This is a genomic window from Pseudofrankia coriaricola (assembly GCF_032027725.1).
In the GTDB taxonomy this organism is placed as follows: domain Bacteria; phylum Actinomycetota; class Actinomycetes; order Frankiales; family Frankiaceae; genus Pseudofrankia.
Genome location: NZ_JASNFO010000088.1, coordinates 1 through 57,671 on the forward strand (window position 1 = coordinate 1; position 57,671 = coordinate 57,671).

At 69.7% G+C, this 57,671-nt stretch carries 44 protein-coding genes and 4 pseudogenes; 25 read left to right on the forward strand and 23 right to left on the reverse strand.

Annotated elements, in window-relative coordinates:
- Positions 1-232, forward strand: a pseudogene (locus QOZ89_RS36510) (IS4 family transposase); the annotation flags it as partial.
- Between the two features lie 233 nt (positions 233-465).
- Here QOZ89_RS36510 and QOZ89_RS36515 read toward each other — a convergent pair.
- Positions 466-1,008, reverse strand: a complete 543-nt coding sequence (locus tag QOZ89_RS36515) for an SDR family NAD(P)-dependent oxidoreductase (protein WP_312628457.1) — start codon at positions 1,006-1,008, stop codon at positions 466-468.
- Between the two features lie 99 nt (positions 1,009-1,107).
- On the opposite strand from QOZ89_RS36515, the gene QOZ89_RS36520 reads away from it, so the two are divergent.
- Together QOZ89_RS36520 and QOZ89_RS36525 are read left to right on the forward strand one after the other, a co-directional pair.
- Positions 1,108-1,647 (forward strand): TetR/AcrR family transcriptional regulator, encoded by a 540-nt coding sequence (locus QOZ89_RS36520; RefSeq protein WP_157910589.1) that lies wholly within the window; start codon positions 1,108-1,110, stop codon positions 1,645-1,647.
- Positions 1,648-1,661: 14 nt separating this feature from the next.
- Positions 1,662-1,829, forward strand: coding sequence for a hypothetical protein (locus QOZ89_RS36525; RefSeq protein ID WP_157910588.1), 168 nt, complete (start codon positions 1,662-1,664; stop codon positions 1,827-1,829).
- On the opposite strand, the gene QOZ89_RS36530 is transcribed toward QOZ89_RS36525, so the two are convergent.
- The gene (locus QOZ89_RS36530; RefSeq protein WP_083419451.1) at positions 1,823-2,170 is read right to left on the reverse strand and encodes an ABC transporter permease; all 348 of its coding nucleotides are present in this window, start codon (positions 2,168-2,170) and stop codon (positions 1,823-1,825) included. The genes QOZ89_RS36525 and QOZ89_RS36530 overlap by 7 nt on opposite strands.
- A gap of 206 nt (positions 2,171-2,376) precedes the next feature.
- Here QOZ89_RS36530 and QOZ89_RS36535 point away from each other — a divergent pair, with 206 nt between their 5' ends.
- The 3 genes and pseudogenes from QOZ89_RS36535 (at position 2,377) to QOZ89_RS36545 (ending at position 5,788) form a co-directional block, all read left to right on the forward strand.
- On the forward strand, positions 2,377-3,552 hold the full coding sequence (locus QOZ89_RS36535) for a serine hydrolase domain-containing protein (protein ID WP_312628459.1): 1,176 nt from the start codon (positions 2,377-2,379) through the stop codon (positions 3,550-3,552).
- 427 nt (positions 3,553-3,979) lie between these two features.
- Positions 3,980-4,659, forward strand: a pseudogene (locus QOZ89_RS36540) (alpha/beta hydrolase).
- Positions 4,660-4,735: 76 nt separating this feature from the next.
- Positions 4,736-5,788 carry a helix-turn-helix domain-containing protein gene (locus QOZ89_RS36545; protein ID WP_071051880.1) on the forward strand — a complete coding sequence of 351 codons (1,053 nt, stop codon included), beginning with the start codon at positions 4,736-4,738 and terminating at the stop codon, positions 5,786-5,788.
- Between the two features lie 72 nt (positions 5,789-5,860).
- On the opposite strand, the gene QOZ89_RS36550 is transcribed toward QOZ89_RS36545, so the two are convergent.
- Together QOZ89_RS36550 and QOZ89_RS36555 are read right to left on the reverse strand one after the other, a co-directional pair.
- The gene (locus QOZ89_RS36550) at positions 5,861-6,769 is read right to left on the reverse strand and encodes an NAD(P)-dependent oxidoreductase (protein WP_312628463.1); all 909 of its coding nucleotides are present in this window, start codon (positions 6,767-6,769) and stop codon (positions 5,861-5,863) included.
- A complete protein-coding gene (locus tag QOZ89_RS36555; RefSeq protein WP_312628465.1) occupies positions 6,766-7,635 on the reverse strand; it encodes an NAD(P)-dependent oxidoreductase in 870 nt (289 codons plus the stop codon). Before QOZ89_RS36555 ends, QOZ89_RS36550 begins: the two co-directional genes overlap by 4 nt.
- Positions 7,636-7,778: 143 nt before the next feature.
- Here QOZ89_RS36555 and QOZ89_RS36560 point away from each other — a divergent pair, with 143 nt between their 5' ends.
- Positions 7,779-8,138, forward strand: coding sequence for a winged helix-turn-helix transcriptional regulator (locus QOZ89_RS36560; protein WP_312628467.1), 360 nt, complete (start codon positions 7,779-7,781; stop codon positions 8,136-8,138).
- A gap of 76 nt (positions 8,139-8,214) precedes the next feature.
- Here the strand turns inward: QOZ89_RS36560 and QOZ89_RS36565 are convergent, their stop codons facing one another.
- Together QOZ89_RS36565 and QOZ89_RS36570 are read right to left on the reverse strand one after the other, a co-directional pair.
- Positions 8,215-8,562 (reverse strand): hypothetical protein, encoded by a 348-nt coding sequence (locus QOZ89_RS36565; RefSeq protein ID WP_312628506.1) that lies wholly within the window; start codon positions 8,560-8,562, stop codon positions 8,215-8,217.
- On the reverse strand, positions 8,559-13,469 hold the full coding sequence (locus tag QOZ89_RS36570) for a diguanylate cyclase (RefSeq protein WP_312628469.1): 4,911 nt from the start codon (positions 13,467-13,469) through the stop codon (positions 8,559-8,561). The genes QOZ89_RS36565 and QOZ89_RS36570 overlap by 4 nt, the downstream gene beginning before the upstream one ends.
- On the opposite strand from QOZ89_RS36570, the gene QOZ89_RS36575 reads away from it, so the two are divergent.
- The 4 genes from QOZ89_RS36575 to QOZ89_RS36590 all read left to right on the forward strand — a co-directional run bounded on the left by QOZ89_RS36575 (position 13,459) and on the right by QOZ89_RS36590 (position 17,191).
- Positions 13,459-13,809, forward strand: coding sequence for a hypothetical protein (locus QOZ89_RS36575; protein ID WP_131804131.1), 351 nt, complete (start codon positions 13,459-13,461; stop codon positions 13,807-13,809). The two genes, QOZ89_RS36570 and QOZ89_RS36575, sit on opposite strands and share 11 nt — an antisense overlap.
- A gap of 49 nt (positions 13,810-13,858) precedes the next feature.
- A complete protein-coding gene (locus QOZ89_RS36580; protein ID WP_312628471.1) occupies positions 13,859-14,689 on the forward strand; it encodes a HEAT repeat domain-containing protein in 831 nt (276 codons plus the stop codon).
- On the forward strand, positions 14,683-15,720 hold the full coding sequence (locus QOZ89_RS36585) for a HEAT repeat domain-containing protein (protein WP_312628473.1): 1,038 nt from the start codon (positions 14,683-14,685) through the stop codon (positions 15,718-15,720). The genes QOZ89_RS36580 and QOZ89_RS36585 overlap by 7 nt, the downstream gene beginning before the upstream one ends.
- 760 nt (positions 15,721-16,480) lie before the next feature.
- Positions 16,481-17,191, forward strand: a complete 711-nt coding sequence (locus QOZ89_RS36590; protein WP_071051871.1) for a dienelactone hydrolase family protein — start codon at positions 16,481-16,483, stop codon at positions 17,189-17,191.
- Positions 17,192-17,288: 97 nt separating this feature from the next.
- Here QOZ89_RS36590 and QOZ89_RS36595 read toward each other — a convergent pair whose 3' ends face one another.
- Positions 17,289-18,818: an FAD-dependent monooxygenase gene (locus QOZ89_RS36595; RefSeq protein WP_312628475.1), complete on the reverse strand. Its 1,530-nt coding sequence runs from the start codon at positions 18,816-18,818 to the stop codon at positions 17,289-17,291.
- A 90-nt stretch (positions 18,819-18,908) separates the two neighbouring features.
- On the opposite strand from QOZ89_RS36595, the gene QOZ89_RS36600 reads away from it, so the two are divergent.
- The 3 genes from QOZ89_RS36600 (at position 18,909) to QOZ89_RS36610 (ending at position 24,404) form a co-directional block, all read left to right on the forward strand.
- Positions 18,909-19,520 carry a TetR/AcrR family transcriptional regulator gene (locus QOZ89_RS36600; RefSeq protein ID WP_071051869.1) on the forward strand — a complete coding sequence of 204 codons (612 nt, stop codon included), beginning with the start codon at positions 18,909-18,911 and terminating at the stop codon, positions 19,518-19,520.
- A 215-nt stretch (positions 19,521-19,735) separates the two neighbouring features.
- Positions 19,736-22,915 carry an ATP-binding protein gene (locus QOZ89_RS36605; RefSeq protein ID WP_312628477.1) on the forward strand — a complete coding sequence of 1,060 codons (3,180 nt, stop codon included), beginning with the start codon at positions 19,736-19,738 and terminating at the stop codon, positions 22,913-22,915.
- 79 nt (positions 22,916-22,994) lie between these two features.
- Positions 22,995-24,404, forward strand: a complete 1,410-nt coding sequence (locus QOZ89_RS36610) for an FAD-binding oxidoreductase (RefSeq protein WP_312628479.1) — start codon at positions 22,995-22,997, stop codon at positions 24,402-24,404.
- Positions 24,405-24,922: 518 nt separating this feature from the next.
- Here the strand turns inward: QOZ89_RS36610 and QOZ89_RS36615 are convergent.
- Positions 24,923-25,279 carry a hypothetical protein gene (locus QOZ89_RS36615; RefSeq protein ID WP_131804130.1) on the reverse strand — a complete coding sequence of 119 codons (357 nt, stop codon included), beginning with the start codon at positions 25,277-25,279 and terminating at the stop codon, positions 24,923-24,925.
- A 905-nt stretch (positions 25,280-26,184) separates the two neighbouring features.
- Between QOZ89_RS36615 and QOZ89_RS36620 the strand changes: the two are divergent.
- The 3 genes and pseudogenes from QOZ89_RS36620 to QOZ89_RS36630 form a co-directional block, all read left to right on the forward strand.
- Positions 26,185-26,634 (forward strand): annotated as a pseudogene (locus tag QOZ89_RS36620) (aminoglycoside phosphotransferase family protein); the annotation flags it as partial.
- A gap of 71 nt (positions 26,635-26,705) precedes the next feature.
- Positions 26,706-26,936: a hypothetical protein gene (locus QOZ89_RS36625; RefSeq protein WP_241842122.1), complete on the forward strand. Its 231-nt coding sequence runs from the start codon at positions 26,706-26,708 to the stop codon at positions 26,934-26,936.
- A 20-nt stretch (positions 26,937-26,956) separates the two neighbouring features.
- A complete protein-coding gene (locus QOZ89_RS36630; protein WP_071051862.1) occupies positions 26,957-27,718 on the forward strand; it encodes a class I SAM-dependent DNA methyltransferase in 762 nt (253 codons plus the stop codon).
- Between the two features lie 195 nt (positions 27,719-27,913).
- Here the strand turns inward: QOZ89_RS36630 and QOZ89_RS36635 are convergent, their stop codons facing one another.
- The gene (locus tag QOZ89_RS36635; protein ID WP_312628480.1) at positions 27,914-29,011 is read right to left on the reverse strand and encodes a hypothetical protein; all 1,098 of its coding nucleotides are present in this window, start codon (positions 29,009-29,011) and stop codon (positions 27,914-27,916) included.
- The gene (locus QOZ89_RS36640; protein WP_071051860.1) at positions 29,008-29,340 is read right to left on the reverse strand and encodes a PadR family transcriptional regulator; all 333 of its coding nucleotides are present in this window, start codon (positions 29,338-29,340) and stop codon (positions 29,008-29,010) included. Before QOZ89_RS36640 ends, QOZ89_RS36635 begins: the two co-directional genes overlap by 4 nt.
- Before the next feature lie 269 nt (positions 29,341-29,609).
- On the opposite strand from QOZ89_RS36640, the gene QOZ89_RS36645 reads away from it, so the two are divergent.
- The 3 genes from QOZ89_RS36645 (at position 29,610) to QOZ89_RS36655 (ending at position 33,003) form a co-directional block, all read left to right on the forward strand.
- Positions 29,610-30,677 (forward strand): hypothetical protein, encoded by a 1,068-nt coding sequence (locus QOZ89_RS36645; RefSeq protein WP_312628481.1) that lies wholly within the window; start codon positions 29,610-29,612, stop codon positions 30,675-30,677.
- Between the two features lie 247 nt (positions 30,678-30,924).
- Positions 30,925-31,875 carry a LysR family transcriptional regulator gene (locus QOZ89_RS36650; RefSeq protein WP_071051859.1) on the forward strand — a complete coding sequence of 317 codons (951 nt, stop codon included), beginning with the start codon at positions 30,925-30,927 and terminating at the stop codon, positions 31,873-31,875.
- 291 nt (positions 31,876-32,166) lie between these two features.
- Positions 32,167-33,003, forward strand: a complete 837-nt coding sequence (locus QOZ89_RS36655; RefSeq protein ID WP_071051858.1) for an MBL fold metallo-hydrolase — start codon at positions 32,167-32,169, stop codon at positions 33,001-33,003.
- Positions 33,004-33,297: 294 nt separating this feature from the next.
- Here QOZ89_RS36655 and QOZ89_RS36660 read toward each other — a convergent pair.
- A pseudogene (locus tag QOZ89_RS36660) lies at positions 33,298-33,726 on the reverse strand (dihydrofolate reductase family protein); the annotation flags it as partial.
- A 252-nt stretch (positions 33,727-33,978) separates the two neighbouring features.
- Here QOZ89_RS36660 and QOZ89_RS36665 point away from each other — a divergent pair.
- On the forward strand, positions 33,979-35,217 hold the full coding sequence (locus QOZ89_RS36665; RefSeq protein WP_312628482.1) for a sensor domain-containing phosphodiesterase: 1,239 nt from the start codon (positions 33,979-33,981) through the stop codon (positions 35,215-35,217).
- Between the two features lie 102 nt (positions 35,218-35,319).
- On the opposite strand, the gene QOZ89_RS36670 is transcribed toward QOZ89_RS36665, so the two are convergent.
- On the reverse strand, positions 35,320-36,852 hold the full coding sequence (locus QOZ89_RS36670) for an MFS transporter (protein ID WP_312628483.1): 1,533 nt from the start codon (positions 36,850-36,852) through the stop codon (positions 35,320-35,322).
- 91 nt (positions 36,853-36,943) lie between these two features.
- Between QOZ89_RS36670 and QOZ89_RS36675 the strand changes: the two genes are divergently transcribed.
- Both QOZ89_RS36675 and QOZ89_RS36680 read left to right on the forward strand, forming a co-directional pair.
- Positions 36,944-37,534 (forward strand): TetR/AcrR family transcriptional regulator, encoded by a 591-nt coding sequence (locus tag QOZ89_RS36675; RefSeq protein WP_071051854.1) that lies wholly within the window; start codon positions 36,944-36,946, stop codon positions 37,532-37,534.
- Between the two features lie 115 nt (positions 37,535-37,649).
- Positions 37,650-37,886, forward strand: a complete 237-nt coding sequence (locus QOZ89_RS36680; RefSeq protein ID WP_071051853.1) for a VOC family protein — start codon at positions 37,650-37,652, stop codon at positions 37,884-37,886.
- Between the two features lie 44 nt (positions 37,887-37,930).
- Here QOZ89_RS36680 and QOZ89_RS36685 read toward each other — a convergent pair whose 3' ends face one another.
- Entirely contained in the window at positions 37,931-39,121 is a 1,191-nt protein-coding gene (locus QOZ89_RS36685) for a cytochrome P450 (protein WP_071051852.1), read from the reverse strand.
- A gap of 216 nt (positions 39,122-39,337) precedes the next feature.
- Between QOZ89_RS36685 and QOZ89_RS36690 the strand changes: the two genes are divergently transcribed.
- Positions 39,338-40,174: a TetR/AcrR family transcriptional regulator gene (locus tag QOZ89_RS36690; RefSeq protein ID WP_241842121.1), complete on the forward strand. Its 837-nt coding sequence runs from the start codon at positions 39,338-39,340 to the stop codon at positions 40,172-40,174.
- A gap of 66 nt (positions 40,175-40,240) precedes the next feature.
- Here QOZ89_RS36690 and QOZ89_RS36695 read toward each other — a convergent pair whose 3' ends face one another.
- From QOZ89_RS36695 to QOZ89_RS36720, 6 genes are all read right to left on the reverse strand, one after another.
- Complete coding sequence (locus QOZ89_RS36695) at positions 40,241-41,605, reverse strand: low temperature requirement protein A (protein ID WP_083419446.1); 1,365 nt, start codon at positions 41,603-41,605, stop codon at positions 40,241-40,243.
- A gap of 640 nt (positions 41,606-42,245) precedes the next feature.
- Complete coding sequence (locus QOZ89_RS36700; RefSeq protein WP_312628486.1) at positions 42,246-43,595, reverse strand: YhgE/Pip domain-containing protein; 1,350 nt, start codon at positions 43,593-43,595, stop codon at positions 42,246-42,248.
- A gap of 318 nt (positions 43,596-43,913) precedes the next feature.
- Positions 43,914-44,066: a hypothetical protein gene (locus QOZ89_RS36705; RefSeq protein ID WP_349308061.1), complete on the reverse strand. Its 153-nt coding sequence runs from the start codon at positions 44,064-44,066 to the stop codon at positions 43,914-43,916.
- A 74-nt stretch (positions 44,067-44,140) separates the two neighbouring features.
- Entirely contained in the window at positions 44,141-44,650 is a 510-nt protein-coding gene (locus QOZ89_RS36710) for a MarR family winged helix-turn-helix transcriptional regulator (RefSeq protein ID WP_241842119.1), read from the reverse strand.
- A gap of 77 nt (positions 44,651-44,727) precedes the next feature.
- On the reverse strand, positions 44,728-46,188 hold the full coding sequence (locus tag QOZ89_RS36715) for an MFS transporter (RefSeq protein WP_083419445.1): 1,461 nt from the start codon (positions 46,186-46,188) through the stop codon (positions 44,728-44,730).
- Positions 46,189-46,552: 364 nt separating this feature from the next.
- Positions 46,553-46,921 carry a DUF4345 family protein gene (locus QOZ89_RS36720; protein WP_071051848.1) on the reverse strand — a complete coding sequence of 123 codons (369 nt, stop codon included), beginning with the start codon at positions 46,919-46,921 and terminating at the stop codon, positions 46,553-46,555.
- 136 nt (positions 46,922-47,057) lie between these two features.
- Here QOZ89_RS36720 and QOZ89_RS36725 point away from each other — a divergent pair, with 136 nt between their 5' ends.
- Positions 47,058-47,894, forward strand: a complete 837-nt coding sequence (locus tag QOZ89_RS36725) for an SMP-30/gluconolactonase/LRE family protein (RefSeq protein ID WP_071051847.1) — start codon at positions 47,058-47,060, stop codon at positions 47,892-47,894.
- Positions 47,895-47,951: 57 nt separating this feature from the next.
- On the opposite strand, the gene QOZ89_RS36730 is transcribed toward QOZ89_RS36725, so the two are convergent.
- The 4 genes from QOZ89_RS36730 to QOZ89_RS36745 form a co-directional block, all read right to left on the reverse strand.
- Positions 47,952-54,536: a wHTH domain-containing protein gene (locus tag QOZ89_RS36730; RefSeq protein WP_312628490.1), complete on the reverse strand. Its 6,585-nt coding sequence runs from the start codon at positions 54,534-54,536 to the stop codon at positions 47,952-47,954.
- Between the two features lie 423 nt (positions 54,537-54,959).
- Positions 54,960-55,370 carry an alcohol dehydrogenase catalytic domain-containing protein gene (locus tag QOZ89_RS36735; protein ID WP_083419443.1) on the reverse strand — a complete coding sequence of 137 codons (411 nt, stop codon included), beginning with the start codon at positions 55,368-55,370 and terminating at the stop codon, positions 54,960-54,962.
- 293 nt (positions 55,371-55,663) lie between these two features.
- A complete protein-coding gene (locus QOZ89_RS36740; RefSeq protein WP_071051957.1) occupies positions 55,664-56,329 on the reverse strand; it encodes a nitroreductase family protein in 666 nt (221 codons plus the stop codon).
- A 136-nt stretch (positions 56,330-56,465) separates the two neighbouring features.
- Positions 56,466-57,647 carry a DUF1214 domain-containing protein gene (locus QOZ89_RS36745; RefSeq protein WP_071051845.1) on the reverse strand — a complete coding sequence of 394 codons (1,182 nt, stop codon included), beginning with the start codon at positions 57,645-57,647 and terminating at the stop codon, positions 56,466-56,468.
- Positions 57,648-57,671: the final 24 nt, after the last annotated feature.

Consider the following 57,671-nt stretch of genomic DNA (forward strand, 5'->3'; position numbering starts at 1 on the left):
GAACGACCAGCTCAAAACCCATCTACGCGGCCCCGGCAGGGTGCTGCGTTCCCGACTGCCCGAGCTGGCCGTCCAGGAGATGTGGGCCTGGCTGATCGTCCAGTACGCGCTCACCGCCCTGATCGCCCACGCAGCCGAGGCAGCCGACATCGACCCCGACCGGGTCGGCTTCGCCCGAACCCTGCGCCTCGTCCGCCGTTCCGCCACCGGGACGGCGGACATTCCCCCCTGACGACTGGCACGCCCAGCTACCCCGGTTCCACGCCGAGATCACCCGCACGCTCAACCCACCGCGGCGCCACCGCACCTGCCCCCGCGTCGTCAAACGCCCCCGCCACAACAGCTACCGCGTCAAGAAACGCGACGAACCCGCCTCAATCCGCCATCCAGGCCCGCCAACGATCCGGCTCCACCCGCTCGCCCCACGCGCAGCATGACCACATCCCGGAAAGATCAAACTACGCTTCACGGCATTGGGTCCGGACCCGACTCCTGCCGCAGCCCCTCGGTGAGTACCTTGACTGCGGTCTTCGTAGCCGCGTAGACGCCCTGCGGGGACTTCACGACATACGCCGCGGTCGAGGCCACATTTACGAATTGGCCCGAACGCTGGCGCCGGAACACGGGCAGCGCCGCCGCGATCCCGTTGAGCACTCCGGTGATGTTCGTCGCCACCATCGCGTCCCAGTCGTCCTGCCGCATGTCATCGAACGGCGACACCGTCATGGTGCCGGCGTTGGAGACGAGGACGTCGAGCCGCCCGTGCCGCTCGACCGCCGTGCCGACGAGCCGGACGAGATCGTCACGGCGAGTCACGTCCATGACCATTCCGGTCGCATCACCGCCGCTCGCGATAATCCGGTCGACTACCTCTTTGAGCCGGTCCTCCCGTCGCGCGCCCAGCACGACCCTGGCCCCTCGCGCCCCGAGGTGTTCTGCGGTCGCGGCACCGATGCCGCTGCTCGCGCTAGTGATCGCGACGACTGCTTCGTCGATTCGCGCATGCATGTGAAGTCCGACCTTCCGATCACCGCCGGTACGCTGGAACCGGACGGATGTCCAGATCGACGGTAGTGGACAGGTGTCCGCTTGTCGAGAGGGGTGACGTTGCGCGCGGACGCGAGGCGGAACAAGGAACGGATTCTCGACGTCGCTCGCGCGGCGCTCAGTGCCGGGCAGACGCCGACCATGGCCGCGGTCGCGCGGGCGGCCGGCGTGGGTCAGGGGACGCTGTACCGGCACTTCCCGACGTGGCAGGACCTCGTGATGGAGGTGCATCGCGCGGACATGGCGGAGCTCGTCGATGCCGCGCCGAAGCTGCTCGAGCAACAGCCGCCGGTCGAGGCGCTGGCTGCCTGGCTGAGTCAGCTCGCCGAGTACGGTCGGATCAAGAAAGGCCTGAGCGATGCCATGCACGCCGCGATGCGTGAGCAGTTCGCCGGCGAGGAGCACTACCCGGATCTGGCGCCGATCGACCTCATCCTCGATGCGGGCAAGGCAGACGGCAGCATCCGCGGCGACGTCTCCGGAGAGGACGTGCTGCTGCTAGTTGGGTTCCTCTGGCGCCTGGACCTGACCGCCGACCGCGACGAGCGCTCCACGCGACTCCTGCGCATCGTGCTCGACGGGTTGCGGGCGAGGACGTGAAGGCGGCCTGGGACGTGAAGGCACAGGACAAGATCTTCGAGAGCCTGGGCGGTGACTTCTTCCAGGAGGTCCACCGGTTGGACGCGCGATCTGAATGCGTCCTGGCCGCGCCTCGCGACCGGATATCCGGCGGCACGGCGCCGGTAGAGGACGGTGGCGGTGGGGACGAAGATGATCAGTAGTCCGATGACCAGATCGGGGTCGCGTGGACGGGGTGCTGCATGGGCCACGCGTCGATCGAGGCCGCTGGGTTGGGGTTGCCGAGCAGTTCGCGGGCGGCGGCGGTGACGGCGCTGATCGGGTTCCAGGTGGTGAGGTCGCGCAGCCAGGGGGTCATGCGCTGGGTGGGGACCAGGGCGTTGGATACGAAGACGATCGGGAGCAGCAGGAGCAGGCCCAGGGCTTGGGCGGTCTCGACGCCCTTGCTGGCCAGGCCCAGGCAGGCGCATCCCCAGGAGACCGCGTAGCCGAGCTCAGCGCGCTCGCGGCCGATCTCGTGCGCCAGAACGCGGGCGTCGCGCAGCGACTGCCTGCGACCAGGTGGCTACGACATCCGGTCAATGTGATAGCGCCACGTTGCCGTGTCGGCGCAGCAGCATCCGCCAATTGGCGGATCCAGGCGACGGATCTGCGAATAATCGTCGGTAACGGCAGCTCGCGCACTTAGGAAAACTGACCCGGCGCGCCAATGTTGCGCATGTCGCGATGTTACGACCGCCGGAGGTCAGGATGGGTACTGCGATCGACGGTTCCGCCATTGACAAGGTTCTGAAGGACGCTGTCGCCACGGGCGTTGTTCCGCATGTGGCGGCGATCGCGGCTGATCGGGACGGGATCATCTACGAGGGTGGAGCGGGGGTCCGGATTGTAGGTGAGAACCATGACCCGGTAACCACTGCGACTCATTTCCGCATCATGTCGATGACCAAGATGGTGTGTACCACGGCCGCGCTGCAGCAGATGGAGCGAGGTGAGCTGGAGTTGGACGCGCCCGTCGACACCTACTGTCCACAGTTCGCTGACGTGAGGGTGTTGGAGGGTTTCGACGGGGATACTCCGAAGCTCCGCGCCGCCCGCGGCCGGGCCACGGTGAAGCAATTGATTACTCATACCTCTGGGTTAGGTTACTGGTTCTGGAACGCCGACCTGGTTCGCTTCGAGAAGGTGACTGGGGTGCCCAACGTGGTCCCAGGCTCGGCGGAGGCGTTCAAGGCCCCGCTGGTGGCCGATCCGGGAACCGAATTCGTGTACGGCATCAACACCGACTGGTTGGGCAAGGTCGTGGAAGCGGTCGCGGGCAAAACTCTCGACGTGGTAATCAAGGAGGGGGTGACCGGTCCGCTCGGGATGAACGACACGATGTTTCGATTGGACGAAGCGCGTACCGCCAACTGCGTCACGGTTCATGTCAAAGGCGACGACGGTACGTGGAGTTCAGCCGGCGAGATCCTGAACCAGAATCCGGACTGGTGGGCCGGGGGCCACGGCTTGTACTCGACGCCGCGGGACTACGTCCAGTTGGAGCGCGCGCTGTTACGGGGCGGAGAGCTGGACGGGGAAAGGATACTTCGCCAGGAAACGGTCGACGCGGCGTTCGCCAACCAGATCGGTGACATCGACTTTCCGGCCGAGATCCCGAGCGCCGACCCACCGATCACCGACGCGTTGCGGGTCGGACCGGGCTGGAAGTGGGGCTACGGCCTGTTGCTGAACACCCAGGACGTGCCCGGGCGGCGACGGGCCGGCACGGGTGCCTGGGCCGGCCTGTTCAACACCCACTTCTTTGTCGACCGTACGACGGGAGTGTGCGCCTCGATCTACACCAATTCGCTACCGTTCATCTCTGAACACGAGGCGTGGAAGACCCATGTCGACTTCGAGGCGGCACTCTACTCCTGCCTGTAACCGCTCCTCCCTGTAACCGCAGCTGTGGCCCGCGGTGACCGGCGAGGACGACGACCTCGCCGGTCACGGTGGAGGCGCCGCCGCGCGTCGGCGGCGCCGGCATGATGAACTGAGGCCTACCAGGACGATCGAGAGGCCGGGCGCGATGCCGACCGTCGCACGACCCGAGTTCGACCCGGAGCTGAAGGCCGGGCTCGCGGTAGTCGGTGGCGTTTTCCCACCCACTGTCACCGTCGACCTCATCGCCTTCATGCGTAAGTCCTACGCGTCGCCTCCGATCGAGGAAACACTGCGGGGGCGCGCGATCGAACGCCGGGACGAGACCATCCGGGGCCACCGCGGCGACGCCGTCGGCGTCTCGGTGCTCCGACCTGTCGGCGTCACCGAGCCACGCCCGGGTGTCGTCTTCGTGCATTCGGGCGGGCTGATGTTCGGCGACCGGTTCAGCGGTGCCGATCTCGTCCTCAACTGGGTCGACAAGTTCGGCGCCGTGCTCGTCACAGTGGAGTACCGCCTCGCCCCGGAGTTCCCCGACCCGTACCCAGAGAAGACTGCTACGCAGCCCTGGAGTGGGTCGCAGCAAGCGCCGAACGGCTCGGGATCCGCCGCGACCGCATGATGGTGGCCGGGGCGAGTTCGGGCGGTGGGCTGGCCGCCGGAATGGCCCTCGCCGCCCGGGACCGCGGCGGGCCGCGGCTGTGCGGTCAGGTGCTCGACTATCCGATGCTCGACGACCGCGGCATCACCCCCTCGACCAACCAGTTCGACGGCGTCGGGGTGTGGGACCGCGTCAGCAACGAAACGGGCTGGACCGCACTGCTCGGCGACGCCCGCGGCGGACCTGACGTGTCCGAGTACGCGGCGCCCGCGCGAGCTACCGACCTGCGAGGTCTGCCCCCGGCGTTCATCGACGTCGGCGCGGCCGAGATCTTCCGCGACGAGGCGATGGCGTACGCCGACCGGCTGTGGACCGCCGGCGGGAACGCCGAGCTGCACGTGTGGGCAGGCGGGTTCCATGCCTTCGACATCTTCGCTCCGCACACCATGGTGGGACAAGGGATGATTCGCACCCGCGACGCTTGGGTGGAGAAGATCCTCGCCGACTGACCCGGCGGCCGACTACTACGCCCCGTACTGTGACGCAGGACACTAAATCGGCGCTCAAGGGGTTGGGTGAGTAGACGTGCAGGAGCTGCTGGGTCGCATCGCAGCACTCGACCCCCAAGCAAGTTTGAGCCTGCGGGTCATCGCCTGCTTCGACGAGCTGATCGTGGGCAACGTCAACACCCGCGGCCTGCTCGGCGCCGCCGCGTCGCTGGCTGGCTGCGACGCCGGGTTCTGCCAGGAACTCCCGCCGCGCGCACTCCGCGTCACCGCCAAAGGTGCACTGGTCGCGGACGGCCCGCCGTGTCCGACCTCTGCCGTCACCTCCGAGGGCATCACCGTCTGGTTGGACCGCACCGGGCCCGCCCACGCCAACGACGCGATCATCCTCGAACGACTTGCCCTGGCCGTACGTGTCCGCCATGGCCGGGGCCGGCGCGACCTGGAGAGCCGCCGCGAATTAGGCCTGCTGGTCGACGGTACGGTGCCGGTCGAGGAACGTAGCCTCGCCGCCGCTCGCCTCAACCTCGTGAGCGGGGCGCGCTACCGCATCGTCGCCGCACCGCTGTTCGCCGTCTGGGAGAGCCACCCAACTGGGGCCGAAGACGTCGTCGCCACCCCGTTCGGCCCCGTTCACGCCCTCGTCGTGCCCCACGACCACGAACCCGTCGCCGCCACCCCATCCGGCACCGGGCTCGCGGCTCGCGTGGAGAACCTGCATCGCTCGTTCAGCACCGCGGTGGTTGCGCTCAGGCTGTGCGAACCGCCGCGCATCCCTTCCGTGCAGGCCGACCGCTACGGCGGCTTGGTCGGCCTGCTTGCCGACGCCCCCACCGACACCGATCTGCCCGACGTCGACTCCCTCGACCAAGTCATGACCCACGTATGGGGGCCAACCACCCTCGACGCCCTGGTCCGCGCCGGATCCGTCCGACAAGCCTCTCGACTCGCCGGAGTCCATCACAGCACCCTGCAAGCCCGGCTCGACGCGGTGACCGAGCTGATGGGCTTCGACCCGTTCGACGGCATCGGCCGCACGCGACTCGGCATCGCATACCTCATCTGGCGGCTCAGAAACTCTCGAGTGCTCGACCTGCCAGCACCGACCTACAGCGACTCGAAAACCCGGTGAGCCGGACGTGCCCCAGATAGGTGGGCGCCACCTCGGTCGCGGGGTCGATCGTTTTCAGGTAGGTGGCGTTCTTCAGCCACCAGCTTTGAGTATCTCGTAGAGAACGGTCCAGTTCTCGGTGCCGCGGCCCGCGGTGACGGCCCGGTCGTAGTGCGCCTTGACGGCTTTGGGTAGCCGGGTGTCGATGCCGGCCTTCTCACTCGTCCACACGATGTGGTTCGCTGTGGCGCCCATCATCCGCGCCGTGCTGAGGTCGCCGGGGTGTTCGCCGGCCTCCAGGCGCCGGGCCAGGTCCCGTCCGTCTCCGATCATCGTCGGGATGTCGGTGAGGGAGTTCAGCGCGCCGGGTAGGAAGTCGGCGGCCGGCACACCGGCCGCGGTGACGAGCGCGGTGGCGTGCAGCAGGCTTGACAGAGCGGTGAGGAAGACGTCGAGGTACGCCTGGTAGAAGAGCTGGGCCAGGCCTGGGTCCTCCCCGAGGTACCTGGGCTCGCCGATCAGTCTGAGCGTCGGTTCGTGTACGTCGAACACCGCACGGGGCCCGCTGTAGAACACATGTGCCCCAGGGCCGCCCACGGCGGGAGCGGGAACCATGACGCCTCCTGTCACGAAGCTCGCTCCGTGTCCGGCCGCCCATTCCGCCGCATCCCGAGAGGCGTCGGGCGTGTCCGAACTGAGATTGACCAGGACCTTGCCGGCAAGAACACCTGAGGGTCGCGAACTCTCGGCGACCGGGCCGAGGATGTCGTACATCGCCTGGTAGTCGGTGAGGCTGAGGACGGTCAGCTCACTGGCGGCAACCGCGGCTGTCGGTGTGGGCGCCATCGTCGCGCCCCTGGCGATGAGGTCGTCGGCGCGCCCCGCGGTGCGGTTCCACACCGTCACCGGATGGCCGGAGCCCAGCAGGGACGCGGCGATCGCTCGACCCATCGGGCCAAGGCCGATGACCGTCACGGAGGACAGACCGCCCTCGCCGCTCATCGGGCCTTCCTGAGCTCTTCGAAGATGCGGGCGGTGCCCTGCCGGCCGTAGCCGGCGGCGATCTGCCGGCGCACGATGTCAAGCACGGGCCGCAGCACCTCGACATTGACGCCCTGGTCGAGGCTGGCCGTCACCAGCGAGGCCAGTGCGGCTTCGGTGAACTCAAGGCTCTGCTGGCCCGCCCCGGCGTAGTCCTCGGCGTCTACTGTGGCGGCGAGGCCGGCCAGCTGGCCGGTCATGGCAGCGAGGAAAGGTGTCTGCCGTCGGGCGAACTCGGCCGCCGACACGCCCTCGACACCGACCATCGCCGCGCCGTGCAGAAAACCGGCGAACATCGTGTACATCCCGACGAGCATCGCCAGGTCGCGCAGCGAGGCCATACCGGGGTCGGTCCCGAAGTAGTCGCTCTGCCCCCACAGATCGAGCAGTTCCCGGTTCTCCTCGAAGGCGGCCTCGGGGCCGCTGTAGAAGATCGCCGCACCCGGACGCCTGATCATCTCAGGTACGGCCATGATCGCGCCGTTCAGGTAGGTGATGCCGTGCTCCGTCGCCCAGGCCGCGAGCTCGCGGGCCTGGTTCGGTGTTGTTGTCGTCAGATTGATCACGGTGCGTCCGGCCAGGCTGGCGGCGACCGGATCGACCACGGCGTGCACCGACTGATGGTCGAACAGGCACACGACGATCAGTCCGTCGCCGGTGATCGCCTCTTCGACGGTCTTGGCGATGGTGGCGCCACGCTCGCCGAGTGCCCCTGCTCTGCCCGGGGTGCGGTTCCACACCACGGAGGGTCGGCCGGCGTCGAGAGCCGCGGCGGCGAGCGCGCTGCCCATCGCGCCCAGGCCCAGGAAGGTCGTACGGGTCGTCATGGATCGTCCCTTGCTTCGCTCGGTGGTCTGACTGGCGTGCCGTCCCGACCCTCCCCGCTAAACTTTCCCACCGGCAAGTACCTACTATTTTGTTCGATACTTACCCGGAAGTGAGTGTCCAGCTAGGCGAGGTGGAGGGTCTGATGGTGACGAGCGCGAGGCGCGGTCCATACGTCTGCGGCATCGACGCCGGTATGGACGTGGTGTCAGGGAAGTGGAAGTCGCTGATCCTCTGGGAGCTGAACAACCACGGCGCCCGGCGGTTCGGAGAGCTGCGGCGCGGCCTTCCCGGCGTCAGCGAGAAGATGCTCATCCAGCACCTGCGCGAGATGGAAGAGGACGGCCTCGTCCACCGCGAGGTGTATCGCGAGGTCCCACCCAGGGTCGAGTACTCCCTCACCGAGCACGGCACGTCACTCAACGAGGCCCTCCGCTCGCTGGGCGAGTGGGGGAAACGACGTCGCGAGCGCCTCGCCGCCAAGGACACGCTCGAATCCGCGTAACCAGCCGCGCCTCGCTGCCCATGATCCCCACGATCATGGTGACGAGACGGACCGGAACCGCCGGAACCACCAGGTTTCAGGAACTGGCCGCCGTAGAGTTAGAGAACCAGCGCCTCGACCCCCGGCCCGTACTGGACCGGGACGCCACCCCGACGGGTGCCACCGCCCGCGTCCGGGTGCCGCAGCAGGCACACTCCCGCTCGACGAGCCGGTGCTCGACGACCTGCGTCACCGGCGCGCCCAGCAGCGGATCCCCGCAGCCCCCGCACACCGCGGGCTCATGCACGACGGTCCGGGCCCCGTCGTCGACCAGCTTCAGCGTCGAGCCGTCATGCCGGTCCTGCCCACCCGGCCTGCGCCCGGTCTTCCTCCGCAGCGACCTCGGCTCGGGCTTGGCCAGCCCGTCCGAAACGGTGCGTGTCATGGTGATGGGGTTGAAAGTGCGACCTCGACCCGGTTGCGTCCGCTACTCTTGGCCCGGTATAGCTGGGCGTCGGCAAGTTCGACCAGGTCAGCGGGGCCCACGCCGCGGGTGGGAATGATGCTCGCGACGCCGACGCTCACAGTGACGACGTGCTCGGCGGTGAACGGGTGTGGTTCGGCCATCTCCTCGACGGCGGAGCGCAGGCGGTGGGCGATTCGTGCGGCAATGTCGAGTTCGGCGCCGGGCATCACGACCGCGAACTCCTCGCCCCCGTACCGCGCGGCCAGGTCGGTGCCGCGGGTGTTCCTGGAAAGGCATGCGGTGACGCGTTGAAGGCACCGGTCACCGGCGGTGTGTCCGAAGTTGTCGTTATAGGGCTTGAAGTGGTCGATATCGATCATTGCCAGTGCGATGGGTGCCGCCGGCTGCGTCGCCCGGTACCATTCGGCGTTGAGGACCTCGTCAAGGCGTCGCCGGTTGGCCAGCCCTGTCAGAGGATCGGTAATCGAGAGCTGCTCCAGCCGCTGGTTGGCGGCGGCGAGCTGCTGGGTTCGCTCCGCGACCTTGCGTTCCAGCGACGCATAGATCTGGGCGTTGTCGAGGGAGACCGCTAGCTGCCCGGCGATGAGCATGATCCCTTCGAGGCGTTCCGTGGAGAAGGCCCCCCGGATCATCCGGTTCTCCAGCAGCAGCATCGCTCCCAGTCGGCCCCGCGTCATGATGGGAACAGCGAGCATTGAGCAGCGCTCGGGGTCGGCGAAGTAGGGGTCGCGGTTGAACCGGTCGTCATGGGTGGCGTCGTCAACGACAACGGGTTCGCGGGTACGCTCTGCGTACCGGATGACCGATGCTGGAAGCAGGCGCCGCTGGCTGGCTTCCGGGAGCGAGAGAATCCGACCGTCGTCCGCGGGCATCGACCACCTGGATTCCTGTTGGTCGCTCAGCAGAAGACGGACACCGGTGGCGCCAGTCATCGCCGACAGGATTCCTACGACCTTGGCCCGCAGACCTTCGATGCTGGTCTCGGAGCTGAGCGCCTGGGAAGCGGCGACGATGCTGAGCAGATCGATGATGCCGGTCGTGACGGTGGAGCGGCAGACCGCTGGTTCCCCCGGTGGCGGCGCCGCTGGCTCAGCACCAGCGGGCTCGGCGCGTAGCATCGGGAAGGCCCAGTCTAGCTGACTGACCTTCGCGTTCGCGCCCCAGGCCAGGTATTCGCGGCGCGCGGCGGCGAGCATCGCACTGCCGGCTTCCTCCATGCCAAATGTAAGGTAGAACCGCGCACACCGTTCAAGGATCAGTGCGCGGTGCCACGGGCGTACTCGTACTGAGGCGTCGCGCTGTGCCACGTCGTACGTATAAGCCGCCTCCTGGAAGTCACCGGCGACCCAGGCCCGTTCCGCCTTCACCAGGCGCAGCAGGTGCAAGAAGTTAACCGGCGCGTCGGCCGCGCGCGCGGCCAGCCATTCGATCGACTTGTCGAGCTCGGTCAACAGGGAGCCACGCCGACCCGTTTCGGCCGAGCGGGCCTGCCAAGCCAATGCCAAGGCCCGTAGGAGGTGCGCATTTGCCATCGCATAGATGGGCTCGACGTACGGCAACAGAGGTGTCACGGCTGTCATGTGCCTGGCCAGCTCAACCGGGTCATCGAGGATGGCCGCGGCAAGCGCCCGGGTGATGTGGCGGGCGGCGGCGTAGGGGCTGTCGGCCAGCCCGCCCAGTACGGCAGCCTCATCGGCCGCCGACTCGGCGACCTCGCCGCGCAGCAGCCTCGCCAGCTGGCGGTATACCAGGAACAGCTCCTCCGCGTGACCGTTGCCGGTGCGCCTGGCGAACGCCAATGCTTCGTCGATCTCGGCGACAAACACGCCAAGCGATGGTGCGCAGTCCAGGAGGTTATAGATCAGTACGTAGTGGGTCCAGCATGCGCTCTGCAGATCACCGGCCTGTATCAGGCCCTCCAGCGCGCGATGCGCCTCTGAGACGTTTTCCTCGAGCGATTCGAACCAGTGGCCGGCACTCATCAAATACAGAAACTCCGCCCGCCATACGTCAGGCTCGTAACCGCGTTCCCGGCCGACCGTGAGGATCCGCCGCATCATGCGGTACCCGGTGCGGTAGTCGTGCCTGCGAGCTGTGACGACCAACGCCGCATGAGCGGCGGGGCCGAGCAGGGTGGGATCCGGGCCGTACCGTGTCCACATCTCCAGCGTCTCCACGGTCAGCCAGGCCATTATCGTCTGGTCGCAGTAGAACGCCGGGGCCATGAGTCGGTTGATGAGATTGATGGTGCCCAGGCGCGAGCGGTCAGCGATTCTCGGTCGTCGCCGATCGTCGGCTTCGCTGGTCTCGTCGAGCCATCGGTACAGCGCGTCGAGCCTCCGGTCTATCTCCTTGTCGATGTGGCCCCGGTCGGGGGCGGCGAGACCGAGCTGCCGCAACTGGTCGAGGCCAAGCCGTACCGCCTCGGCGGGGCGGCCCTGATCGGTGAGGCTGCTGACCTGCACGACGGTGGCGGCCGTGCGTTCCGCGGGGTGAGTGCAGAGCCTGCTGATGGTTTGGTACTCCTCGTCGGCCTCTTCCAGCCGGCCGAGGCCGTAAAGGGCGGCGTGCCGGTCGGTGTGGACCATGATCCGTTGTTCCACGTCGGCCGTATCGACGAGTGGAATTGCCGCGGCCAGGAACCTTTCGACCAGCGAGTGGTTGCTCAGCAGCTTTGCCTCGTCCGCGGCCTGCTTGAAAAGCCTGACCACCAGCTGGCGCTCCTCAGCGGCGTGCACGGCGTCGATCACATGCAGGTACTGCTCCGCCGCAACCACGGAGAACTCGTGTTGGCCAGCCAGGCGTCGGGCCAAGCGCAGCCGCGTGGCGCGCTGTGTCTGCGAGGTGAGGCCGCGCAGTATGCTTTCCTGCGCCCGATCGTGGTGAAACCGCAGGCTCGCCGGGTCGCCGGGCTCCAGCACCAACAGGCCATCGGCGAACGCGGGGGCGAGCCGCCGGGAGAGATCGTCGGTTGGCAGCGCGGTAGCGGCCTCCAGGACATCCAGCTCCACCTGACCGGCCAGGCACGCCATCACCGCCAGCACCTCCCTGGTGTCCGGTGGCAACAGGGAGGTACGGGTGACCAGCAGGTCGGTAACGTCCATGCGGCCCAGCTGGCGGCGCAGCGTCTCCCGGTCCCATCGCCATCCGCTTTCGCTGGGGGCCAGCGCGCCGCCGTGGCGCAGCGTGTTGAGCAACTCCAGCGTGTTGTACGGATTGCCCGCGCTGGTTGGCGCGATCGTCCCTGCCAGCTCGGCCGCAGGCCGCGGGGCCAGGTGTAGCAGGTCGGCCACCATAGCCGCCTGACCCCGTGGCGAGAGGCTACCCAGCCACACATGGTGCGGCCCGGCTGGCTGGCGACGCCACCGGGCGAGCATCCGCGTGAGCGGGTGGGCGGCGTCCACACCGCGCTCCCTGTAGGCGCCGACGAGCAGCAGCCCCTCAATCTGTTCTTCACCGCCGAATATCAGGTCGACGAAGCCGAGCGGTGTCCGCCCGGCCCACTGAAGGTCGTCGAGGAACAACACGACCGGCCGTTTCCGGGACGCGACGGCACGCATTATTGCGATCACGGCGCGTGATACTCGGGCCTGCGCGGTCATCGGATCGCCCGGCTCCGGGGGGACCTTCAGCAACGTCGCGACCTCGGGCACGACCGCGGCCGCCAGCCCGGCGTTAGGTCCCAATCCACTACGCATCCGGTCCCGCACCTCGGCCAAGTTGTCCTCCGGTTCGGCCAGCAACAGCCGACCCAATGCGCGAAATGCCTGTCGGATCGCGTCGTGCTCCTGGTCGCGGCGAAACTGGTCGAACTTGCCGGCCACGAACCAGCCGTCGCTGCCGGCCACGATCGGCCGCAGCTCGTTGACCAGGGACGTCTTACCCACCCCCGGCGCACCGGCGACTAGGAGCCCACAGCAACGGCCGGCCATCGCATCGGCGAACACAACGCCCAGCTCGCCGACTTCCCGGTCACGCCCGGCCAGCCGGGACGTCGACAGCGGTCGCGAGGGGAAATCGTGCTCGCCGGGACGCAGCACCGTGGCTCCCCGCTGCAGCAGGAACAGATCATGCAGCAGCCCGTCGGCACTCTGGTATCGATCGTCCGGCTCCTTCTCAAGCAGATGCATGATGATCGCCGACGGCGCGGCCGGGACCGCTGGGTTCACCGCCGCCGGCGGTGCCGGCAGCCGCGCGAGATGGTCATGAATGATCCGCAGGGGGTCGCCGGTGCCGAACGGAGGCGCGCCGGTTGCCAGCTCGTAGAGGGTGGCTCCGACCGCGTATAGATCGGCGCGCTGGTCGACCGGGCGACCGCTCCGGCCGGTCTGCTCCGGCGCGAGGTAAGGGATCGTCCCGACAATCTCCTTGGATGGCATGAATCCTGGCCGGACCGTCACGAACGTCGTAGCCACAGCGAAGTCGATCAGACAAAGTGCGTCCTGGCCCCTGCTGACGACGATGTTCGCTGGGTTGATATTCCGATGCACCACGCCGTGGCGGTGCATCCCCGCCACGGCGCGTGCAAGCGACCCGGCCAGGCGGATCAGCTCGGCAGGATCCAGCGGGGTGGCGCGCTCGGACAGAACGGTGCCGCCGAGGTCCTCGAGCAGGACGGACCCCTGGCAGGGCGGCCGTCCAGCCGCCAGTCGCACGACCCCCTCGACCCCGGACAGCCGCTCAAGGATGTCGATCTCATGCCGCAACCGTCGCTGCGCGTTCGGCCCCAGCGGTTCCTTCCGGATCACGCTTCCATCTGGGAACACCAGTCGAGACACCCGAGTCCGCTCTGTCTCGTGGAGCAGCTCCGTCCGCGTCACCGCCGCCGGCGGATCCCGGCTCGGCGTCGTTCGCTTGAATCCCATCCGCCAATCCCCCGGCATCGTCCCGGCGAGCTCACCTGTTCGGTCTGCCCCCAATCACAGCGACGGCAACGCGACGATCGTCCCGATCGCGAACCTGCGCGCCGAGCCGAGCGCCCTGGGGCTGACTGTCGTCTCCAAGCAGCGGGCCGAACGGCACAACGGCCAGGATGTCGTCACCGCCGCGGTCCTCCCGATCAACGCGGCTCTGATCGGCGGGGAGGACCTGGCCTGGCGACCGGCCCCGCCGTCGCGCGCCCGCGCGCTGCTGCGCACGATCGCTTTCAACGCGAGCGTCCCGGTGCTCGCGTTGGCCTACCTTGTGGACCGGACGATCTCCTGATTCGCCGGTCACGTGCTTTACCTTGACACAATGTCAAGGTGTCCACTGGGTGCAGGAGGTGGTCCCGATCAACACGACAAACGGAACCCCGCAGAACACCCGCGTGGCCAACGCCCTGGGCGCCAAGGACTCGTCGGTTCGGCTTCAGGCGGCTCTGGCGGTCGGCTCGAACCCGGACGCCGGCCTTCTCGAGACGCTCGTCGAGCGGTGCGCGGTCGAGCCGGACTTCTTCGTGCGAGACACGCTGTCCTGGGCGCTGACCCGCCTGTCGCCGGAGATCACCCTGCCCCGGATCCGCCAGGAACTCGACTCCGAGCGCACTCAGGCCCGCAGTCAGGCGTTGCACACGCTCACCAAGATCGGCGACAAGCGCGCGTGGGCCTGGATCACGCGCGACATGCTGCGCGACGCCGACGACGAGGTCGCGCGGACCGCGTGGCGTGTCGCGGTCGCCCTCGTACCCGAGGACGAGAAGAAGGACCTGGCCGACGAACTGGTCGTGCAGCTCGGCCGCGGCGACCGCAATGTGCAGCTAAGCCTGAGCCGGGCCCTCGTCGACCTCGGCAACGTGATCGAGCCCGCCCTGGAGAAGGCCGCGGCGAACCCCGACCCGGCGGTGGCCGCGCACGCCCGTGCCACCGAGTTGCTCCTGCAGGACCCGGAGAGCGGTTTTGACGCGGCCATCGACGAGGCGAAGCGAGTCGTCACTCTCGGCCCGGAACGAGCCGCTGCTGCCGCCGCCGCGGCTGCATCGAGAGTCGCCGAGACTTCGGGGACTGCCGCGACCACGGAGACTGCCGACGTCGCGGAGACCGCCGAGCCCACGGAGACGACCGAGTCGACGGAGGCCGCGAAGGCTGCGGAGACCGCGGATTGCTGATCGGCGATGTGGCCCGCCACTCGGGGGTGAGCACCCGAATGCTTCGGCACTACGACGCCCTCGGGCTGGTGCGACCGAGCGGTCGCACCGCCGGCGGCTACCGTGAGTACTCCGCCGAGGACATCCGCAGGATCTTCCACGTGGAGAGCCTGCGGTCCCTCGGGCTCTCGCTCAAGCAGATCGGGCGCGCGCTGGAGGACCCGGCCTCCACGCCGTCCGCCCTGGTCAGCGACCTCATCCAGTGGACGGAAGACCGCTTGGAGCGGGAACAGGAGCTGCTCAAGCGGCTCCGCGCGATCGATGCGTCGGCGCCCACCGGCTGGCAGGGCGTCCTGCGCATCGTCGAACTCATGCAGGGGCTCAACTCGACCAGCGCCGCGCGCAGGCAGCAGGCCGTCCTGGCCCGGCCGGAGGGCGTGTCGGTTCCCGCCGAACTGCTGGCCGGGGCGGTCCTGGCCGAATCCGACCCCAACGTCGCGGGCGCCCTGCGCTGGGCGCTCGCCCGATCGGGCGGCGACGGCGTGGTGACGCTGGCCGCCGGCGTGCACTCGGAGGACGTCGACATCCGGCGGCGCGCGGTGCTGGCGATCGCCGAGATGTCCGAGGCCCCGGGTGTGACCGCGGTGCTTGCGGACGCGCTCGGGGACCCGGACACGACGGTGCGCAGGCACGCCGCTCTGGCGTTGGGCAGGCGTGGTGTGACCGGGGCAGTGCCGACACTCGTCGGCATGGTGGTCGAGGGCGCAGGCGACGTCGACGCGGCGGAGGCCCTGGGAACGCTGTCCCAGGATCCCGGGTGCGCGGACCGGATCATCACCGCACTGGTCGACGAACTCGCCGCGCACACCGCAAACTCCGCGGTGCGAATACGCCTCGCTCAGGCGCTGGTCGAGCTGCCGGGGACCACCGTGCGGGACGTCCTGCGCCAACTGGCCCACGACGACGACCCCGCTGTCGCCCTCGTCGCCTCGGCCTTCGTCGGAGTTCTCGAAGCACGGTCCCCCGAAGACCGAGGTGACGAGGATTCCTGAAAGCGCGCGACCGAGGCGTCTCGGCCCCCTGTCCCGAAGATATGGGGCTCTTCGCATTTGGCTAGAAGCCGTGATCAGGTGGTCACGGGACGCGCTTGGTCTGGTGTCGCGATGTGTAGCCAGGTTGGGCGGGTGCGGCGGGAGGCGTAGCGGGCGCGGCGCTGTTGGTTGGTCACGTTGGTCAGGCCGAAGGCCAGTTGGTAGCTGAGATCTGGGGAGTCGTCGACGTCCTCACACAGCTACGACAGCTCGGCGTGATTCCCGGAGGCCCTTCAGTCGGGTAGTCGGGGTCGAACGACGTCTGGTCGTACTCCGCGAGGATGAGCATGTCCAGAGCCCTTCCGACCGAGATCAGTCGGGCATCGACAAGAAGCGAGCGAACGCACTCCTGCCAGTTCTCAGCAGCCAACGAGACCTCTCCCTCCTGGAGGATTCGGGTCAGGAAGCACGATCCGCGAGGTCCTCGTGTACGTCAGGCGAAAACGATCTGGAACGATATTCAACAACACCAACATATGTATGCCGAAATTCCGGAGCATCTTTATCACAATCCTCCGGTCGTGAGTTCGAGCCCCCTACAGCCGGCCGCTCACGAACGGCGCCACACCGATCATGGCCGCGGGGCGAACGGAGTACGAGTAGCCGTCCGGCCCAGGTTCGGACGCTGTCTGGGAGGCTTACGCCCGGCGGCGGACGGCCTCGTCCCGCCGCCAGGCACCCATCCTGTGCAGGCGCGGGATGTAGACCGCCAGGAGGATCGATGCACACGGCTGACGTCGAGTACACGTACGAGGATCTGCGTCTGATCGGCGAGCTGTCGGTGGACGACCGCCAGCCCGGCCCACGACCAGCCGTGCTGGTCTGCCACGAGGGGGACGGGCTCAGCGACCACTCCCGGAACAAGGCCCGCCGGCTGGCCGAACTGGGATATGTGGCCTTCGCGCTGGACTACCACGGCGGCGGGCGCAAGCTGGCCCCCGAGGAAGCCGGCCAGCGCTTCGGCAAGCTGGCCGGGGATCCCGCGCGGGTGCGGGCCCTCGGCCAGGCCGGCCTGGACATCCTGCTCAACCATGAGCTGGCCGACCCGGACCGGGTCGCGGCGATCGGCTTCTGCTTCGGGGGCACGCTCGCCCTCGAGCTGGCCCGGGGCGGGGCCGACCTCAAGGCCGTCGTCGGCTTCCACTCCGGGCTCTCGACGACCCGGCCGCAGGACGCCGCGAACATCACCGGTAAGATTCTGGTCTGCATCGGGACCGAGGACCCGATCATCCCGCCCGAGCAGCGCCTCGCGTTCGAGCAGGAAATGCGCGACGGCGGGGTCGACTGGCGGATGAACCTCTACGGCGGCGCCGCGCACAGCTTCACCAATCCCGCCGCCGACGGCTCCCAACTCCCAGCGATCAAGTACAACCAGCACGCCGACGAACGATCCTGGCGAGCCATGACCGACCTGTTCGACGAAGTGTTCTAGACGTCCGGGCGGACACCACAGGCTCCTCCGTTCGCCGGGCGACACGAACGCGCGCTGCCGGGCGGCGAATGCCATGGGAATCGCGCGGCTATCCGACCTATTTCCTCGCCGCGACCGACGTCAACCAGGAGCTGCTCGCCCCAGACGGAACCAGCTCGGGTGCCCTGTGGACGGCGGGCTTGCCGTCCGGGCGCAGTGTCAGCGAGCCGCCGGCCGGGATGCCGAGGGCTTCGGCGGTGCGCCCGTCGAGCCGGCACGTCCTGACCGGGACACGTGACGTGAGCGTGCCACCGAGCGCGAGCGCGAGCGGCTGTCCATCCGTCGCCGGCGTCTCCGGCCCGGTGAGCACGGTCAGGCCAGGCCCCAGGAGGTCGAGGGTGGAGACCCGCCGGGTGGCGCCGGGGTGGGTTGTGGTGATGCCACGGTCCGCGTCGCCGCCCGCCTGGCCGACCCAGGCGTGTGTCACCCGGCCGCCGAGGTCGAAGTCCAGTTCCTCGGCCGGGTCTCGGTAGGAGCCGAAGGACTGCGCGGACAGCGTCGTGTTGCGGCGCCCGACCGGCTCACGCTCGGTCTCGTAGCTGTCCAGCAGTTCGGGGGACGCCCAGCCGAGCATGACCCAGGCGAGTTTCCAGCCGAGGTCGTGGCCGTCGTGGACGGCGGTGTTCAGCCCGGTGCCGCCCCGCGGGGTCATGCGGTGCGCCGCGTCGCCGACGAGGAACACCGCGCCATCACGGTAGCGGCGGGCCATCATCGCGTCGAAGCTGAACGTTCCCGTGCGCAGGATGGTCGGCCGCAGGCCCGGCAGGCCGATCGCCGTCGCGATCTGGTCGGCCAGGGCCTCGTAGGCGGGCGTGGGCGCGTCGGGGTCGCAGTCCTGCCCGAAGATCCAGCGGCCGTCGCCGGCGGGAAGCAGGACGCCGCCCGCCTCCGGGTTGGTGATGGTGTAGATGAGGTGCCGGCGCTCGCCGAGGACGTCCCACAGCGATCCTTCGGGGAGCGGCGCCGTGAACAGGGTCGTGCGGGCGGCGAGCCACGGGGAGCCGAGCACCCCGCGCGGGCCGTCGTCGTCGCCCACCTCGTCCGTCTCGATCCCGATCGCGTTCCGGACCGGGCTGTGGGCTCCGTCGGCGGCGACGAGGTAGGCCGGCCGGCACGCGCTGACCGCGCCGTTGCCGACGTCGCGAAGGGTGGCCTCGACGACGCCGTCGGCCTGGCGCACCGCGACCAGTTCGGTGCCGAACCGCACCTCGACGTGGGCGAATCCGGTGAGGTGGTCGAGCAGGGCCGCTTCCAGGACGTCCTGCGGAACGCAGGCCGGCGCGGTGGGGCTCAGCCGGGACACCACGTCGGGACGCGGCCAGATGGTGTCGAGCGCGGTCCCGTGCGGCGAGACGAGGCTCGGCCCGATCCAGGCCTGCCAGCGGACGTCGACCCCGCCGGCGCGGACCCGCTCCTCCAGCCCCCAGGAACGGATGAGCTCCATGGTCCGGGTGCTGATCCCGGTGGCCCGAGGCAGCGGGGACGACTCGGGCCGGCGCTCCACCACCAGGGTGGGCACGCCGTAGCGGGCGAGCGTGATGGCGGTGGCGAGACCGGCCGGGCCGGCCCCGACGACGAGAACGGTCATGACGACCCTCATTTCGCGAGACAGCTTGTCTTTCATCAGGCATACTGTCTTCTGTCGGGCAGGCCGTCCATCGAATGTAAGGTTGGCGTCATGGCCACCCGGCGGTACGAGCAGCGGCTGCGGGCGCAGAGCGCGGAGCAGACCCGGCGGCGCATCCTCGACACGGTGTACGACCAGCTCCCGAAGATCCCCAGCGTGGACGCGGTGGCCCGCCAGGCCGGGGTGGCCCGTTCGACCGTCTACCTGGTCTTCGGCTCGCGCGCCGGGCTGTTCGACGCCCTGCTGCGCGACGTCAGCGAGCGGGGCGGCTTCGCCGACCTCGTGTTGGCCGTGCAGGACCCGGACCCGCTCACCCATCTGCGCGGCGCCGTCGTCGCCAACACCCGGATCTACGGCCGGCAGCGCGATGCGCTGGTTGCCCTGCGCGCGGAGGCGGCCTCGCTCGAGGGCGCGCTGGAGCGGATGGAGCAGGGCCGCCTGGGCGGGCTGATCCATCTCGCCAACCGGCTCGACGAGCACGGCCTGCTCGCCGTCGCGAAGGACGTGGCCGTCGACGTGCTGTGGACGCTCACCGGCTTCGAGGCGTTCGACGCCCTGCACACCGGCCGCGGCCTGCCGGTGGACGACGTCGCCGCCCGCCTGCTCGTCACCGCCGAGCGCACCCTCCTGCGGGTCCCGCCGGCCGAGGGCGCGCGGGGCTGAGCAGCCACCGCCATGACCTACCCGACCGTGAGGGCCCGGTGACTCGGCCCGCCGCGGCAGGGAAGAGCGAGCACTCCCGCCAGGACTCCATGATCCACGTGAGCCGACGACTCAGGTAGCCCACGCGCCGGACTCGCCGGCGGATACGCCAGGTCAGGTACGCGACACCGGGTGACGCGCTTCGGGCCTACGCTGGGCCGATCGAGGGGTGATCAATGCGGATTCGGCTCCTGGGGGCGTTCGCGGTCGAGATCGACGGCCGTGACATGGCCGCTCGTCCGTGGCGGTTGCGCAAGTCGCGGACCTTGGTGAAGGTACTGGCGCTCGCTCCCGAGCAGCGCACGCACCGGGACCGGCTGCTTGACCTGCTCTGGCCGGACCTGGGTCCGGCGGCGGCGGCCAACAACCTGCACCAGGCTCTGCACGTGGCGCGCCGGGAGCTGGTCGACGCGCGCCGGGACGATGCGGTGCTGGTGATCCGCGACGGCGTCGTCCTGCTGCACGGCGACGGCGCGGTCGAGACCGACGTCGACCGTTTCGGGCGGTTGGCCACGCGCGCCTGGGCCACCCGCCAGGTGACGGACCTTGCCGCCGCGATTGACGGGTATGCCGGGGAGCTCCTGCCCGAGGACCGTTTCGATGACTGGGCGAGAACGCCACGTGAGGACCTGCGCCAGGCCTTCCGCGACCTGCTGGTCGCCCACGCCACGGCGGCGGTCCGGGCCGGGCAGGCGGGTGCGGCGTTGGAATCGCTGCGCCGTGCTGTCGAGGCTGATCCGTTGCACGAGCCCGCCGTGCGTGGCCTCATGCGGCTGGTCGCCGAGCAGGGTCGGCGGTCGGAGGCGCTGGCGCTGTATGAGCGGCTGCGCGAGAACCTGACCGATGCCTCCGGCAGCGACCCGGACCCGGAGTCCCGGCGGCTCTACCGGGAGCTGCTGGCGGGCAGCGTCGACACCGCGGTGGCATCGCGCCCGCTGGCGGCCCGAAGCAACATCCCGCCGCCGTTGACCAGTTTCGTGGGGCGGGAGCGGCAGATCGCCGACGTGCGCCGAGAACTGTCGCGCGCACGGCTGGTCACCCTGACCGGTCCAGGCGGGGTCGGGAAGACCCGGCTGGCTGAGGAGACGCTGCGCGGGCTCGTCGACCGGTACCACGACGGCGTGTGGGTCGTCGACCTCGTGCCGGTGACGACCGCCGAGCGGCTGCCCGACGCGGTCGCCGAGGCGATGGGGCTCGATCCCGCCGCGGGTACCGACCCGATGCGGGCGCTGGTCGGCCGGCTGGCCGCGCGGCAGGTGCTGCTGCTGTTGGACACCTGCGAGCACCTGGTGGAGGCGTGCGCGGATCTGGTCCGGCGGTTGCTGCGCACATGCCCCGAGCTGCGGGTACTGACGACGAGCCGAGAACCGTTGCACGTACCTGGCGAGGTGACCATGCGGGTGCCGTCGCTGGGCGTGCCGGCAGGTACTGAACAGGTCGCCGGCGCGCTCGATCACGAGGCGGTGCGACTGCTGGTGGACCGGGCCCGCGACGTGCGGTCCGACTTCCAGCTCGACGCGTCGAACCGGGCCGCCGTCGTGGAGATCTGCCGGCGGCTGGACGGGGTGCCGCTGGCGATCGAGCTGGCCGCCGCCCGCCTCGCCCACCTTGAGCCCGCCGAGATCGCCGAGCGGCTGGGCGACGCGTTGACGGTGCTGGGCCGCGGCGACCGGATGACCCGTAACGCCACGCTGCGGGCCACCCTGGAATGGAGCCATGACCTGCTCACCGGCGACGAGCAGGTACTGCTGCGCCGGCTGTCGGTGTTCGGCGGCGGCTTCCACCTGGGCGCCGTCGAAGGTGTCTGCGCCGCGAGCCCGCTCGCGCCGCCGATGATGCTGGACTGTCTGGGCCGGCTGGTGGACAAGTCGATGGTGCAGGTGGAGCGAAGCGCCGATCGGTCCCGGTATCGGCTGCTCGACACGATCCGGCAGTTCGGGCACGAGCGGCTGGTCGCCGCGGGGGAACGGGCCGCCGTCGAGGCGGCGCACTGCGCGTACTTTGTCACGCTCGCGGACGATCACGACCTTGACCGGCACACCGTCGGGGTGGTCCGCCCCCAGCTGCTCGACGAGGAGCACGACAACCTGCGGGCGGCCCTGGGGCGGGCGTTGCGGTCCAGTCCGGACCAGGCCCTGCGCCTCGCCGTCGCTCTGTGGCGGTTCTGGCTGGCCCGGGGGCACTTCGCCGAGGGATCGGCGTGGCTGGAGCAGGCGCTCGCGGTCGCGTCACCGAGCGCGGTGGAACGGCCACGGGCGCTGCTGGCGCTGGCGTTGCTCGATGCGCGGCAAGGGCGGGTCTCTCGGTTCACCGAGCTGGGCGCCGCCGCGGTCACCGCGACGGAACGTGTCGGCTCGCCGGTGGAGGTCGGCTTCACCCGGCTGCGGGCCGCCTTCCTCCAACCCGTTGCCGGCAACGTGCGGGCGGCCGCCGAGACCGCGGCCCGGGGACGGGTCCAGGCGGAGGAGCTCGGCTCTCCCGCCATGGCGGCCACCGCCCACTGGTTGGGCAGCATGGTGGCTCTGTTCCAGGAGGACGTGCCGACGGCGCTGGCCTTGCTGCGTGACACGTTGGCCGCCGTCGACCGGGTGGCCCTGGAGGCCCCGCCGTTCCTCCCGGCGGTCACCATGGCCGTGGTTCTGATTCCCTGCGCGGGGCGGTGGGTTCCGGCCTTCGAGGAGACCGCGTTGATCGGCGGCCAGGTCGGGCGGGCGCAGGCTCCCGGGTACGTGTGGTCGGCCATCGGTAGCGCGCACCGGCTGGATCGGGACCTCGGGTCGGCGGCGGCGGCTGTCCGTCGCGCCGCCGAGGTGTTCGACACCGTTGCCGACGACGCCGGATCGGCTCTCGCCCTGCACCAGCTCGGCTGCATCGAACGCGACCGAGGCGAGTACGGCACGGCGCGGACCCATCTCAACAGTGCCCTGCGCCTGCGCCGCCAGCTGGGCGACCGGCGCGGGGAGACTCTGACACTGGCCAACCTCGGCCTGGGCGAGGCCGCGGCCGGTGACGTCGAATCCGGCCGCCGGCTCACCCGCGGCGCCGTGGCCCGAGGGGAAGAGGTCGACGACGGTCCCGGCGTGGCCGGCGGCCTGTTGGATCTCGCCGTCGTCGAGCTCTTCGCCGGCGATCTGGCCCTGAGCCGGCGTCTCGCGGAGCAGGCGGTGGAGGCGTTCCGGCCGCAGCGGTACCCGCGGCTGACCGCCTGGGCGCTGCAGTTCGCCGCGGAGCTGGCGTTGGCCGGTGGCGCTCCCCAGGCCGCGCGACGCCACGGCGGGGAAGCGGCCGCGCTGTTCACCGAGGTCGGTTGCCAGATCGGCCGCTCCCGCGCCGCCGCGTTGGATGAGGCCCGCTAAGCCCTGCTAAGGCCCTGCTGAGGGTCGTCTCCCTAGCGTGGCGTCGTAGATCGTGGACCGGTGCCCAGGAGGAAATTCCATGACAACGACACAGCACCAGCCGCCGGCGTTGGGTGAGGCCACCCTTGCCGAGTTCGCCCAGTCCGTGCGCGGGGAACTGGTCGGGCCGGAGGCCGCGGGGTACGACGACGCGCGTTCGATCTGGAACGGGGCGCACGACCGGCGCCCGGCACTCATCCTTCGGGCCGCCGGAGTCGCCGATGTCATCAAGGGCGTGCAGTTCGCCCGCAGCGAGAACCTGCCGCTGGCCATCCGCGGCGGCGGGCACAGCATTCCCGGCTTCTCCACCGTGGACGGCGGGCTGGTTCTCGACCTGTCGGCCATGAAGGGGGTCCGGGTTGACCCCGGCCGCGGGCGGGTGGTGGCCCAGGCCGGCAACCTGTGGCAGGACCTCGACCACGAGACCCAGGCCTTCGGGCTCGCGGTGACCGGCGGGCTAGTGTCGGGCACGGGAATCGCCGGCTTCACCCTCGGCGGCGGGATCGGCTGGCTCGTCCGCCGCGCCGGGCTGACCTCCGACAACCTCGTCTCGGCGGACATCGTCACGGCCGACGGCCAGTTCCTCCGGGCCAGCGCCGACGAGCACCCGGACCTGTTCTGGGCACTGCGCGGCGGGGGCGGCAACTTCGGGGTCGTCACCTCGTTCGAGTACGCGCTGCACGAGGTCGGGCCCACCGTCTTCGCCGGCGGGGTCTTCTACCCGGGCGAGCACGCCGCCGAGATCCTCGACGGCTACCAGAAGATGTGCGCCGCCGCGCCCGACGGCCTGTCGACGGTGATCAACCTGACCACCGCGCCGCCCGTCCCGTTCCTGCCCGAGTCGGTGCACGGCAAGCCGGTCGTGGCCGTTCTCGGCATGTGGTCGGGGCCGCTGGCCGACGGCGACCGCCACACCCGGGGCTTCCGTGAGCTGGCACCGCCCATCGCCGACCTCTTCGGGCCGATGCCCTACGTGGCCATGCAGTCGCTGATCGACCCGCTGTACCCGCGCGGTCTGCACAACTACTTCCGGGCGGCGTTCCTCCCCAGCCTCGACAGCACGTCCGCGGCGTCGATCCTGGAGTCCTACCACGCGGCGCCCAACCCGCTGAGCGAGCTGCACATCCACCATCTCGGCGGGGCCGTGTCCCGGACGCCCAGCGACGCCACCGCGTTCGCCACCCGTGACGCGGACTTCATCCTCAACGTGGTGGCCCGCACTCCCGACGCCGACGGGTTCGACGCCGTCGTCGACTGGGCGCGCACGGCAACCGACCGGGTCGGCACAGACAGTGCCACGTACGTCAACTTCACTGGTGAGGCGAGCGTGGACCGGGTGCGTGCGTCGTACCCGCGGGAAACCTACGACCGGCTGGTCGCGGTCAAGGACCGCTACGACCCGACCAACCTGTTCCAGCTGAACCAGAACATCCCGCCGTCACAGCCCTGACCGGAAAACCCGCCGACCGTTGAGCGGGGCAGCGCTGACGATGCCACCGGATCATGGCCGAATCCATGATCCGGTGGGATGTTCGGGGCCCTGGCACGCAAGAACGCAATCACCCGGGGAACGCCTTGGCGATCGCAGAGCCAACCCCGCCTGGAGCCCGGCCCGGACTCAGTCGGAGCGCCGACCGGGCGCTCGCGCGGCCGCGAGCTCATCCTGTCCGACATCAGAGTCACAACCAGCACCGTTTCGCGCCCCTGGCGTCTGACACGACGCCCGAAATCCCCCGGGCACCTGCCACGACGAGGGAGAGAAGCAACCGAGCCGCCGCTCCGCTCTACCCGTCGACCGGGCACACATCGCCCGAGGCAGCACCCACATCACGCCGATCAGTCGAGCAACTAGCCTTCCTCGCTCTGGCACTGAACATTTCACCGGATCATGGGACCGGTGGTGGTCTGACGGGATTGCCGCGCCGCCCCGGCCGCCGGTCACCAGCATTTCCTCCGGCGCTCCGATGGTCAGCGGGGCACGAGATGGACGGTGACCGGGGCGGGTTCGGGGATGCCGGAGAGGCCGTATACGCGGGCTTCGTAGTCGCCGGCGGGGAGTAGCGGCATGGTGTTGCCCGGCCCGCAGAGCGGGGAGGAGGGGTTCGCGGTGGGTGCGGGGGTGCTCTGGGAACAGGCCGTGTAACTCGCGCGGATGCTGAGCGGGAACCTGGTGGTGCCCGCTGGGATGACAAGGGGCCCCCGTTCGCAGAGGAGGGTGACGTACGGCGCCGCCTCGGCGGTGGCGCCCCGCAGGCCGAGGCCCCATTTCTGCTTGCACGTGCCCGGCGGCGCGAGGTCGCGTGGCTCGCCAGTATGGTTTGTCACCTCGAGACGCGCCTCGACGGTCGTTCCCTGGACGATCGGCGCGTCCGGCACCACAAGCCGTGTTGAGAACGGCCCACCTGAACCGGTTGGTGTGTCCTGCCCGGACGTCGGGATGGCCGAAACGCCACCTCCGCAGCCCGCGGCCGTGGTCGCGACGAACAGCGCTACCAGCGGCACAGCGAGCGCCAACCACCGTGGACAGCCCTGTCGGATCATGCGGTCTCCCGTCCCCACCGAGCGTCGGCTTCCGGGAAGCGAGGCGCCCGGGCGGCCCGCGGTTCCGCCGATTATGCAGGCATCTTTCTGCATACGTCAGGTGGGATGGAACGGCAAAATGCTTTGCCGGGTGACCATCGACCCTCGACACTGGCCAGGTGACGCGAGGCCGGACGTTCAGCGCGGTGGTGACCGCGGGCGACGACTGCCTCGGGACCTGCGGTCCCTTTCCGGCGGACACCCCGTGGTGGGCCGACGTCGAACCGGTCGTCGCCCGGCTGCGCCAGGAGCTCGGCGCGCCGGTGCTGGTGCTGCGCCTGCCAGGCGTCGACGGCGGTGACGGTGCCCGCCATGGACATGTCCGCTACCACGTCGAAGCCTTCGGCCGGCCGAATACCCGGCGGCTCACGCCCTGGCCCGGCGACCAGCCAGGCGACCAGGACGAGCTGGCCGGGCACGTCGCGTCGCGGGCGAGCTGGGCGACGCCCGACGGCCTCGCCGAGATCCTGAACTGGGCGCGGGTGGCGCTGGCTACCGCTGGCCGACCGGCGGGCGGGCCGGCGGAGCAGGTCAAGACCTGGAACCTGGCGGGGCTGTTCCGGTTCCCGACCGCGCGGGGGCCGGCCTGGCTGAAGACCACTCCCCCGTTCGCCGCCCCGGAGGCCGCCGTGATCGGCGCCTTCGGACGGGTGGACCCCGAGCTGGTACCGCGCGTGATCGCGGCGGACCCCGCCGCCGGCCGCATGCTGCTGGAACACGCGCCCGGCACCGACAGGTGGGAGGCGTCACCGGCCGCCATCCGCGCGGCCGTCGGCCAGCTGGTGGCCGCCCAGGCGGTGCTGGCCCGCGACCCCGCGGCGCTGCCCCGCGGCCTGCCGGACCGGACCATGCCCACGCTGGTCGAGCAGGTCGCGAAGCTGCTCGACGGTGAGACGGGCGGCGAGCTCGGCCCGGACGATCTCACCGCCGCCCGCGACCTCGCCGGACGCCTGCCCGGCCTGATGGCGGAGCTGGCCGCCTGCGGGCTGCCGGACACCCTCGTCCACGGCGACCTGCACCCGGGGAACTGGAGATCGGACGGGCGGCGCACGACGATCCTCGACTTCGCCGACAGTCATGTGGGCAATCCGGTCCTCGACGGCCTGCGTCTCCGCGACTTCCTGACCGACCACGTGTCGGCGGCGTACGCCGCCGACACGTGGGTGACGGCGTGGAAGACCGCATGCCCGGCAGCGACCCGGCCCGCGCGCTGGCCGTCGCCGCGCCCCTCGGCCAGCTCTCCTACGCGGTCAGGTACCAGGAGTTCCTGGACAACATCGAGCCCAGCGAGCGCATCTACCACGCCGGTGACCCGGCCGCGACCGTCCGTGCCGCGCTGCGCGAGGCCTCCGCCGTCGCCACCACCAGCGCCGCCGCCACCAGCGCCGCCGCCGAAGCATGACGACGGGAGAACCGGAGCGGGTGGACAGGTCGTCCAGGACTTCCTCGGACTACGGTCCGCTCTGTTCGCTGGTCTACCAGCTCGACAAGCCCGTCGGGACGTCCTCTGGCGATGTCGAGTTCTACCGGGACCTGCTGGCCGGGACTTCCGGCGAAATCCTGGAACCGGCGGTCGGGACCGGCCGGATACTCATTCCCCTGCTGCAGGCGGGATTCCGGGTACGCGGGTTCGACCCCTCGCCCGCCATGCTCACGATCTGCCGCGACAACTGCGCCGCCCACGGGCTGGACCCCGTGTTGTTCGAGGCCGACCTGGTGACCTTTCAGGAACCGGCCGCCTTTGCCGCGGTCGTGATCCCGACCGGGTCGTTCGCATTGGTGACCGGCCGTGAGCGCGCCGCCCAGGCCTTGCGCAACCTCCGGGAAAGCCTGCGGCCGGGCGGGCGGCTGATCGTCGACGTCGAGCCGCTCGAACAGTCCACCAGCCCTGGGCCGTTGCGGCACTGGTGGCTCGGCGACGAGATGCTGACGCTCAGCTCCCTTCCCCCGGCGCAGCCGGAGGAAGGCGTCGTGAGCAGCTGGCTGCGCTACGAGCGCTGGCGCGACGGCCGGCTGGTCGAGACCGAGCTGCAGAACTTCAGCCTCCAGCGGTACGACCTGGACGGGTTCGCCGCCCTGCTCCGGGAGGCCGGCTTCACCGCCGTCACCGTGCACGCCGACTACCAGGCCGGGCTGTCGCCCACACCGGACTCCCATGTCTGGACGTTCGTGGCGACCGCCTGACCGCCAGCGGCACGCGATAACCACACCACGCGGATCGGGTGGGATCGTCGGAGTCCCGGCTCCGAACAGAACCGCGCCCCCGGCCGCAGCCATCCATTCATCGGTTATGGCGCCTAGGAAGCCGAGATCCACCCCACAGGCCATGGCCGGACCCGGGCCGACGCCATGCGCTCAGTCTCCGTCATCGGGTTCCGGTCATCGGGTCGCAGGCGGTCCTGACGGCACGGCGGGCGCCGCGGGCGCCGGTGGCCGTCGACGCAGTGAGCGCACCGCGAGAAACGCGAGTGGCCCGGTGACGAGGAGAATGGCCACGATCTTTGCCAGGGCCAGGGCCATCAGCGTGGAGCGGGTCGTGCCGAGCGGCAGGAGGTCGTTTTCGAGCACGGTCGTCGTCTGGGTAGCCAGCATCACCGGAGCGAGTATCGCGAGGGCCAGCGCCCAGGGTGGGCCCTCGCTCGCCGACCGGCGAGCGTGGCCGCCGAGGCAGACAACGGCGGCAGTCAGGAACGGAAGGGTGTAGATGAAGGAATCGTCGAGCGGGAGCCCGCCATGGAAGCTGGTGACCTCCACACCAAGAATGCCGGCAAAGAGGGCCGCATAGGCGGCCAGCCACCACGCGGGGCGCCGGACCAGCGGGGCGTCGCGATGAAAACCGGCGAGCACGGCAAACACAGACGCGGTGTTGAGCAGCACCTCTGCGGCGAGCCCGCTTACCTGGACGGCGACCGGCGGCGAGCTGTCGATGAGTGCCGAGACGTTCGCGACGGCGTTCAGCAGCGCGGGCACGACGGCGACCACGGCCAGGCCTTGAGCCACCCGTCGATACCCGAGCAGGAGAGCGACGAAGGCCGGTATCCAGACGAACCCGCTGGTCCACAGGTCGCGCCAGCCGGTATGGAAACCGAACGCGACGGCGAAATCGGGCGGTGCGAGCCCGGGGATTCGCCCATTCAGCCACAGCATGTTCGCCACGGCGAGCGTCGCCGCCACCGAGTGGACGAGCAGCCCGGCGAGAGCGATCAGCCGGACCGCGTCCCCCCAGACCAGATCCCTGGGCGAGGCGCCCGCCCCGCCCAGGTGGGAACGGACCGCGTCGAGACGCAGGCGCACGGCCAGGGCGACCACACTGGCGATCTCGGGCCAGCTCGGCCGCGCGATCTCGGCGAACTCGGGATCGTCGGACTCCGGCACACCGGATAGGAAGGTGTCCACCATGTCGTCCTCCCACGCCTGCCGGTAGGCACGGGGCAGGAGCCTCAGGACGGCGCGGTAACGCTGTTCGAGCATGTTCACGCGGAACCGCCGGCGCTCGCGGCGCGCAGCGCGCGCAGCCGCCGCGAGGCGACGTCGGCGTTGGCGGTCTGGCGCGCCACCTCCGCGGCCAGGGCATCGGCTCCCTGCTCGGTAAGCCGGTAGTACCGACGCAGCCTGCCCTGTTGGATCTCTTCCCGATCCAGCCCGACCAGGCCGTCGGCGACGAGGCGATCCAGCACCCCGTAGAGCGTTCCGACCTTGAGATGCACCCTGCCCTGGGAGAGCTCGCGGACCTCGGCGACGATGCCGTAGCCGTGACACGGCGCACCCACCAGCGCGGTCAGGATGAAGAACGCGGGTTCGGTCATGGTCCGTCCGGTTACCATGCCCGATATATATCGGATTACAGGATATTAGGCAAGGCAGGGGTTCGACGGGAGCCCGTCGGCCTTCTGCGCGAGAACAGCGCCCCGGCCGTCAGGCCTCGGCTTCGAGAATCACCACGCGAGCCCACGCGGGCGGATCTCCAGGACCGCCGGTCTGGGCGCCGTCGCGCAGGAGGCCGGCGACGACGCGCACTGACGCCGTCCTGGTAGTCCGGACCCACACCTCGAGACATGGCTCACGTCAACGCCACGTGGCGGCTGCGCGACGCCGGCACGCGACGCTCTCCGGCGAGCCACCACATCAGAAATATTGGTTAACTGCCATCCGCCGACGCAGCTCCGAATATGTTTGTGCCAGCGATGCTCAGAACGGGGATGCGATGAGCGGTGGCGGCCCTTCCGGCGGAGGCACTCCGCCCGGCGACAGCGGAGACGGCCCTTCCGGCGGAGACGGCCCTTCCGGCGGAGACGGCCCTTCCGGCGGAGGCGCTCCGCCTGGCGACAGCGGAGACGGCCCTTCCGGGGGAGGCGCTCCGTCCGGCGGGGGCTTTATCCGTCGACTGTCTCGGTCCGAGCAAATTATTGCGGCCATTGCCGGCGCGGTCATTTCGGGCATCTTCGCGCTCATTGCTCTGCGCCTTGCCGGTGGCCAATCCGAAAGTCCGCAGCCGACGGGAACCGCTCAGATATCTCCGGTCAAACTGACCCACGCGCGCGGCAGCTCAGGTATTCTTATTACCCGAACGCCGATTCCCGCAGGATCGCGACCCTCCCTTCCGACATCGATTTGCGACTCAGAAGAGACGGTCCACGCACCTTCGGCTGTCGATGCGATCTCCAATGTCGAATACGTTAACATTCAAGTACTGGACGATGTCGTCGTCAATTTTGGCCGAACGAATGTCAATCTGATCTCCCGGCAACCACCACTGGACGGTTCAGAGGTCGTCTGCAGCGGCGGGGCCATATTTCCAGTCGTATTGAGAATAAATCTGGACGCGAACCCTCCCACCACAGAATACACGAGAAGCAACTCCGACGGGGGAGAGATATCCACCTCGCCGTCACTTCAATTGAATCTCAGCAAGGGCGACACCCTGTCCCTCCTCATCTCGGCCACCACGGATCAGTACGTCAAATGGAGTGGCTCTATCAGCTACTTCGTAGACGGGAAGCCGGAGAACTTCACTCTCGGGGTGCACGAGGTAAGTGGCACTTCGGCGGCAAAGAACAGAGATTCTTACCTCGTGAAAAACGGGGCCTGGGTAACCGAAAAAGAATTCGAGGAAGATCTTGTTTCGCAGAATTCCTCCGGGTAGGTCGTTCGCCGATTGGCCGCCCGCGGCCGGCCAGCACGCACCGGCATCGACGCCTGGAGGACGAATGGGGCTCCGCCCATGCCCCGGCCCTCTCGTCTCAGGAGGAGGTGGCCCGACCGCGGCGTCACCGTGTGCCGGGCGTCATCCAACGGGGTGAGCCACCCGGCGCGCCAGGCGGCCAGCCCGCCTCCACGTCCGATTCATCCGCTGTTGCCGCGGCCCGCCTACAGTGGCCCGGGGAGGCGCGATGGACACCCGGCTGGAGCTCAAGCAGCTGATGTACTTCCTGGCGGTCGCGGACGAAAGGCACTTCGGGCGGGCCGCCGCCAAGCTGTTCATCGGCCAGCCCACGCTGAGCCAGCAGCTGCAGCGCCTCGAGCGCCAGCTCGGCGTGATGTTGCTGGCCAGGACCTCGCACTCGGTGCGCCTCACGCCGGCCGGGGAGGCATTCCGCGTCGAGGCCGAGCAGGTACTGGAACACGCGCAGAAGGCCGTGGACGCGGCGCGCGAGGCCGCGTCCGGCCGGCTGGGCAAGATCACGATCGGCTTCAACTTCGCCGCCGGCCAGCAGGTCCTCCGGCCGACCCTCCGGCGGCTCAACAAGGACTATCCGGAGTTGTCGACGATCCTGTGGGAAGGCCTGAGCGGCCCGCAGCTCACGGCCGTGTCCGACGGCAAGATCGACATAGCGCTCATCTACGCCGCCACGCCGCCCAGGCCGCTGCTGGCCCAGCGGGTCTCGACCGCCTCGCTCGTCGCAATGGTGTCCCGTCACCATCCCTGGGCCGACCGCGAGCAGGTCGACTTCGGCGAGCTCGCCGACCAGCCGATCGTGCTCCTGCGCCGGGAACGCAGCCCCGCCATGCACGACACCGTGTTCGCGGCGGCCGAGCGCCGCGGAATCTCCCTGACGGTCGCGGCCGAGGTCGAGGACAGCGGGGCGACGGCGATGATGGTGGAGACGCTGCAGGCGGTCGCCTTCGTCTCGGATACCCGGCCCCGGCGGCCCACCGACGACCTGGTCGCGATGCCGATCGTCAACCCGGTCCCCCGGGTCGACGTGCGAGCCATCTGGCGCCAGGATTCGCGGCCGGCCGTCGGTGCCTTCCTCGCCAGCCTGGCCGCGGTGGCGCCGTTCCCCTCGCCGCTCGGTGAACGGGAAGGGCACGCCTTCGCCCCGGCGCCCGAAGGCGAGTAGCGCGAGCGGCGCTCGCCTTCGGGCGCCGGCACCGGTCCGGCTCGGGCTCGACCGAACACCTCGGCCGCGTCAACCGTGGGCCGCCAGTTCGTGCGTGGCCGTCCAACCGTCGCACATCGTCGCGACCAGGTTCGTCGAACCGACGGCGCGGAGGTTAACAACTCGAAATCTGGTTCGCGATCGACCGATCGTCGATCTGTGATTGAAGGCCGGTTTCCCCGCTGACACCATTTCCCCGGAACCGACCGGCCGAGGTCGGCTTGAACCCGATCGGGAGAAATGGGACCACACATGCGGTTGACCGTTTTGGGCTGCCGTCAGGGAATGCCCGCGGACGGCCAGGCCAGCTCCGGTTACCTCGTCTCGACGGGGAGGACCAAGCTCCTGCTGGACTGCGGCCCCGGCGCGGCCACTGCGCTCAGCGCGCTCACGCACCCGAGCGAGCTGGACGCGATCATAATCAGCCATCTTCACGCGGATCACTGCTACGACCTGCTGACCCTGGGCAAGACGTTGCTTTCCGGCCGCCTCCGCGACCCGAGACTTCTTCCCACCCTGCGCGGCGCGGCGCAGGTCGAGTGGCCTCCGGTTCCGCTGTACGTGCCGAAAGGCGGCCGGGCCAGGCTCGATATCCTCGCCTCGGCCTTCCCGGTCCCGTCGTTTCCCATGCTGGACCGGTCTTTCGATGTCGCGTTCGTGGTCCACGAGTACGAGCCGGCCGACGCGTTCACCGTCGGCGACTGCGCGATCAGCATGCACGGGTTGAACCACTCACTGCCCAACTGCGGGACGCGCATCGAGAGCCCGGAAGGATCGTTCGCCTTCACCGGGGACACCGCCTACACGCCCGATCTCGTCCCGCTCGCCCAGAACGTCGATCTGCTCCTGTCCGAGGCGACCCTCGAGGAGCCCGACGTGACCTCGCACGGCCACCTCTGCGCGGCCGAGGCAGGCGACGTGGCCGCCGCCGCCGACGTGCGGCAGCTCGTTCTGACCCACTTCGTCACCGCCGACGAGACCTGGCTGAAAGCGCGCAAGGCGGACGCCGAGCGCGCCTTCCGGGGACCGGTCCACCTCGCCGCCCCCGGCCGCACCTTCGATGTTCGTCCCTCGGGAGGGGTTCGTTGATGAGGGGCCAGCCGATGAACGCGGAGCACGCGACCGGCGGCCGGCGGCGGTCGCTGACCGCCGCGGTCGCCCTGATCGCCGCGGCCACGGTGGCCCCCCGCCCATGCTCCCCGTCGCCGGGCTCAGGCCCCGGTCATCGGCGAGGTCTGGCTGGCCGGCCGGCCGCGGGGGGAGCGTGGCGCGGTCGGCGTGGCACGAATAGACGATCTCGACCGAACCGCCGGGCAGGGGCCTGGTGCTCTCGAACGTCAGCCCGGCGTCGGGCGAGAGCGCCGGAGTGAGTCGGAGACCGGCTCCGAACAGCAGCGGGACAACGACCAGTTCCAGCGTGTCGAGCGCGCCGAGGACGCGGAACGCATTGATCGTGCGCGGTCCGCCGATGAGGTGGACGTCCCCGCCGCGGTTCGTCGCCCGGATCCGCTCGAGCAGCCGCGCCGGGTCGCTGTCGGCGACGACATCGCTGGGCGTGCCGGGCGGTAGCTGCGAGCCGAGTACGAAGACGTCGAGGCCCGGCCAGGGCCACCGGTCGTTGCTCAGCGCCGGCTCGAAGGTCGTCCGCCCCATCAGCGCCGCCTCGCAGCCGACGAGGAACTCCCTGATCCCGTGGCTTTCCCCGCTGACGAACGCCGGGTCGGCCGTGTGCGCCGGCCACCCGGTCGGCGTCGTCACGAATCCGTCGACACTGATCGCCAACCGCGCCCGAATCCTCATCCGCGTCTCCATTCTGGATCGACTCCGGCCGCCCGCCGCGGCCGTCCCATCCTCTGGTCGGAGCCAACCTCACGATCTCGACACGCCGCGGACGCGGTCGAGGTCCTGGTCGACCCCGCGGACGCGTCACCCGCGGACGCATCGCCCCGCGGACGCTTGGCCAGGGCACAGCGGATGCCGCCAGCACGACCGGTCAGCGCTCACTCAGCGTGGCCGTGTGTGGGGATTGCGTGGTCGGGTAGTTCTGGCATCGAGGGGAGACGGATGTCGAGCTGCCCGACCTGTCTGGGACCGCACACCGAGGTTCGTGAACCGAGCGCGGCCGTCATAGACCTGCTCGAGCTGCTGCGGCGGCGGATGCGGATGGATTTGGCCGGTCTCGGCCGGCTCGACGGGAACCTGCTCATCATGCAGGAGGCCAGCGGCAACGCCCGCATGTTCGGGCTGGCGCCGGGGTGCAGCATGCGCCGCGAACAGGGGCTGTTCGGCCGTGTCCTGACCGGCGAGCTGCCGTCGCTGATCTCGGACACCCACCGCGACCCGCGGACGGCCAACGCCGCCTCTGTCCTCGAACTCGGCATCGGCGCATACGCGGCGATGCCGGTATTCGACGCCGATGGGGCCGTCTACGGTGCGGTCGGGTGCCTGAGCCGGGAGCCGCTGCCCTTCCTCGGGCCCCGCGACATCCGGTTCCTGGGCCTCCTGGCGGATTTCCTCACCGAGTATGTGAGCGACCTGCACGGCATGTGGGAGGCGCGCAGCCGGATGTGGCGCCGCGTCCATGACCTGATCGACGGCGGCGGCCCGCAGATCCACCTTCAGCCCATCGTCGACCTGCACTCCGGCCAGGCCGTCGCGGTAGAGGCACTGTCCCGGTTCCCGGACTCCACCCGCCCGGGATCGCTGTTCGCCGACGCCGCGGCGGTCGGTCTCGGCCCCGAGCTGGAGACGACCGCCGTGCACCGCGCCCTGGCTTTGCTCCCGGATCTCCCTCCCTACGTGCGGCTGGAGGTGAACGCCTCGCCCACGACCGTGACCAGTGGGCTGATCGACGTCCTCCTCTCCACCGGCGCCCCGAGGCGCCTCGCCCTGGAGATCACAGAACATGAGTACGTCGACGAGAACCACGACCTGCTCGCCGCCCTCGCCATCCTGCGGGGTCATGGGGTGCACATCGTCATCGACGACATGGGCACCTGCTACTCGGGCCTCCAGCTCCTGCTCCAGCTACGCCCAGACGTGATCAAAATCGACCGGTACATCGTCCGCGGCATGGCCACCGATCCCGCCCACTGGGCCGTCGCCGAAGGCCTCGCCAGAATCGCCCATGGCATCGGCGCGCAGGTCGTCGCGGAAGGCATCGAATCCGCCGCCGATCTCACCGCCGCACGCACCGCCGGCATCGACTACGGCCAGGGATTCTTCCTCGGCCGCCCCACCGCCGACCTCGACACCGCCTGCCTGGTGACCCGGCCGGCCCTCGTGCCCGCCGGCCAGAGCTGACAGCCCGGCAGGGACTGTTCTGTCAGGACCCGGTGACGCGGACGGCGCCGTCACGCGAACGGCGCCGTCGCGTGGACGGCGCCGGTCCGCGGGAACTGCCGGTCACGCGGGCACGGAGCTGGGCGTCGCCTCCGGCTCAGCGACCAGCGGCAGCGGCCGCGGCCGTCCCGGCAGTGCGGACGCCGCGAGGGCACCGGCCCAGCAGACGGCGGCGCCGACGATGCACCCGATGTGGAACGCCGACAGGAACGAGCTGTGGACGGCGTCGACGAGCGGCCCGCCGCCGGCCCGCGTGGCCACGTCAAGGGCCGCGCCCACCGACGAGGTCGCCTGGGCGAGGAGCCCGGCGGGCAGCTGCGCGAGGCTGGAGTCGCTGAGGTGGCTGACGAAGATCGAGGTGTAGACGCTACCCACCACGGCCACGCCGAGGGTGCCGCCCGCTTCCCGGGTGGCGTCGTTGATCGCCGAACCGACGCCGGCCTTCGCGGGTGGGAGGACGGAGAGGATGGACTCGGTGGCCGGGACCTGGGTGAGGCCGAGACCGAGGCCCATCAGCACCATCTGTCCGACGATCAGCAGGTAGCTCACATCCAGCGGCGACGCGGCGATCCAGGCGAACGAGCCGCCGAGCAGGGTGAGCCCGGTCATCACGACGGGGCGGGTGCCGAACCGGGCCACCAGCACCGGTCCGGCCGCGGAGCCGGCGGCGATGGTGCCCGCGACCGGCAGGATGCGCACACCCGTGGACAGCGGGCCATAACCGCGCACGAACTGGAAGTACTGCGTCACCAGGAAGATGAAGCCGAACAGGGCGAAGAAAGCCACCGTGACCGACATGCTCGCGGCGGTGAACGCCCGGGTGGCGAACACCGACACGTCGAGCATCGGGTGCGCCACGCGGCGCTCGATCATCACGAACACGGCGGCGAGCACGGCGGTCGCGGCGAAGCCGGCGATCGTGAGTGGGGCATGCCAGCCCCGGTGCGGCGCTTCGATGATCATGTAGACGAGCAGGCCGATCGTCGCGGAGCCGGCGAGCACGCCGGGCACGTCGATGCCGGGAGCCGCCGGGTCGCGCGACTCGGGAACCAGCCAGACCGCGAGCCCCGCGGTGACGATCGCGACGGGTACGAGCGCGACGAACACGCTGCCCCACCAGAAGTTCTCGAGCAGCAGGCCGCCGATGACGGGGCCGGTGGCGACGGCGACGCCGGTGACGGCGCCCCAGATCCCGATGGCCTTGGCCCGCTCGCGCCGGACGGGGAAGGCGTTGGTGATGATCGACAGCGTGGTCGGGAAGATCAACGCCGCGAACACGCCCATCACCGCCCGCGCGGCGGTGAGCTGCCCGGACCCGGTACACAACGCGCCGAGGCCGCTGGCGGCGGCGAAGCCGAGCAGGCCGATGATCAGCGCGGGGCGCCGCCCGAACCGGTCACCAAGGCTGCCAGCGCCCAGCACCAGCGCGGCGAAGGCCAGGTTGTAGGCGTCGACGACCCACTGCAGGTCCCGCGTGCTGGCGCCGATCTCTCGGGTCAGGGACGGCAGCGCGACGTTCACGAGGTTGGTGTCGAGATTGATCGCGAAGGTCGCGAGACACGCGACCGTCAGTACGGCGTATCGGTTGCTCGCCATCCCAGATCCTTAGTGTCGACAGCCTCAATGTTGACAGTGGGTACTTCCGGCATGGTGGACCAAGGAAGTTACCTGTGTCAACATCTAGGTGATGCCTTACCACCACGGGAACCTGCGCGAGGCGCTCATCGCCGCCGCCGCGGAGCTCGCCGCCGAGCACGGCCCCGACGCGGTCGTGCTGCGCGAGGCCGCGCGCCGGGTAGGCGTCTCGCACAACGCCGCGTACCGGCACTTCGCCGACCGCGACGCCCTGCTGCGCGCCGTGTCCGCGAGGGCCATGACCGAGTTCGGCCGGCTGGTGGCCGATCGGGTCACCGAGGCGGCCACCGGCGACAGCATGGAGGCCGCGATGGCCCGGCTCGAGGCATCGGGGCGGGCCTACGTCGAGTTCGCCACGACGCGCCCCGGGCTGTTCCGCATGGTCTGCATCTGGTCGCTTGGCAGCATCACCCCGGACGATGACGTCCGCCATCCCTACGTCCAGCTCTCGGAACGCCTCGACGAGCTCGTCGCCACCGGGGCGATCACCCCTGCCCGGCGCCAGAACGCCGAGATCGGGGCCTGGTCGGCGGTGCACGGCTTCGCCATGCTCGTCCTCGACGGCCCGCTGAGCGCTGCCTCACCCGCCGAGCGAGAGGTCGGCCTCGCCGAGGTCCTCCGCATGGTGCGCGAGGGGATCTAGTGCCGCTTCAACGAACGTTCGCCCCGCGGCCTGCTCCAGCAAGTCAAAGATCAGTCAGAGGGGGCTGCATCCCGTCGAGGTCACCGGCAACCCACACGGCGCCGCGGTCCCCGCCATGTTCGACCGCGGGCACCTGGATCACCTCGCGCTCACCGCCGCGTCGCCGGAGGCCTTCCGCGCCGCCCGCGACCGCCTCGTCGCGCGCGGAATGAGCGACGGCACGGTCGAGGACCTCGGCGCGTTCCACAGCTTCTGGTTCCGTGACCCGGACGGCATGCGGGGCGAGCTAACCCTCATCACCGACCCGGAACTGCGGGACATCCACGAACCTCGCCCCCTGGTGGCGGGCTAGCCGACCCCACCGGTGACCGGACGTGGCCTGACCTCTACGCGGGCTCAGGTCACGATGGGGAGCTTCTCGTAGCCGCGGACCGTGCTGGTGTGCAGGCGCACGGCGTTCTCGTGGTCGACCTCCCAGGTCGGGAAACGCCTCAGGGTCTCCTCGATCGCTACCCGGCTCTCCAGGCGGGCGAGCCCGGCGCCGAGGCAGAAGTGGATGCCGTGGCCGAGGGAGACGTGGCTGTCGACGCGGCGGTGGATGTCGTAGACGTCGGGGCTGTCGTACTCGCGGTCATCGCGGTTGGCCGAGCCGGTCAGCAGAAGGATCTTGGACTTGGCCGGGATCGTGATCCCGTGCAGTTCGACGTCGCGGGTGGTGACCCGGCCCTGGACGGGCGAGGGCGCCTCGTAGCGCAGCGTCTCCTCGACCGCGTTCCGGACGAGGGACGGGTCGGCGGCCAGCTCGGCCCGCTGGTCAGGGTGGGCAGCGAGGATGTCGGCGGCCCAGCCGAGGAGGCGGGCGACGGTCTCTGTGCCAGCCGCGGTGAGCAGGACGGTGAAGTCGGCGGCCTCCCGCGTGGACAGCCGCCGGGTGCCGCCGTCGGCGGCGCGGACCTCGGCCTGGACGAGGGCGGTCATCAGGTCGTCGCGAGGTGCGGCACGCCGGGCCTCGATCTGCTCGGTGAAGTACTCGTGCAGCTTCCTGGCGGCGGCGACGGCGATCTCGTTGGCCATCCCGGCGGTCTCGTCGTGGTAGAAGGTCCCGTCGATCATGTGACGGACCTCTTCGCGGTCCCGCGGGTCGACCCCGATGAGCCGGGAGATGACGATGGAAGGCAGCTGCGCGGCGAAGTCCTGCACGTAGTCGAACCCATCGCCGCCGACCCGAGGATCGAGCAGCTCCGCGCAGGTCTCGCGGATGACACCTTCCAGGCCGCCGACTCGGCGCGGGGTGAAGGCCCGGGAGACCAGCACCCGCAGGGTCGTGTGGGCCGGCGGATCCATGAAGATCATCTGCCCGGTGTCCCAGGGCTCCGGGGTCATGACCTCCAGCACGGTGCCGTAGCGGGAACTGTAGGTGGCCGGGTCCAGGTGGGCGCCGTCGACGTCCTCGAACCGCGCTAACGCGTAGAAGTCGAACTTGTCGTTCCGGTAGACGGGCCGCTCGTCGCGCATCCGCCGCCACAGCGGGTGCGGATCCAGGTCGATCGCCTTGTCGTACGGATCCCAGTACAGATCCTCGGTCACGCTGGCCTTCCTTCGCTCGCGGTGGTCACAGCACGGCGGAGATGGCGAGGCAGCGGTGAGACACCGCCGCTCGACACGGGCACGACTCCCGGTCGGCGGTCGCGAGACCGCGTCCAGGACCGCACACCTCACCCAAGATGCGATCGACGATCGCCTTCCGTGGATGGAGTATGCGATCGCCGATCGCGCACCGTCAAGATGGGTTTGAATAGTGGAATGGAGCGGCGATCACTCGCGGAGACCGGCGGCGACACCCGGCTCGACGCGCCTGAGCGCGAGGCCAGCACACACGCGTGCGACATCGGTTCTTCCACCCCTGGGCCGGCAGCCCCCCGACGCGGGATCGCACCGCCCGAGGCGGGATCGGCCCGCTGGTGGGCCCAGCGGGCGGCATCCGCGAGCAGGCGACGCCCGCGTCCGGGAGGGCTGTCCTCGGACCGCATCGTCGAGGCGGCGCTGGACGTCCTGCGGGAGGGCGGGTTCGACGCGTTAACCCTGCGCTGCGTCGCCGAGCGGCTCGACACCACCATCGCCTCGCTCTACCGGCACATCGCCAGCCGCGACGAGCTGATCGCGCTGATCGCCGACCACGTCATGGGCGACATCCGGCTCGACCGCACCGGCCGAGGCTGGCGGGCCGACGTCGAGGCGTTGATGCGCGACTTCCGCCGGATCAGTCTCGACCAGCCGTTGCCGCCCTCGGCGCGGAGCAGATCGGGCTACGGGCCGAACATGCTGCGCGTCGTCGACGCGGCCCTCGGCCTGTTCCTCGAGGCCGGGCTGAGCGCCGAACAGGCGGGCTACGCGACCATCACGATGCTGGAGCTCATGGCCAGCGCCGTGATCCTGCGGGCCCACCGCGGCCAGGGCCCGGGTGGGGCGATGGGATCCGACGGGTTCGACGAGCTGCTCGACCGGCTACCGGCCGACCAGTTCACCGCCCTGCGCGCGTCCGGGAGCACCTACGTCTCCGCGGGGGCTGACGACGTCTTCGACCACAGCATGGCCATCTTTCTCGACGGCGTGGCCAGCCAGCTCCCCGGAACCCGGTGACGGCGACACCGGAATACCCCTCGACGCCGGTTCCAGCCACTGTGGTGATGGTGCCGGTGTCGGCCCCTATCGGCTGGGTTCCTGGCGGGGTTGCGGGACTGGTTCGGCGAGGTCCGCCGGGGTGAGGTGCGCGAGGCCATCATGGTGGCGGATGACGTCCCGCGATTTGGCAAGGCGGATGTCGTCGAACGCGGTCACGCCGGCCATCGTCACCGCGACCAGCCCGAGTGCGGCGAGCGCGGGCAGATGGCTCAGCGCGGGGATGATCGCGAGCAGCAGCACAGCGACGACCAGCCTCGGCAGATTCGGCTTTCCGACGTTGCGCCACCGGATGGAACTGACACCAATGAGATACAGCGCCGGTCCCAGCCCGAGCGTCACGGCGGCGAGACCCTTGACCGGATCGGTCAGGTCATGGTCGGTCGTGTCCGCGACATAGCCGGCCACCTTCTTTATGCCGAGCGCGGTCGTCAGGATCCCGAGGACCAACAGGAAATGCAGGTAGGTGTAGGTGTCGCGGGCCATCGCCGTCCGGGCTGCGCCGGTTCGTCGGCGCAGGATCCGCTCACCGACGAGCGCGACCACGTCGAAGTACAGCCACCACATCGTCGCCGACACCGCGATCGCCAGCGCCATCGTGGCGAGAACGGCCCAGCTCACCGGATACGCCGCGGCGCCGGCGCCGAGGGCGACGACGGACTCGCCCAGTGCCACGATCACGATCAGCCCGTGCCGCTCGGAGAAGTGCCCCGGGGCATGCACCCGCCAGCCCTCGCCCGCGGTCACGAAGATGCCGCCGTAGTCGACGGCGAGCGCGGCGAGCCAGATCAAGGTCCGAGTCCCGTCGTCGGCGAACGCGCCGACGACGAGCAGGACCGCGGCCACGGCGACGGGCACGGCCGCAACCACGATCTGGCGCAACAGCACGGCATCCCCACGCGCCGCTACCGCGTAAACCAGGAGATGCTCGACGCGGACGACGACGATCGCCAGCGCGAGCACCACCGGGGCGTCAAGGCCGCCGGGCAGGTCGTTCCACGCCTCCGGCACCGCCAGCGACGCCGCGGACATCGCCACCATGGCGGCGATCAACGCCGCCCGCAGCACACCTTCGTCTGCCCGCGCCTGATTGCCCAGCCAGGCGTAGCTGATCCAGGCGAACCACAGGATCGCGAGGAGCAGCAGGCCGCGCAGGGCGCCGCGCGCTGTCGGGTCGTCGGCGACCAGCGCGGTCACCTGGGTGAAGGCGAAGACGAAGACGAGGTCGAAGAAGAGCTCGAGGGTGGTGACCCGGTGCGTGGAGTCGGTCGGGACGATCCGGCCCGTCATCCTCACCGGCGCCCGGCGCCGGCCGGCCGGCGGGGCCGGGACGTCCGGGCTGTCGCCACCGGCGGGGCCAGCGGGCGTGGGTGCCTGGTCCGATGCGGTCACGGGTGGAGTCCTCCCACTGCGGTCACCGACCGTCGTCGGCCGCCGGGAAACGATCCGCCCGCGGCCGGCGGGCGGGCCAGAGGATCGGTCCGCCGAGATAGGCCGCTGTTCATCGGATCTTCCAACCCGGCCCGGCTACTGATCACGTCCGTTTGCGGTCGGCGGCGGCTCGCTTGCCGGCTGTTTCGGCACGCGATCGGTCTCATCGGGGGCGCCGTGTGGTCAGGTCGGGGCTGGGTCGTCCTCCCGGTTGATCGTGAGGTGCTACTGAAGCTGCCTCGTTCGACCACTCCCGAACGGTGCCGCGCGTCGTCACGAGCCGATCATCCCACAACCGCAGCAGGATCGCGGCGGCCCGCCAGCGACCCCGCCGTCCAGCCCGGCCAGCAGCTCCATGTTCCGACGGCCCGACAGATACGGGTAGAACCTCGGGCTCTCGACGAACCCGCCGACCCCGTCCGGCATGGCCGAGCCCGCGCCGGCCCAGGTCCGGCCGAACAGCACTGAACGAGGAAAGAGCGCACGTCGGCGCCAGATCCACAACATTCAACCGGCCATCAAGTACGCCGATCTAGTCTGCGGCAATGACAGCGAACAAACCGGGCCGGTATTGAGGGCCACCACGACGGGCCCCGTGCTCTCATTCGGTCCGTTCCTGGGCGCGGTAGTCCTGGACGGCGCGGTCGACGTGTGCCAGGAGCTCCGGAGTCATCCGGTGCATGGCCCGGCGGTCGTACCAGCGGACGATCAGGGTGCCCGCGGCGAGCCAGCAGAGCAGGCCGATCGCGGCCGCGACGAGGCCACGGGCCAGGCCCGCGTCGGCCTGGGCATCGAAGTACAGGATGGCCCGGTCGCCGGCGAGGATCTGCCGCAACGGCTCGGCCTCGCTGAGCAGCCGGAAGAAGTCGGGTAGTGCCTCGATGGGCACGGTCCCGCCGGCCGAGGCCAGGCCTGCGTAGACGAACAGCAGGATGGCGACCAGCTGCCCGGGGGTGCCGAGCACCGCGAAGAGCACGATCGTTCCGGCGGCGACGCTGGCCGAGCACAGCCACGCGTAAAGCCACAACAGCAGCGGATTCGGAGCGTCCATGCCCACAGCGCCGGCCGCCACCGCGAGCATCAGACCAGTCACCACCGCGGTCAGGACCGCCGCCATCGCCCATTTCGTCAGCAGGGTCCGCCACCGGCTGATCGCTTTCGGCTGGAGCTGGGTCCACCGGGGACCGACCTCGGAGGTGCCGTAGCCGAGCGCCGCGTCCACGGTGGCGTGCAGGATGGTCCCGGTCAGGAACCCGCACATGAGGGTCAGCAGGGCCAGGTAGAAGGCGCTCAGGCCCAGCGCGCTGTTCTGCGGCGGGGGGTGGAACTGGCTGGTCGTGACCGTCACCGGGTGGGCCAGGAACGCCGTCGTCGCGGCGTCCCGGGTCCCCGCACCGGCGGCCGCCGTGAGCTGGCCGCTGATCGTCCGCGAGGCGGCGGCGACAGCGGGTTGCAGGATGCCGGTGGCCAGGCTCGCGCCCAGCGTGCCGGCGCGCGGGTTGGTCAGCAGTTGGATTGCCCCGCCACCCGTCGTCCCGGCCGTCGGCAGACCGGCCGCCGCCAGGAGCGAGGCGGTGAAGTCAGGCGGGATCACGATGGTCGCGTACGCACGCCCGCGGTTCATGGCTCGTTCGGCCTCGGACAGGGTCACGGGCTCCAGGCGCAGCCGGTGGGACACCGCGGGGCTCGCCCGCAGGCCGGCCTCGACCTGCCCGCCGATGTCGAGGTGTTCTGTTCCCAGCGTGGCCCCGCGGTCGCTGTTCACCACCTCGACCGGCAGGCCGCGCACATGAGCCAGCGGGTCTACCGCTGACCCGAGGTACAGCGCGGTCATCGCCGTGACGACGACCGAGGCCAGGATTAGCGGCAGCACCCACACCGGGCGTTGCCGAAGAAGGTCGCGCGCGCGGACCGGAAATTCATCCCGCGGTGTCCCGTTCTCCGGACTCAACAGGCCGTCTCGTTTCACTCAGACCCTCTGGGCCGCTCGGTCTGTGGGCCGACCAAAGGCCGCCAGCCCACCACGGGACGCGCGGACAAGGGTGTTCGCGTGCTCGGCGGGCGCTGCGAGCACCGTGCCGGTCGATACCGCCGCCAGTCCGGTGGGCAACGTCTGTGAGTCACCGTCACCAATGCGGACCCTCCAACATCGAGCTTCGATGTTTGTTGTTCTCAACCTCGAACAAGGGTCAGCGTAGAGCCGGGTTCTTGACGAGCGCTGGACGAAGGCGGGTGCACGCCGGCGACAGATCCACAAGTATTTCACTCTTCATCCAGAACTCCGGGTCCACACCTGGTCCGCGGAACCCCGGGCGACGAGCGCGTCAACGAGCCGGCCGCTGCCGTCACCCGCCACGTCGTCGTCGGTGAAGCCGAGCGCGAGCAGGCTGTTGACGCGCCGAGCACAGAGCCTGCGGCACACCGAGGCCTGCTCGCGCTGGTCCTCGCCGAGCTGCCCTCGACCGCCGACGAGCGGTAACGACCGGAACCGGCGGGTCAGCTGCCGGCTGGCGGCACGTCGGCGGTCGTCGCGGTGGTGGCGGTCGCGTGGTCGAGGGCGTCGTTGAGGGCGCCCAGCTCGGCCGCGAGCGCCTGGACGCGGTCGCGCCCGAACTCGGCGAGCGCCTTCCTGAAGACCTCGCCCCGCAGGGTGCCTTCGTGCAGGTAGGCGCTCTCGCCCTGGGGGGTCGGCCTCAGCAGGCGGCGCCGGGTGCCGGGCACGGGGTGGAGCTCGATGAGCCCACGGCTGATCGCGGACTTCACCTGGCGGCTGACCGTGGACTGCTCCAGCTGCAGCACGTTCTCCAGATCCCCCATCGACGAGGGGCCCATCTCCGTCAGCGCCCACAGGATCCGGAAGCTGGACCGGTCGAGTATCGACCCCTCGGGCGTCTGGACCCGACGCCGGCTGAGCCGCAGGACCTCGCGCCCGATGGCCCGCAGCAGCGTCTCCTCGATGGGCGGCTGCTCCCCCGGCGCGCCGTCCGCTCTGACCTTCGCGCTCACCTGTCCCACCTCGCCTGCGCCCCGTCCGACGTGCCCCGATCATGCTCTCCGCGAGCCGCGGGGCGGGATACGGCGGTTCACACGGCGGAGGGGACGTCCTCCTTGCCGGCGGCCACGACCGCCGCGGCGGTGCCGGCCCTGTCCGGCCGACGGCGGGGGATGAACGCGGCGAGCCCGGCACCGAGGAGGGCCGCGGCGGCGCCGACACCGAAGCACAGCGTGAACGCGCGCTGACTGGGCAGCTCCGTCGGCCCGAAAGCGGTGGTGTTGCTGGTCAGCAGGGTACCCATGAGCGCGGCGGCCACGCTGCTGCCCACCGAGCGGGACAGGGAGTTGAGGCCGACCGCGGCGGCGGCCTTGGCCGCCGGCGTGGCGTCCAGGATGAGGGTGGGCATGGCGGCGTAGCCGATGCCGACGCCGGCCGACGCGACGCACGTGACGATGAGCAGCTGCCACGAGGCGTCCATGAGGAGGGTTCCGAGGCCGTAGCCGGCGGCGATGACGAGGGCGCCGATCATGAGGGTGATCCTGGGGCCGATGCCACCGATCAGCGCGCTGGAGATCGGCGCGAACAGCAGCATCATCAGGCCGGCGGGCGCCATCCACAGCCCGACCGCCTGGATGGACTGCCCAAGACCGTAGCCGGTGCCCTTGGGCAGCCCGAGCAGCTGCGGAATCACGATGGACTGCGCCATCATGCCGAAGCCGACGGCCATGGCGGCGACGTTGGTCATCAGCACCGGCAGCTTCGCGGTGGACCTCAGGTCGACCAGCGGCTCGGGCTGGCGCAGCTCGAAGGCGCCCCAGGCCACCAGCACGACCAGGCCGCCGGCGATGGCGCCGAGCGTGCGGGCACTGCCCCAGCCCCAGTCGGTGGCCTTCGAGATGCCGATCAGGAACACGACCAGTCCCACCGCGAGGCCGAGCGCGCCGACCAGGTCGAAACGGCCGCCGTGGCTGTCGTGGACGTGCGGGATCGCGACGATCGTGAGCACGAGTATGACGGCGGCCACGACCGTCGAGACCCAGAACAGGGTGTGCCAGCTGCCGACATGGACGATCCACGCGGCCAGCGGGAGGCCGATCGCGCCGCCGACACCCAGCGTGGCGCTCATCGTGGCCAGGGCGGTAGGGGCCATACGCGGCGGGGTGATCTCGCGGATGAGCGAGATTCCCACCGGAATGAAGCCCAACGAAACGCCCTGCAGGGCGCGGCCGACCAACATCGGCGTAAGCGTGCTCGAGAGCGCGCACACCAACGACCCCGCGACGAGGAGGGCCGCGCTCACGACGAGGACCCGTTGCTTGCCGAACAGGTCGGCGAGGCGGCCCGCGACGACCATGGCCACCGCGGCGGCCAGCAAGGTGATGGTGACGACCCAGGGGGCGTTGGACGGCGAGGTGCCGAGCAGTTGCGGCAGCTCCGACTGGATCGGGATGACGAGCGTCTGCGTGAAGGAGACCGTCATCCCGCCGGCGCACAGCACGGCTACCGAGACGGCCGGCGGCGTGCTCCTGGCTCCTGCAGCAAGAATCATGGTCTTCCTTCCGCGGGCGTCGACATGCATGCTACATGCATGTAGAGGCGGTGATGTCGCGCACTAGCCACAAGCGGATGGAAATCCTCCACACAGAAAAGATGATCACCTGGGGAGATGTCAGGCCACAACGGAAGGCCGACACGGAACCGGGCGACGGCGACGCGAGCAACGCCAACGCGTGCGGGGACCAAGCCACGTTCCCGGCAGGTCGGCCTTGCCCGGCCGCGGACGGATCTGGGCGGGGGATCTACACGGGAGGATCTCGGCCCGTGGCCGAGGTCCTCACCGCGACGCCGCCTTGTCCCGGGCGCCGGACACGGTCACGCGGGTCGCGCGCCCGCGCCGCGCCGGCCCGTGAGCGTCAGTCGGCCGGTAGCTCCCCCGCCTCGGGCCTGGATACCAGCGCCGCCGTCCCCAGCCCGACCTCCATGGCGAGGGAGAGCCAGAAGATCCAGTCGGTGCGCGGGCGGTCGACCTTCAACGAGACCAGCCGGGCCGCGGCCGCGCCCAGCCAGGTCACGCCGACGGCGGTGCGGGCGGCCGGGGCGCGGCTGACGAGCGCCCATCCGCCGAGAGCCGCGTAGGTACCGCCCAGGCCGGCTCTCGTCTCGGCGCGGCCACGGCCGGTCGTGGCCGGCAGGTCGAGCGCGGTGGCAAACCGAACCGGCATCACGACCCCGGCCGCCCCCGACACCATCAGCGCCGCACTACTGACCCGGCCCGCGTTCATGGCCGAACGCTAGCACGCGCGACACCCCGCCGCGATCATGGCTGAGGAACGGGCACTGAACAACGAGCGATGAGTTCCGGCGCCCCGCTCGGTCTGTCCCAGAACCGAAGAAAGGAAAGGGAGAGGGAGGGACGGCATGAGCGCGCCCGAGGTGCTGATGGACGGCGTCGTGTTCGGTGAGTCACCGCGCTGGCACGATGGACGGATCTGGTTCTCCGACTGGGGAGCGAACCAGGTGATCGCGCTCGGCGCCGGCGGCGGCCACGAGGTGGTGGTGTCCGTCCCCTCGTTCCCGATGTGCATCGACTTCCTGCCCGACGGGCGGCTGCTCGTCGTGGACTCGGCGCGGCGGCGGATCCTGCGCCATGAGCCGGACGGATCCCTGGTCGAGCATGCCGACCTTTCCAAGGTCTCGGAGAAGCCGTGGAACGAGATCGTGGTCGACGACCGGGGCAACGCCTACGTCAACACCATCGGTTTCGACTTTCCCGGCGGGGACTTCGCCCCGGGCCTGGTCGTGCTCGTCACGCCGGAGGGCTGCGTCGACGAGGTCGCCGACGGTCTCGCGTTCCCCAACGGCATGGCGATCAGCCCGGACGGCGCGACGCTCATCGTCGCCGAGTCGTACGCGAACCAGCTCACCGCCTACGACATCGGCGCCGACGGCGGCCTCGGCGACCGGCGCGTGTGGGCGCCGACGCCCGGTGACCACCCCGACGGCATCTGCATGGATGCCGAGGGCGCCGTCTGGTACGCCGACGTCGGCAACCAGCACTGCGTCCGGGTCCGCGAGGGCGGCGAGGTGCTGGCCACGATCGACCTGGACCACGGCGCGTTCGCCTGCGCGCTCAGCCGCGGCGAGGACCCTCGCCTGTTCGTCGTCGGCCAGGCCTGGGGTGGGCCCGGGCCGGCGCAGCCCACCGGGCGGGTCGTGGCGTTCCCTGCGCCCGCGCCCGGCGCTGGGAGGCCCTGACCGGGCCGCTTTAACAGACAAAGGACTATGCACCCAGCACGCGTCCGGCGCGGAACGCTAGCTCCCGCCCGTCCGGTGCTCATCGGCTGCGTCCTGGGACGGCAACGAGCTGGCACAGGGAACGGCGAAGCCAAGCTCGATCATGCGCTGGGCGATCCGCGCTGGGGTCCAACGGAACCGGAACGATGAGGCCAGCACCTCGGCGCGTGAGACCGGCCGGTCCACGAATGCCTCGGCCGAATCGATGAGCAGGTCGGCGAGCCGGCGGTCCACGCCGTCCACGAAGGTTTCGAGTGCGGAGTCGACCAGACTGGGCACGGCGCAGCCAAGCTCAGCCAGCCTGTCGACGACGCGACGGGGCGACCAGCGGAGGTAACCGGCCGCGGCGATGACGTGGGCGACCGGCGCGACGCCCGCGCGCAGCCAAGGGCCCCGTCCATCGAGGCGGGAACTGAGCAGGATGACGTCCCGGGCAGTCAGCGCGCTTGCCGGCAAATCGGGAAGGGTGCCCGAGGCCGGCACGGACAGACCGAGGTCGGCGAACGAGGTGCGGACAGTCTCGATGTCACACCCAGTAAACTGGGCCACAGCCAGGATCTGGGCTGGACAGAGCTGGTCAGCGTCCGGCCCGGCGGTGTCCATCGCATGGAATACGACCGTCGCGTGCTCACGCCCCATCCGGTCCAGTTCCCTCGGCACTCCCACCAAGTCAAGACCGAGCCGCTCGTACCGTTCCCGGACCTCGGCCACGTCGCAGGCTAGGACGCACGCCGCGTGGTAAACGTGCGCCAACGGCACCCGTGGGTCCGTCAGGCGGGGCGCCTTCCCGTCAAGATGCTTACTCAGGAGCACGACGTCGACGGCGTCCACGCCGTCCGGCGTCTTGGCAGGAAGCTCGGCGAGGGTGAAGCCGAGGCTCCCGAGTCGGCTGGCTATGTCGCTTGGCGACCGGCCGGTGATCCCGGCCGCAGCCAGGACGTGTCCGAGGCCGATGTCGTCGTCCGCCAGCCACGGCGGCTCGCCGTCCAGCGCCCAGGTCAGGAGGTCGATGTCGTCAAAGCTCAACTCATCCGGGAAGTTCGCTCCTGCGTAGACGGCGAGGCCTGCTCCCAGCCCACCGATCCACGCCGCCAGCTCCGCCGGACCGCGCGACTGGCGCCGAGCCGCGTCGCGGAACGCGGTCGCTAAGATGCTGGCCCGACTGAGCCCCGCCCAGCCCTGCTTGAGCAAGGGATCATTCGTTACATCGAGCAGGTCAACGACCGTGCGCTCCTCCGCCGCGGTCAGCTCCGTATCCCTCACCGCGTCGACGTCAAAGCCGAGCTCGCTGAGCCTGCCGGCGGCGGCGCGCGGTTCCTGCCCCGACTGCGCCGCTGCGCGCAGGACGTGCGCGCCAGGCACACGCGCATCGAGAACAAAAGCGTCCTGGTCGTCGAAGTCTCGCGCCAGCAGGACGATGTCGGTCGGGCGAATAGGCGATGCCATCAGCCCTGCTGGGTCGGCCGCCGCCAGCCCGAGTTGGCGCAAACGAGACGCGACCTCCCCAGGAGGTCGACGCAGGCGATTCGCAGCAGCGTGTACCTGCGCTGCGGGAATGAAATTTCCCACGTGGGCAAGATCCGCCCAGCCAGTAAATGACGAGCTCAGCACTACGCCGTCGTCGTGCGTGATCTCCATGCCACCAAGTTCCGGGAACGCGATTCCAGTCTCCTCCAACAGCGCGAGAACGTCGCCTATCGAAATTCCATCCGCACCAACCATATACAGCAAGTCATTAATTTCACACCTGCCTCCGGCGAACATTTTTTCAAGACTGAACGAGCTGATCTCGGCGAGCCGCGCGACACGAGATCCTCTCGGCTCGGCAACGCGAGCCACGGTGTAGCCTTCCGCGCGCAGCATTTCGATCAACGCCGGATAAGCGACCTTGGTGACGCCCGCAAGGCCGAGGAGGTGAACCCGATTTACGGCGCTCCCCATCGTCCACAGTGGGTGGCTCTTCCCGACTTGCGGAAAATGATCCGCAAAATCTGGTGACGGATCTTTCGGTAGACGAATTGTTCTCGCGACCGGAAATCCAAGCTCGCGGAGCCTGTCAACGTTGTGACTACGAGATCCCCGCTCCTCAGGTAGCAGGCTGCGGAGATAGCTCGTAGGAACCGGGGTCTCGCCCAGCCCGTCAGACGTGTCCCGACTCACGATGAGTGCATCGCCTTCACCGAGGACGATGCCTTCCAGGCCCTCAGCTCTTGGCACCCGATAGCCGAACCTATGCAAACGGTCGGAGACCTCGGCCGGGCTGAGTTCTGTGTAGAGGGCGGATCGCAGCACATGTGCTCGGCTCACTCTGCCCGGCGAGAGCCAGGGACCTCGTCCGTCCAGCTTGGCGCTCTGCAGAACGAGGTCCATTGGGACTACGGCGACAGGACCGACAAGGGGCGGCCACACCGCGACTCCCAGGAGATCGAGACGATTGCATATCTCCTCGGGCGGTAGCATCAGGCGACTCGCAGCTGCGAGGACGTGGCCGGGACTCACGCCATCGTCGCGCCATCTCCAGCCCAGCAAGGGAGATTGACCGTCAAGGTCCCTACTCAATACTGTCTTTTCAAGCTCGGAGATGTCCGCTGTTTCCATGCCCTTCAGGCTGGGTACTTGGAAGCCAAGTCGACGAATTCGCCGACCGACCGCCTGCGGCGTCGTTCGCAGACTACCGGCTAGGAAGCCGACATCCGATCTTATAACTACAGGCGCGAGCTTATTGCGGTAACTCGCAATCAGAATTACTTCCAGGTCGCTTGGCACTACCCGTTCGCGACGTCCGTGATCGCGTTCGCTGTCTCCGCCCGGTTCGCCGTGCGCCCAGATAGCAAGGCGCGAAAAGAAAATGGTGTCAGGGACTCTGAATGGATAGATCGCGCTAACACCCGATCGGGCGGCAGGGCGATTAAGGGGATTGAAGAGCCAGAGTGCACTGTCCGTGGCGAGTAGACCGCTTCGACTAACAGGCACACGTCCTTTCCCGACTCCCGCCCAAGATTCGCCATCCGCAGCCATCAATTCGACCAAGGCATCGGCCACCAGAGGGAACGAATAGGCGAATGCTGTCAACCATTCGACCGTCACTTCTAATGCATTGGACGACCGCAGGACGGTAAGTGCGGCCGTAAGCACGACATCGACCGCTGGTTCGTCCAACAATTTTCGGATCTTGTTGCGGTCGACCGACAACTCTGGGACCAAAGGACCGGTCAGATCCAGCACAACGCCGAAGATAGCCTCGCCGGCCCATAGCCCATCGGCGAGGATGGCGCCAACACCGTTGCACCACCATACGCCACCACCGGCCGCGACGATCTGCGTCGTCATGCGACGCAGTAGTTCCTGGAACGGGTCAAGAGTCCCCACGGGTGCCGAAGGAGCGAGCCGACCGGCGGGCCATTTTTCGAGCGCCGCGCCCTCGGCGGCATACGTGTCGAATTCGGCAACCCAAAGAATCCGTCGCAGGATGTCCACGCACGAGATCGACGGCCGTTTGGGATCCCGGCTCAGATAGAGTCTGACCGTGGTGCCGCTCTCCCGCCCCGGGCCCAGCGGCTCGATGCGGAAGAGATTGCCCGGGCCGGCGATCGTGACGCGCAATAGCTCACCCGGACGCCCGTCGGGGCCCAGGCGGCACGTCTCGACCCGGATCTCGTCGGCAATCATGAAATAGCTCAGCACACCGACGCCGAAACGGCTGTTCGGGTGGAACTCGATTGGCGGGTCGCAGGCCGCCCAGCGGCCCATCTCCTCGACGACCTCGGGAAGGTCGACGGTCCGTGTACCGGCTTCGGCGAAGACGTCGGAGATCTCCCGGTAGCCCATACCGATGCCGTTGTCACGGCACTCAACGTAGGGCGTGCCGTCGGGCTCAAACCCCTGCCGGAAGTCGATCCGGCCGGTCCAGGAAGACGGCCGGCCGGTGGTCCTGGCCAGATACTCGGTGCGGGCGCGACGGTAGCGGCAGGCGTCAAGCGCGTTCTGGTAAAGCTCGCGTACCGCGAGCGCGCGGTTCTCATAGAGCTGTTCGCCCATGAGCAGTTCCTGCACCCGGTCCTCCGCGAGGCGGAACTGCGCGCCGGCGGAAGTGTAGCTGGGGTGGCCATCGATCTCGGTGGCGCGGACGCCATCGGCCGTGGCATGGGTGGGCAGCCCTGCAAGCGCCGGGATCTCGGCGGTCGCGCGATGGGCCTCCGCGAGGAGGGCGTCGAGTCCCGCGGTGTGCCGTTCCAGGGCGACCTGCAGCGCCGGGTGGCGGCACTCGACCGCGAGGGCGCGGGTGGAGCGGCCTCTGCCCTGCCACTGAGCGCGCCGCAGCGCCGTTTGGACGTCCGTCAGGTCGACAGCGTCCGCGACGCCGAGGTGCTCGACAAGGACGGCCGGCAGCGCCGCCAGCTCCAGCGCCATCTTCTGCCCGATCGCGAGGAGGTAGCCGACGAGCCGCTCCCGTAGCGGCATCTCCTCACTCGTCGCCGGAGCGACCATCACCACGTCCCGCAGCGCCCCGACCCGCCCCGACTGGTTCAGGAACGTGGCCGTCGCGCGCAGCGCGGTAAGGATCTCTGCCAGCCGTTCCGTCCGGAACACCTCGGCCGCGAGGCTCTCCTGGCCGCCTTCAGCGGTTACGCCGGGGAGCAGCTCTAGTAGTACGTTCTCCCAGCGGGCAGTCACATGAGACTCGCACCATTTGTGCGCGAGCCACCAGGTGACGGCCGAGGCCGCGGGCTGGTCACCCGCTAGCCCGGCCCTCTCGATCCGGCGGACAAGCCGGGGGTGGCCGGTCGTGAACGCGTCAAAGTCGGCGCGTTCGGCTCGGCCGGTCAGATCATCGGTCCAGCCAGGATGAGCGACCGTTGCCTGGGCGACGAGAACCGTCCAGACGGTCTGATGCAGGTAGGGCCCGACCACGAGCAACGCCGCCTCAGCGGCGGACAGCTCCTCGGGCCCGGCGGGCAGTTTGCCTATGAGGAACTCGACGCGGCGCGCCATCCGACGGGCGAGATCGGGATCGTGCCAAGGATCGCCGGCGAGAACCTCGGCCGCAGTGTGGTGTGCCCGGCCAAGCCGGTCCACGAGGTCGCCGGTGGCAGCCCGAAGCGCGGCGGTCGCGAGGGTGTCGGCTGTGCGCTCCCAGGCGCGATGGTGTTCGGCGGCCGTAGTCCAGGCGTGTGGAGGAGGATCCGCGGCGTCTTCGTCGGGCAGCGCGGGGAAGGGGAGGAAGCGGAGCGGGTCGCAGGGTGACAGTGGACGGAGCAGACAGCACTGATCTGTGCCCGCGCCGTCGTCCCTGCCCGAGGCAGGTCTACCCTGCGCGTTCGGCTGGTCAAAGACGGCGAGCCGACCATCCGATGCGCTACCGGCCCCAGAACCCGGCGCGGGACTCGCCATGACGCCTTCGAGCGCCGCGTGCAAATCCGCTAGTGTCCGAGGCAGCGGGCGGGTCGCGAGCACGTCGATCAGCGCGCGCGTGAGCGAGGGGCGAGCCGCAGGATCGGGAGCGTCGTCGCCCCCACCGCCGGCGGCCCGGCTGCGGTAGACGTAAGCGACGTCGACTCCGGGCGCGGGCTCGATGCGGCCGGTTGCCCAGCCCAGGTCCGTGACCGCACCGCAGACGACGTCGTCGTACTCGGTGATGCCGTCGACGAGCACCAGCACCCGAGCGGCTGCGGTGTGGGCGAGCGGTCCGGACCAGTCGACAGGCACGCACAGGTCCCAGAAGGGCTGGTATCCCACGGTGGCGTCCGCAGGAACAAGGAAGTCGCGGCCAACGTCCGCGCCCCGCGCAGCGCGATGGACCGCGTTTCCCGCAAGAAGGAGAAGCAGGGTGGAGCCGGCCGCGGCGCTGCGAAGAAAACCGTGGACAGCCGCTTTCACGGCGCTCGCGCCCGACCGGGAGCGATCGTGGATTTCGGTGCGGTAGCCGACGGACTCCAAACGCTCCGCCGCGCTGTCGAGCATGCCCGACAGCCACGGCAGTGCGGGGAGCCGTTCGTCCTCGTAGGAGCCGATGCCAATGAGCAGGGCCTGAAATTCCGCCGGCCGGTCCTGTGTCGACGCGCTGTGATAGCTCTCGGCGCCGGGGAAGGCCGGCGAGGTCACGCCCGGTCCAGACAAGACAGACACACCGGGAAAGACGGGCTCATGGGTCGGCTTGGCGCGGCCCGCGATCACTTCGCGGACCCTCATCAGCAGCTCGCCGCGGGCGCGGTGCTCGGCCATACCGAACAAATCGAACGAGACAACCTGCCCGAGCAGACCAGGGCGGTCGCAGTCCTCGATTCGGACCGGAATCAGCCGTCGGCGGGCGCTGTCCGGGTCCGCAGCGACGGCTGCCTGCCATTCCTGCGTTCCATAGGCCGAGTCGAGGTATGCAGCCGACAACACGGCCAGGGTGCGGGCTGAGTCTCGGATGGCGTCCTGCATGGCATGCGTCCAGTTGGTCCCGGCCACCATGTCCCATGCTTGGAGATGGACGCGGAAGCCTGCCGCCTCGAGCTGCCAGGAGATCCACTCGGCCCAGGCACGATCCGCCTGGGTGTAGGAGACAAAGAAGTCCCACCGATCAGCGGATCCTGTGGTGTGGTGACCCCCGTCGAACACAGGGTAAGTATGGCAGCTCGCATACGATTCCCGGCTGAAAGTGCGACCTTGCCGACGGCGGTACGCCGCCGACCCGTCAGCAGCGGTCGCGGACTGTTCTCATCCACGCCACGCAGCGACCGCGGTCCTCAGACCGCCCGGGCGCCGCCCGGGCGCCGACCGGGTGGATCGTGATCTCAACTCCTACAAGCACGATCAATCGGATCGGATGCTGATAGGCAAGGTCCACCCGCTGGCAGCTTCTGACCTGCGTGTTCCCGAACTGTACGTAGCGCCGCTCGGGCGACGCGAGCCGCCCGCACCCCGTTGCCGCACACGTCGCCGACGACCAATGCGCAGCTCGCCTCGTCGAGTCGTGCCCGGCCGAACAGGTGACGTCCTGAGCGGCCACGGCCGGCGCCGGACCGAAACAGGCCGAAGAAATCACCGGGAACACCGTCCCGGCCGGCCCGGCAGCGTGCCGCGACCTCGACGCCCGGTGGCCACGGCAACCCCACGAGCGAGCCGGCCGTCGAGCCGGCGCCGGGATCCGATGGGTGTGGAACTCGCTGTCGCGGCGGGCCGAAGGCCAGATACGTCTTGATCGTGCTGTCGACCGCGAACACGGCGAGTACCCCCAGCTGACAATGTGGTGATGGGGAGGCCGACTCGGTCACCTACCTTGCGCGTTGTGACGCTTTCGCCGACCGCGACGACCTCGCCGACGCCTTCGTGCCCGAGAACGAACGGAAAATCCCAGAACGACAGGACCATCTGCGCCAGGAGCCCATCGGTGTAGCAGATGCCGCTGGCATGGATTCTGACGAGCACCTGGTGAGGTTCTGCCACGGGCATTGGGACGTCCTCTAATACCCCGCCGGGATCACCGCAGCCTTCATAGTTGCCATCTCGACACTCCTCATCTCTCGTTGACCGCACCCAGGCTCACAGCAACCAGGGGTCTTGTCGGTGCGACCATGCGGGATTTTCGGTCGGCGACGCGCGCGCAGGAGGCCTCGTCCACCAGACAGGACAGCATCAAACGGCGATCCGTGGCACGCGGCGAGCCTCCACGCCATCTGCCAAATATCACGGAGAGCTATCGTCGGCGCCTCGGCGAGATCGGCGAACTCCGTGGAGGTGGCTGGTTACTCGCTCGGCGGCCAGAGCGGCGACGGCACCTCGAAGCCCAGCGGGCCGTCCCAGCGGTTGCGCGCCGCCACCTCGTGCACCGGCCGCCGCCCGGCGACACCCCAGCGCCCGGTCGGGTAGCCGAAACTGACGCAGCAGGCGTTGATCCAACCCTCGCCCGGAGGAACCTCCAGGATCTCCAGCACCTCCTCCTTCGCGAACGCCCCCAGCACGCTGGTAAGCGAGCTCCCGATGCCTTCCGCCCTGGCGGCGAGCTGGGCGTTCCAGACGGCCGGGTAGATCGAGCCACCGGTCGGGTCGTGCCGCACGAACGCGAAGAGGAAGAGCGGCACCTCGGCGAAGTGGTCGGCCAGCCAGTCCGACGAGCGCTGGATCCGCAGCAGCGTGGCGCTGTCCTCGGAGCCCGGATCGGCTCGGGCGGCCGCCAGGCGGTCGGCGTAGAAGGTCTCCCACAAGGTCGTCAGGGCACGGCGGTACAGCGGCGCCAGCTGGCCCTTGACCGCGGGGTCGTCGACGAGGAGGAAACGCCACCCCTGTGTGTTGCCACCGCTCGGGGCCCGGATGGCCGCATCGAGAATGCGGGCCTGGGCATCGGCCGGGATCTGGTCGGGACGCACCCGCCGCATCGCCCTCGTCGTGTAGAGCGCCTCGTGGATCTCCATGCCGATCTCTCCGATCTCTTCAAGCCTCTTCAAGGCCGCCGGTCGGCCTCCGGCGATTCTCGCCGCCGGCCCGGCGGCATGGCCGATCATGATTCTGGTCGGTGGCCGATCATTGACCCGGAGGGCGGCGGGCCGGTCACCAGATCCGGCGGAGCTGTGCGCCCTCCCGGCGAGCACGCAGCTGTGCCGCGCGCTCGGCCAGGGTGACCTGGGGCGTGTCGGCGGGCAGGTGTTCGCGAATGCCGGCGAACGGCACCTTCATGATGGTGGGGTCGGGATGGTCGCTGGCGTGGTTCCAGCGCAGCTGGATGACCCCCCAGGGATAGTCCGCCTTGTCGAGCCAGTTGGGCACGCCCGGGTCGAGCCGCGAGATGACGGCGCGGAACTTCCCGTCCCCGTCGAGGCGGGCCTGCGCGTCGTTGAGACTGGACTGCCTGTTCACCCAGTCGACGGTGCAGAAGCGGTCGTCGGCGACAAGTGCCTGCCAGTAGCGGCTCTGCCTTGGCACCTCGGTCTCGATGATCAGGACCTCGTCATCGTTGATCTCGTGGATGCCGTCGTAGTAGACCTGCTTCGGCAGCCCGCCCATCTCGTCGATCTTCTTCGAGCGCAGCAGCGTGTTGATGCCGTGGTGCTCGCGGTAGTAACGCACCAGCTTCATGTCGAAGGCGATCATGCCTTCGACCCAGGCGGCCAGGTCCGAGAAACGCCGGGCAGTCTCCGCCGGCGACATGTCGGCTCCCCCGTCGTCCAGCCGGTTGATGGCCACCCGGGCGTCGTCCTCCCGGATCCAGTCACAAGAGCACTTCCGCATGAGCAGGCGGCGGGTGGTCGGCTCCAGCCGCCACCAGTCCCCGGTGTGGCCGTCCGGGCGCTCGGCGCTGAGCAGGACGCGGAAGGAGCCGTCGTCGCCGAGCCGGAGCTCGTCCAGGTCGTGGGTGGACGGGACCGGTCCCCCGCTCATGTCCGCCGGGCTCATGATGTCGAAGCTCTGCTGCGTGATCTCGACGAACCGCGTCGTGCCGCGGTAGCCGGAGATCTCGTACACGCCGTCGACGTCGACCTCGGCCGTCGAGTAGACGTAGTCGGGGTCAGGGCCGCCCTGGTTGAAGGCGTAGTTCCACAGCGGCATGAACACGGGTCGGCGGGCGTCGGTGTAGACCCGGCACAGGTAGCCGCCGGCCAGGATCGACAGCGCGAGCTTGTTCATGTCCTGTGTCTCGGCCTCGGAGGCGCCGCCCGGCCGCCACTGGGCGATCAGGTTGTCGGCGACGCCGTCGAGCGCCTTCAGCTGCTCGGACCAGGTGGGCAGGCTCATCGTCCGTATCCCCTCAGCATTCGA

Bases quoted from the DNA above. Each gene is read 5' to 3' on its own strand.
- QOZ89_RS36515 (WP_312628457.1), bottom strand. From the start codon at position 1,008: ATGCATGCGCGAATCGACGAAGCAGTCGTCGCGATCACTAGCGCGAGC.
- QOZ89_RS36535 (WP_312628459.1), top strand. From the start codon at position 2,377: ATGGGTACTGCGATCGACGGTTCCGCCATTGACAAGGTTCTGAAGGAC.
- QOZ89_RS36550 (WP_312628463.1), bottom strand. From the start codon at position 6,769: ATGAGCGGCGAGGGCGGTCTGTCCTCCGTGACGGTCATCGGCCTTGGC.
- QOZ89_RS36555 (WP_312628465.1), bottom strand. From the start codon at position 7,635: ATGACGACCCGTACGACCTTCCTGGGCCTGGGCGCGATGGGCAGCGCG.
- QOZ89_RS36560 (WP_312628467.1), top strand. From the start codon at position 7,779: ATGGTGACGAGCGCGAGGCGCGGTCCATACGTCTGCGGCATCGACGCC.
- QOZ89_RS36565 (WP_312628506.1), bottom strand. From the start codon at position 8,562: ATGACACGCACCGTTTCGGACGGGCTGGCCAAGCCCGAGCCGAGGTCG.
- QOZ89_RS36570 (WP_312628469.1), bottom strand. From the start codon at position 13,469: ATGGGATTCAAGCGAACGACGCCGAGCCGGGATCCGCCGGCGGCGGTG.
- QOZ89_RS36590 (WP_071051871.1), top strand. From the start codon at position 16,481: ATGCACACGGCTGACGTCGAGTACACGTACGAGGATCTGCGTCTGATC.
- QOZ89_RS36595 (WP_312628475.1), bottom strand. From the start codon at position 18,818: ATGACCGTTCTCGTCGTCGGGGCCGGCCCGGCCGGTCTCGCCACCGCC.
- QOZ89_RS36600 (WP_071051869.1), top strand. From the start codon at position 18,909: ATGGCCACCCGGCGGTACGAGCAGCGGCTGCGGGCGCAGAGCGCGGAG.
- QOZ89_RS36605 (WP_312628477.1), top strand. From the start codon at position 19,736: ATGCGGATTCGGCTCCTGGGGGCGTTCGCGGTCGAGATCGACGGCCGT.
- QOZ89_RS36610 (WP_312628479.1), top strand. From the start codon at position 22,995: ATGACAACGACACAGCACCAGCCGCCGGCGTTGGGTGAGGCCACCCTT.
- QOZ89_RS36640 (WP_071051860.1), bottom strand. From the start codon at position 29,340: ATGACCGAACCCGCGTTCTTCATCCTGACCGCGCTGGTGGGTGCGCCG.
- QOZ89_RS36650 (WP_071051859.1), top strand. From the start codon at position 30,925: ATGGACACCCGGCTGGAGCTCAAGCAGCTGATGTACTTCCTGGCGGTC.
- QOZ89_RS36655 (WP_071051858.1), top strand. From the start codon at position 32,167: ATGCGGTTGACCGTTTTGGGCTGCCGTCAGGGAATGCCCGCGGACGGC.
- QOZ89_RS36665 (WP_312628482.1), top strand. From the start codon at position 33,979: ATGTCGAGCTGCCCGACCTGTCTGGGACCGCACACCGAGGTTCGTGAA.
- QOZ89_RS36670 (WP_312628483.1), bottom strand. From the start codon at position 36,852: ATGGCGAGCAACCGATACGCCGTACTGACGGTCGCGTGTCTCGCGACC.
- QOZ89_RS36675 (WP_071051854.1), top strand. From the start codon at position 36,944: ATGCCTTACCACCACGGGAACCTGCGCGAGGCGCTCATCGCCGCCGCC.
- QOZ89_RS36680 (WP_071051853.1), top strand. From the start codon at position 37,650: ATGTTCGACCGCGGGCACCTGGATCACCTCGCGCTCACCGCCGCGTCG.
- QOZ89_RS36690 (WP_241842121.1), top strand. From the start codon at position 39,338: ATGGAGCGGCGATCACTCGCGGAGACCGGCGGCGACACCCGGCTCGAC.
- QOZ89_RS36715 (WP_083419445.1), bottom strand. From the start codon at position 46,188: ATGATTCTTGCTGCAGGAGCCAGGAGCACGCCGCCGGCCGTCTCGGTA.
- QOZ89_RS36720 (WP_071051848.1), bottom strand. From the start codon at position 46,921: ATGAACGCGGGCCGGGTCAGTAGTGCGGCGCTGATGGTGTCGGGGGCG.
- QOZ89_RS36725 (WP_071051847.1), top strand. From the start codon at position 47,058: ATGAGCGCGCCCGAGGTGCTGATGGACGGCGTCGTGTTCGGTGAGTCA.
- QOZ89_RS36735 (WP_083419443.1), bottom strand. From the start codon at position 55,370: ATGCCCGTGGCAGAACCTCACCAGGTGCTCGTCAGAATCCATGCCAGC.
- QOZ89_RS36740 (WP_071051957.1), bottom strand. From the start codon at position 56,329: ATGGAGATCCACGAGGCGCTCTACACGACGAGGGCGATGCGGCGGGTG.
- QOZ89_RS36745 (WP_071051845.1), bottom strand. From the start codon at position 57,647: ATGAGCCTGCCCACCTGGTCCGAGCAGCTGAAGGCGCTCGACGGCGTC.